Below are 55939 nucleotides of genomic sequence, written 5' to 3'. Positions count from 1 at the left end.
TGCAGGGTGCGCTTGTCGCCGGCCTTGAAGCCGAACAGCGCCGCTTCGAAACCCGGCAGCAAGTTGCCATCGCCTACCTTGAAGGTGGCCGGGGCCTTGTCAAACGTGCTGTCGACGGTGTCGCCATTCTCAAGGCGCAGCGCAAAATGCAAGGTGACTTGCGTGTTTTGGCCGATGCGTTGTTCAGCCACTTCATGATCAGTCATTGGCGGACGCTCCGGTCTTCTTGCTTTTGAACATATCCAGCGCAAGCATGATTGCACCGACGGTGATGGCGCTGTCTGCAAAGTTGAACGCCGGGAAATAGTGACGGTTCTGCCAATGCACCAGGATGAAGTCGATCACATGACCCAGGGCAATGCGGTCGTACAGGTTGCCCAACGCGCCGCCCAGCACCAGCGCCAGAGCGATGGCGAGCCAGGTGTCATCGCGCCCCAGGCGCTTGAGCCATACCACCAGCACCGCGCTGACCACCACGGCGATCAGGGCAAACAGCCAGCGCTGCCAGCCGCCGCCGTCAGCCAGGAAGCTGAAGGCGGCGCCGGTGTTGTAGGCCAGGGTCCAGCTGAAGTAATCCGGGATCACCACGATTTGCTGGAACATTTCCAGGGAGCCTTCGAAATGAGCCTTGCTGACCTGATCGATGACCAGCACCAGCACGCTCAATACGAGCCAGCCCAGGCGTCCGAAACGGCTAGTGGCCTCAGGCATAGTGGCGAACCTCGCCGCTACCGGTGATGTTGTCGACGCAACGACCACAGATTTCCGGATGCTCAGGGTTCACGCCGACATCTTCACGGCAGTGCCAGCAACGGGCGCACTTGGGGAAGGCCGACTTGACCACTTTGAGCTTGAGGCCTGGCACCTCGGTGGCGACCGCGTCTGCCGGCGCCTGGGCATACGGTGCCAGGCTCGCGGTGGAGGTGATCAGCACGAAGCGCAGTTCGTTGCTCAGTTTGCTCAGGTCGGCGGTCAGGCCCTCCTCGGCAAACAGTGTGACTTCGGCTTGCAGGTTGCCACCCACGGCCTTGGCCGCACGCTGGACTTCCAGCTCCTTGTTCACCGCAACCTTGACGGCCATCACGCCTTCCCAGTACTCGCGGCCCAGTTCGAAGTCGGCCGGCAGTTCGGTCAGGCCTTCATACCAGGTGTTGAGCATCACGGACTCATTACGCTCGCCCGGCAGGTATTCCCACAACTCGTCTGCGGTGAACGCCAGGATCGGCGAGATCCAGCGCACCAGTGCTTCACTGATGTGGTACAGCGCGGTCTGCGCAGAGCGGCGCGCCGTGCTGTTGGCAGCGGTGGTGTACTGGCGGTCCTTGATGATGTCGAGGTAGAAACCACCCAGCTCCTGCACGCAGAAGTTGTGGATCTTGGAGTAGACGTTCCAGAAGCGGTATTCGCCGTAGTGCTCCTGCAACTCGCGCTGCAGCAACAGGGTACGGTCCACGGCCCAACGGTCCAGGGCGAGCATGTCTTCTGCCGGCAGCAGGTCGGTGGCCGGATTGAAGCCGGTCAGGTTCGACAGCATGAAGCGTGCGGTATTGCGGATGCGTCGGTAGGCATCGGCGCTGCGCGCCAGGATCTGCTCGGAAACAGCAATCTCGCCCGAGTAATCGGTCGACGCTACCCACAGACGCATGATGTCGGCGCCCAGGGTGTCGTTGATTTTTTTCGGTTCGATCACGTTTTTGAGCGACTTGGACATCTTGCGGCCCGTCTCGTCGACGGTGAAACCGTGGGTCAGCAGTTCGCGGTACGGCGCGTGGTTGTCGATGGCGCAGCCGGTCAGCAATGACGAGTGGAACCAGCCACGGTGCTGGTCCGAGCCTTCCAGGTACAGGTCGGCCCGCGGGCCGGTCTCGTGGCCCATCGGGTGGGAACCGCGCAGCACGTGCCAGTGGGTGGTGCCGGAGTCGAACCACACGTCGAGGGTGTCGCTGATCTTGTCGTACAGCGGCGCTTCGTCGCCCAACAGCTCGGCGGCGTCCATCTTGAACCAGGCTTCGATGCCTTCCTGCTCGACGCGCTGGGCCACGACCTCCATCAATTCGACGGTGCGCGGGTGCAGTTCGCCACTTTCCTTGTTGAGGAAGAACGGGATCGGCACGCCCCAGTTGCGCTGGCGGGAGATGCACCAGTCCGGACGGTTGGCGATCATCGAGTGCAGACGCGCCTGGCCCCAGGCCGGGACGAACTTGGTGTCTTCGATGGCGCTGATTGCGCGGTTGCGCAGGGTGTCGCCGCTGGCGGGCTGTTTATCCATACCGATAAACCACTGCGCGGTGGCGCGGTAGATCAGCGGAGTCTTGTGGCGCCAGCAGTGCATGTAGCTGTGTTTGATGGTTTCGGTGTGCAGCAGCGCACCGACTTCCGTCAGTTTTTCGATGATCGGTTCGTTGGCCTTGAAGATGAACTGGCCGCCGAAGAACTCCAGAGACGGTGCATAGACGCCGTTGCTCTGCACCGGGTTGAGGATCTCGTCGTTGACCATGCCATAGGCCTTGCAGGTCACGAAGTCGTCCACGCCATACGCCGGCGCGGAGTGCACCACGCCCGTACCCGAACCCAACTCGACATATTCGGCCAGATACACCGGCGACAGGCGGTCATAGAACGGATGACGGAAATTGATCAGCTCCAGTGCGGAGCCGGTGGTGGTGGCGATGACCGAACCTTGCAGTTCGTAGCGTGCCAGGCACGCCTCGACCATTTCTTCGGCCAGCACCAGCAGGCGATCACCCACATCCACCAGGGCATAGGTGAATTCAGGGTGCACGTTCAACGCCTGGTTGGCCGGGATGGTCCACGGGGTGGTGGTCCAGATCACGATGGCCGCCGGCTTGCTCAGGCTCGCCAGGCCGAACGCCTGGGCCAGTTTGGCTTCGTCAGCGATCGGGAAGGCCACATCGATGGTCGAAGACTTCTTGTCTTCGTATTCGACTTCTGCCTCAGCCAGCGCCGAACCGCAGTCGAAGCACCAGTTCACGGGCTTGAGGCCCTTGAACACGAAACCGCCCTTGACGATTTCGGCCAGGGCGCGGATTTCACCGGCCTCGTTCTTGAAATTCATGGTCTTGTAGGGGTTGTCCCACTCGGCCAGCACACCCAGGCGGATGAATTCGGACTTCTGCCCCTCGATCTGCTCGGTGGCGTAGGCACGGCACAGCTCGCGGGTTTTATCGGCGCCCAGGTTCTTGCCGTGGGTCACTTCGACCTTGTGTTCGATCGGCAGCCCGTGGCAGTCCCAACCCGGGACATACGGCGCATCGAAGCCCGACAGGGTTTTGGAGCGCAGGATCATGTCCTTGAGAATCTTGTTCAGCGCATGACCGATGTGAATCGTGCCGTTGGCATAAGGAGGGCCGTCGTGCAGCACGAATTTCGGACGATCCTTGCCAATTTCGCGCAACTTACCGTACAGGCCAATACTGTCCCAGCGCTGCAGGATCTGCGGTTCGCGCTGTGGCAGGCCGGCCTTCATTGGGAAGGCGGTGTCCGGAAGGTTTAGCGTGGCTTTATAGTCGGTCATTTAAGGCTCTTCGGTTAGCGATGGGCGCTAGGTGCGGCTAGTGCACGGGCGGCGGCGACATCCGCATTGATCGCCGTTTTCAACGCCTCAAGCGAGGCGAAGCGCTGCTCTTCACGCAGCTTCTGGTGGAAAACCACCGTAATACGCCGGTCGTATAAATCGCCGGCAAAATCCAGCAGGTGAACTTCCAGGTGGGCCTTGCCATCACCTGCAACCGTGGGCCTGACGCCTATGTTGGCGACTCCCGGCCACGATTGGCCGTCGATGTCCACGCTGACCAGATAAACCCCGGTCAGCGGCACACGGCGGCGCTTGAGTTGCACGTTGGCCGTCGGCGTGCCCAGTTGGCGCGCCAGCTTCTGACCGTGCAGTACCCGCCCGGCAATGCGGAACGGGCGACCGAGCAAGCGCTCGGCAAGGGCGAAGTCGGCAGCGGCCAGGGCATTACGCACCTGGGTGCTGCTCACGCGCAGGCCGTCCAGTTCGACGGTTTGCGCGGCTTCAACGGTGAATCCCTGGTTGACGCCGGCGTGTTGCAGGAAATCGAAATCGCCCACGCGATCGCAGCCGAAACGGAAATCGTCGCCGACCTCCAAGTGCTGCACGCCCAGGCCATCGACCAGGATACGGTCGACGAACTCGGCGGCGCTGAGGCTTTGCAGGCGCTGGTTGAACGCCAGGCACAGCACTCGATCGACGCCCTCTTCGGCCAGCAGTTGCAGCTTGTCGCGCAAACGCGCAAGCCGCGCAGGCGCGGTATCGGGGCTGAAGAACTCGCGCGGCTGTGGTTCAAAAATCACCACGCAGCTGGGCACGCCCAGCTCGACAGCACGCTCACGCAGCCGGGCCAGGATAGCCTGGTGACCACGGTGAACACCGTCAAAGTTGCCAATAGTGGCGACGCAGCCCCGATGCTCGGGGCGCAGGTTGTGGAGACCTCGAACCAGCTGCATAACGCGCTTCTTGCTCATAAAGTGGTCGATTATAACCACACCCGGCCCCGGACGACAGGCAACAGCGCAGGCCAAATGGATCGAATCGATAAAACAGCTGTTTTATCGCGACAAACTCTCTATCCCAGGGACTTGCGATTGAAATCGCGCAGACGGAAACCCTGCAGCAGCAACATCCCGAAGTACACCACCACCCCGGCCACCACCAGTATGCCAAGACGCATGAAGCGCTCCAGCATGAAGCCCTGGTCCCACGCTGGCATGAAGTGCATCAGCCCGAGCAGCACCGCTGACATCATCGCCACCGCCACCAGCAGCTTGAACGCAAACAGGCCCCAACCCGGCTGTGGCTGGAACATCTGCTGCTTGCGCAGTTGGTAAAACAGCAGGCCCGCGTTGATACAGGCGCCTGCGCTGATGGCCAGGGCCAGGCCGGCATGGGCCAGCGGCCCGATGAACACCAGGTTGAGCAGTTGAGTGACGACCAGCGTGAAGATTGCGATTTTCACCGGCGTGCGGATGTTCTGCTGGGCGTAAAAGCCCGGCGCCAGCACCTTGATCACGATGATGCCGAGCAGGCCGACCGAATAGGCGATGAGTGCGCGCTGGGTCATCAAGGCGTCATGCGCGTCGAATTGGCCGTACTGGAACAGTGAGACTGTCAGCGGCTCGGCCAGGATGCCGAGGGCCAGTGAGCATGGCAGCACCAGCACGAAACACAGGCGCAGGCCCCAATCGAGAATGCGCGAGTATTCCTGGCGGTCCTTGCTCGCGTAAGTGCGCGCCAGGGTTGGCAGCAGGATCGTGCCCAGCGCCACGCCGAGCACGCCGGAGGGCAGCTCCATCAGGCGGTCGGCGTAGTACATCCACGACACGGAACCAGAGACCAGCAGCGAGGCGAAGGCAGTATTGATGATCAGGGAGATCTGGCTGACCGATACGCCGAGGATCGCCGGTAACATATTGCGCATCACGCGCCAGACGCCTGTGTCTTTCAGGTTGAGACGCGGCAGTACGAGCATGCCGATTTTTTTCAGGTGCGGCAGTTGATAAAGCAGCTGCGCCAGGCCGCCTGCGAGGACGGCCCAGCCGAGAGCCATGACCGGCGGGTCGAAGTAAGGCGTGAGGAACAGCGCGAAAATAATCATGCTGACGTTGAGCAGGGTCGGCACGAACGCCGGCACCGAAAAACGGTTCCAGGTATTGAGGATTGCGCCCGCCAGGGACGACAGGGAGATCAGCAATATATAAGGAAAGGTCACGCGCAGCAGATCGGTGGTCAGCGCAAATTTTTCCGGGGTATTGGCAAAGCCGGGGGCCGTGGCCCAGATCACCCAGGGCGCGGCAAGCATGCCGAGGACAGTGACCAGCATCAGGACGAGGGTCAGCAGGCCCGAGACGTAAGCAATAAAGGTGCGGGTCGCTTCCTCGCCCTGCTGGGTCTTGTATTCGGCCAGGATCGGCACGAACGCCTGGGAAAATGCCCCCTCGGCGAAGATCCTGCGCAGCAGGTTGGGCAATTTAAAGGCGATGAAGAACGCATCCGTGGCCATGCTGGCGCCGAAAATGCGCGCCAGCAGGGTATCGCGCACGAACCCCAACACCCGGGAGATCATCGTGATAGAGCTGACGGCAGCCAACGATTTGAGCAGATTCATTGAAAGAGTTTGCGCCTATGGATAAAGAGCAGGCGAACTGTGCGCCCACTTATGCGATACTGCGCGCCTGCAACAGCACAGCGCCAAAGCTCGCGAGTTTACAGGTCAAGCGCCGGAAATAAATCACCCGCCTCTTCAGATCGACCACTCAGCAGTTCGCATCAGCCGCCCTTGACAACCCGTCAAGTCATCGGCATGATTCGCGGCCTATTTTGTTTGCTATTTCCTAAAAAGTCTTTCGAGGAGCTCGACGGTGGCCAACACACCTTCCGCCAAAAAACGTGCAAAACAGGCTGAGAAGCGTCGCAGCCACAACGCCAGCCTGCGTTCCATGGTTCGTACCTACATCAAGAATGTAGTTAAAGCCATCGACACCAAAGACGCTGAAAAAGCTCAAGCAGCCTACGTTCTGGCTGTGCCGGTTATCGACCGTATGGCCGATAAAGGCATCATCCACAAGAACAAGGCCGCTCGCCACAAGAGCCGCCTGAATGGCCACATCAAGGCTCTGAGCGTTCCTGCTGCAGCCTGAGTGGTAACAACTGCCAACGCGACGTCAGTTGCGTAACAGTTAAAAAATGCCCCGTACCGAAAGGTCCGGGGCATTTTTGTTTGCCCATAGATCACAGTTTTCCTTGTGGGAGCGGGCTTGCTCGCGAACGCGGTGTATCAGTTAATGCATGTATCGACTGACCCACTGCATTCGCGAGCAAGCCCGCTCCCACATTTGGATCGCGTACATTCTCAGGACAAAAAAAACGCCCCGAACCAGTCGGGGCGTTTTTGCTACCAGCTGATTAACGCATCAATCAGTGCTGATGACCGCCTTCACCGTGAACGTGGCCGTGGGCCACTTCTTCCTGGGAGGCGTCGCGGATGGCCACGATTTTCACCTGGAAGTTCAGACGCTGGCCAGCCAGCGGGTGGTTGCCGTCGACAGTAACGTCATCGCCATCCAGATCGCGGATAGTGACGATCTGCATCTGGCCGTCCGGCGCGGAAGCGTGGAACTGCATGCCCACTTCCAGCTCGTCGACACCTTCGAACATGCTGCGGCTCAAGGTGCTGACCAGTTCGGCGGAGTATTCACCGTAGGCATCTTCAGGTTCTACGGCAACGGTCAGCTCATCACCAACCTCTTTGCCTTCCAGAGCCTTTTCCAGGCCCGGGATGATGTTACCTGCGCCTTGCAGGTAGACCAGCGGCGCGCCGCCGGCGGAGCTGTCGATGACCTCACCAGCGTCGTTGGTCAGGGTATAGTCAATGGAGACAGCCTTGTTGGCGGCGATCGGCATGGGGCGAGACCTTTTGCAGAAGAATGAAGAACGGACAAGTCTAAACAAGGATTTGCCCGAAAGCGAACAGAACCCGGACGGACGGGACCGAATAACGATAACCTTGGCACCTGATTTACGGTAGACGCTCACGCATAGAGCGCCACCCAAGCCATGCACCTCCAGAGAATTCGCATGCAGACTTTTTTTATCGCGCCCACCGATTTTGGTGTGGGTCTGACCTCCATCAGCCTCGGGCTGGTGCGTACGCTTGAGCGGGCCGGGCTCAAAGTCGGCTTCTTCAAGCCGATCGCCCAGCCGCACCCCGGCGACACCGGCCCGGAACGTTCCACCGAGCTGGTCGCCCGTACCCATGGACTGAAACCGCCGCAGCCGCTGGGCCTGGCCCATGTGGAGCGCATGCTCGGTGACGGTCAGCTGGATGAGCTGCTCGAAGAAATCATCACGCTTTATCAACAGGCCGCCGTGGGCAAGGACGTGCTGATCGTCGAAGGCATGGTGCCGACCCGCAGCGCCAGTTACGCGGCGCGGGTCAACCTGCACCTGGCCAAGAGCCTGGATGCCGAAGTGATCCTGGTGTCGGCCCCGGAAAACGAAGTGCTCACCGAACTCTCCGGCCGCGTCGAATTGCAGGCCCAGCTGTTTGGCGGGCCGAAAGACCCGAAAGTGCTCGGCGTGATCCTCAACAAGGTGCGCACCGACGAGAGCATGGAGGCCTTCTCGGCGCGCCTTAAAGAACACTCGCCACTCTTGCGCAGCGGTGATTTCCGCCTGCTCGGCTGCATCCCCTACCAACCCGAGCTCAACGCCCCGCGCACCCGCGATGTGGCCGACCTGATGGGCGCGCAGGTGCTCAACGCGGGCGATTACGAAACCCGGCGCATGACCAAGATCATCATCTGCGCCCGCACCATGCGCAACACCGTGGAGCTGCTCAAGCCCGGCGTGCTGGTGGTAACCCCCGGTGATCGCGACGACATCATCCTCGCCGTCAGCCTGGCCGCGATCAATGGCGTGCCGCTGGCCGGCCTGCTGCTGACCAGCGACACTCTGCCCGACCCACGCATCATGGACTTGTGTCGGGGCGCCTTGCAGGCCGGGCTGCCGGTGCTGTCGGTAAGCACCGGCTCCTACGACACGGCCAACCAGCTCAACAGCCTGAACAAGGAAATCCCCATCGATGACCGCGAGCGCGCCGAGATCATCACCGATTTCGTCGCCAGTCACCTCGACGCGCGCTGGCTGCACCAGCGGTGCGGCACGCCACGGGAGATGCGCCTGTCGCCGGCGGTGTTCCGCTACCAGTTGATCCAGCGTGCCCAGGCCGCCAACAAACGCATCGTATTGCCCGAAGGCAGCGAGCCACTGACGGTGCAGGCCGCCGCCATTTGCCAGGCGCGAGGCATTGCCCGCTGCGTATTGCTGGCCAAACCCGCGGATGTGGAAGCGGTGGCCCGCGCCCACGGCATCGAACTGCCCGTAGGCCTGGAAATTCTCGACCCGGACCTGATTCGCCAACGGTATGTCGAGCCGATGGTGGCGCTGCGCAAGAGCAAGAGCCTCAACGCACCGATGGCCGAGCAGCAACTGGAAGACACGGTGGTGATCGCCACCATGATGCTCGCACTGGATGAAGTCGACGGTCTGGTTTCCGGCGTGATTCATTCCACCGCCAACACCATCCGCCCTGCCCTGCAACTGATCAAGACCGCGCCAGGCTGCACCTTGGTGTCGTCGGTGTTCTTCATGCTGTTCCCCGAGCAGGTGCTGGTGTACGGCGACTGCGTGATGAACCCGCACCCGAGCGCCGCCGAACTGGCGGAAATCGCCCTGCAAAGCGCCGATTCGGCGGCCGCGTTCGGCATCACGCCGCGCGTGGCGATGATCAGCTACTCCAGCGGCGACTCAGCCAGCGGCGAGGAAGTGGAGAAGGTCCGCGAAGCCACCCTGCTCGCCCACGAGCAGCAAAGCGCGCTGCTGATCGATGGCCCGCTGCAATACGACGCCGCCGCCAACGAAGCCGTGGCCCGGCAACTGGCACCCAACAGCCTGGTGGCCGGCAAGGCCACGGTGTTCGTGTTCCCCGATCTGAATACCGGTAACACCACTCACAAGGCCGTGCAACGCAGCGCCGATTGCGTGAGCCTGGGGCCGATGCTTCAGGGCCTGCGCAAACCGGTCAACGACCTGCCGCGCGGCGCGCAGGTGGACGATATCGTGTACACCATCGCACTCACTGCGATCCAAGCCGCCAACCGACCTATGGATATCTGAATGCTGGATTTTCTGCCTGCTGCCGTACGCGGGGTGATTGCTTCCCTGCTGCTGGCGTTGAATACGATCCTGTTGTGTTCGTTCCTGTTTATCGTCGCGCTGTTCAAGGCGTTGCCCTTCGCCAAGCGTTTCAGCGAATGGCTGATGAACCACACACATGAAGCCTGGGTGACCAACAACAAAGGCTGGATGAACCTGGTGCGCCGCACGCGCTGGCACCTGAGCGGCCTTGAAGGCCTGGACTACCAGCATTCGTACCTGGTGACCAGCAACCACCAAAGCTGGGTCGACATCATGGTGCTGCAATTTGTGTTGAATCGGCGGATCCGCCCACTGAAGTTCTTCCTCAAGCAGGAACTTATCTGGGTCCCGGTGATTGGTCTGGCCTGGTGGGCGCTGGGCTTTCCGTTCATGAAGCGCTACACCAAGGCGTACCTGGAGAAGCACCCGGAGAAGAAAGGCAAGGACCTGGAAACCACCCGCAGGACCTGTGCGAAGTTTCGCAGCAACCCGGTGGGGATCTTCAACTTTGCCGAAGGCACGCGGTTTACGCCGGGCAAGCATGCCCAGCAAAAATCGCCGTTTCGCTATTTGCTCAAGCCCAAGGCTGGCGGGATTGCGTTTGTGCTGGATGCGATGGGTGAGCAGCTCAAGTCACTGGTTAATGTGACCATTCACTACCCTGGCGGGCGTCCGGGGTATTGGGATTTGTTGTGCGGGAATGTGAAGGATGTGGTTGTGCACTTTGAAGAAGTGCAGATCCCGCCTGAGTTCATTGGCAAGAATTACGAACAGGATGGGGAATATCGGTTGGCGTTCCAGGGCTGGATCAATCGGTTGTGGGAAGACAAGGATGCACTGTTGGACAAGCTGCACACCGATTTCCCAGCTAAAAGATGACCAACATGTGGGAGGGGGCTTGCTCCCGATAGCAGTGGATCAGTGACAGATGTACTGCCTGACACACCGCCATCGGGAGCAAGCCCCCTCCCACATTTTTTAGATCGCGCCGCGCTGGCGCAACAGTTCCAGCACTTGCTTGACGCTGTCTTCCAGCGACACCGCCTGAGTGTCGATCACCAGGTCGGCATTCAAAGGAACGTCATACGGGAAGGACTCGCCGGGTATGTTATCCCCGCCTGCCGCGTACAAACCTTGCGGGTCACGCTCGGCGCATACCAGCGGCGAGGCCTGCACATACACGGTCAGCAAGCGATCACTGCCGATCAGCGCCTTGGCCTGTTCGCGGCCTTCGGCATCCGGCGCAACGAATGCCGCCAGCGTCAGCAGGCCGGCTTCGTTGAACTGGCGTGCCACGTGGGCGGCACGGCGCCAGTTTTCGGTGCGACCTGCGCGGTCCTGCGGCAAGCCCTTGTTCAGGTCGTGACGCAGGTTCTGGCCATCCAGCACGAACACCGCACGGCCCATGTCGAACAGCTTGCGCTCGACCGCATAGGCCAACGTGCTCTTGCCGGCACCGGAGAGGCCGCTGAACAACACGGTGGCCGGCCGCTGACCGAAGCGCTGGGCGCGTTCTTCAGTGGCCACGTGGGCGAGGCTGCCGTGTTGTGCTGCGCCGCCATGACCGACCGGCGGCGCGATGATCATGCCTGCCGCCACGGTGCCGTTGGTCAAGCGGTCGATGACGATAAACGCGCCGGTGGTGCGGTTGCTGTCGTAACCGTCCAGGGCGATGGCCGCGTCGAGGCTCACCTTGACCCGACCGATCTCATTCAACTGCAGGGAACTGGCCGGACCTTCGGCCAGGGTGTTCACGTCCACACGGTGCACGATGCTGGTGATGGAACCCGGCACATAGCTGGTGGCGCGCTTGATGTCGTATTTCTTGCCCGGCAGCATCGGTTCTTCGGCCATCCACACCAGCATGGCGTCAAAGGCGTCGGTCACTTGCGGCACGTTGCCGGCGTGTACCAGCAGGTCGCCACGGGAGATATCGATTTCGTCTTCCATGGTCAACGTCACGGCCTGGCCGGGGCCTGCCTGCTCCAGCTCACCCTCGAAGGTGACGATGGATTTGACGCGGCTGCTCTTGCCCGACGGCAGCACCACGACCTCGTCACCCTTGTGCACGATGCCGCTGGCCAGGGTGCCGGCGAAGCCACGAAAGTTCAGGTTCGGACGGTTGACGTACTGCACCGGGAAACGCAGGTCGGTGTAGTTGCGGTCGTTGGCAATCTCGACGGTTTCGAGAATCTCCATCAGCGACTGCCCGGTGTACCAGGGCGAACGCTCGCTCTTGTTCACCACGTTGTCACCCTTGAGCGCCGACATCGGCACAAACGCCAAGGTGCTGGGTTTGAAGGCGATACCGTCGGCGAACTTCAGGTAATCGGCCTTGATCTGCTCGAATACGCTTTGGTCGAAGCCATTGATGTCCATCTTGTTGACGGCCACCACGATGTGTTTGATGCCCAGCAACGAGGCGATGAAGCTGTGGCGACGGGTCTGGGTCTGCACGCCGTAGCGGGCGTCGATCAGGATGATCGCCAGGTCACAGGTGGAAGCACCGGTGGCCATGTTGCGGGTGTACTGCTCATGGCCGGGGGTGTCGGCGATGATGAATTTGCGTTTGGCGGTGGAGAAATAGCGGTAGGCCACATCGATGGTGATGCCCTGCTCACGCTCGGCCTGCAGGCCATCGACCAGCAAGGCCAGGTCGATGTCATCGCCAGTGGTGCCGGACTTTTTCGAGTCACGGGTGATGGCTTCCAGGTGATCTTCGTAGATCATCTTGGAGTCGTGCAGCAGGCGCCCGATCAGGGTGCTCTTGCCGTCGTCGACGTTGCCGCAGGTCAGGAAGCGCAACATCTCTTTGCGCTCGTGCTGGCCCAGGTAAGCGAGGATGTCCTCGCTGATCAAATCAGATTGATGCGACATGACAGCCCCTTAGAAATAACCTTGACGTTTTTTATCTTCCATGGAGCCGGCGCCATCATGGTCGATGACCCGGCCCTGGCGCTCGGAAGTTCGCGTCAGGAGCATTTCCTGAATGATGTCCGTCAGCGTCTCGGCTTCGGACTCTACCGCGCCCGTCAACGGGTAGCAGCCAAGGGTGCGGAAACGCACTTTCTTTTTGACGATGCGGGCTTTGTCTTCGTCGGACAGGTGTTCGAGGATGCGGTCGTCGTCGATCATGATCAACGTGCCGTTCTTCTCGATCACGTCACGCTCGGCGGCGAAGTACAGCGGCACGATCGGGATGCCTTCCAGGTAGATGTACTGCCAGATATCCAGCTCGGTCCAGTTGGAGAGCGGGAACACACGGATCGACTCCCCCTTGTTGACGTTGCCGTTGTAGACGTTCCACAGCTCGGGGCGCTGGTTTTTCGGGTCCCAGCGGTGCTTGCTGTCGCGGAACGAGTACACGCGCTCTTTGGCACGGGATTTCTCTTCGTCGCGACGGGCACCGCCGAAGGCGGCGTCAAAACCATGCTTGTCCAGGGCCTGCTTGAGGCCCTCGGTCTTCATGATGTCGGTGTGCTTGGCGCTGCCGTGGGTGAAGGGGTTGATGCCCTGCGCCACGCCGTCCGGGTTGATGTGGGTGATCAGGTCCAGGCCCAGTTCTTCGACCATCTGGTCGCGGAATGTGTACATTTCCTGAAATTTCCAGCGGGTGTCGACGTGCATCACCGGAAACGGCAGTTTGCCCGGAAAGAACGCCTTGCGTGCCAGATGCAGCATCACGGCGGAGTCTTTACCGATCGAGTAGAGCATCACCGGGTTGTCGAACTCGGCGGCGACCTCGCGGATGATGTGGATGCTTTCCGCCTCCAGCTGTTTCAGATGCGTCAGTTTGTCGACCATGGTTACTCACGGAAAAACGATCTTGTGGACGGCCAGCGGGCCGTGTTCGAGCGGGGCATGCTAGCACAGCAACTTCTTCTAATCAGGGAGCCTGCTAGATCGAAACGATATATGAATATGCCGCCGAGTTTGGCAGTGCGATACGGCCAAACCCTCTCCCACATTTGCCTCAACTGTGTGGCTTAGATCGGATTGGGGCAGTCGATGAACAGATGTTCCAGGGCGAAGCGCCGCGCCAGGTAATCGCCCAAAGCCTGCACACCATAGCGCTCGGTGGCGTGATGGCCGGCGGCGATAAAACTGATGTCGTTTTCCCGCGCGCTGTGGAAGGTCTGCTCAGAGGCTTCGCCGCTCAGGTACAGGTCGACACCGGCGGCAATCGCCTGGTCGATATAGCCCTGGCCCCCCCCGGTGCACCAGCCGATACGGCGGATCATCGGGCTGCCTTCGATCATCAGCGGCTCGCGGCCCATCACGTCCTGTACGCGACGGGCGAAGTCGCGGGGCGACAACGGCTCGGCCAGGGAACCGACCAGGCCAACAACCTTGGGGTTGTTCGGATCCAGCGGGCCTTCGACCGTGATGTCCAGCTGACGCGCCAGTTGCACGTTATTGCCGACATCGGCGTGCAGGTCCAGCGGCAGGTGGTAGGCCAGCAAGCTGATGTCGTGCTGGAGCAGGGTTTTCAGGCGACGCTGCTTCATGCCGGTGATGCACGGGTTTTCGCCCTTCCAGAAATACCCGTGATGCACCAGCACCAGGTCGGCGCGCGCTTCGACCGCCGCGTCCAGCAACGCCTGGCTGGCGGTCACGCCGCTGACGATGCGCATCACCTGCGGGCGCCCTTCCACCTGCAGGCCATTGGGGCAGTAATCGGCAATTTTTGCGCTGGCGAGGTAGCGGTCCGCTTCCTCGACGAGGGTAGTAAGGGGGACGGCCATAAAAGACTCCTAAATATCAGGTTCCGAGGCGCTCACAGCCTCGTATAATGCGCGACATTATGGGCGCTCCCCCGCCCCCTGCAACCTGTCAGGACTTACTTGATGCTCAAGGCACTGCGTTTTTTTGGATGGCCATTACTGGCTGGCGTGCTGATCGCGACGCTGATCATTCAGCGTTTTCCCCAGTGGGTGGGCCTGCCAAGCCTTGACGTCAACCTGCAGCAGGCGCCGCAAGCCACCACCGTGGTGCAAGGCCCGGTGACGTACGCCGACGCGGTCGTCATCGCCGCCCCGGCGGTGGTCAACCTGTACACCACCAAGGTCATCAACAAGCCGGCCCATCCGCTCTTTGAAGACCCGCAATTTCGTCGCTACTTCGGCGACAACGGCCCCAAGAAACGCCGCATGGAGTCTAGCCTCGGCTCCGGGGTAATCATGAGCCCCGAAGGCTACATCCTCACCAACAACCACGTGACCACCGGCGCCGACCAGATTGTGGTGGCCTTGCGTGACGGCCGCGAAACCCTGGCGCGGGTAGTGGGCAGCGACCCGGAAACCGACCTTGCGGTGTTGAAGATCGACTTGAAAAACCTCCCCGCCATCACCCTTGGCCGCTCCGACGGCCTGCGTGTGGGCGACGTGGCGCTGGCCATCGGTAACCCGTTCGGCGTGGGACAGACCGTGACCATGGGCATCATCAGCGCCACCGGGCGCAATCAGTTGGGCCTCAACAGCTACGAAGATTTCATCCAGACCGACGCCGCCATCAACCCCGGCAACTCCGGCGGCGCGCTGGTGGACGCCAATGGCAACCTGACCGGGATCAACACGGCGATTTTCTCCAAGTCCGGCGGCTCCCAGGGCATCGGCTTTGCGATCCCGGTGAAACTGGCGATGGAGGTGATGAAGTCGATCATCGAACACGGCCAGGTGATTCGCGGCTGGCTGGGTATCGAAGTGCAGCCGTTGACCAAGGAGCTGGCGGAATCGTTCGGCCTTACCGGGCGCCCGGGGATCGTGGTCGCCGGGATTTTTCGCGACGGCCCGGCACAGAAAGCCGGCCTGCAGTTGGGCGACGTGATCCTCAGCATCGACGGCGCCCCCGCCGGCGACGGGCGCAAGTCGATGAACCAGGTGGCGCGGATCAAGCCGACCGACAAGGTGGCGATCCAGGTGATGCGCAATGGCAAGGAGATCAAGCTGATGGCTGAAATCGGCCTGCGCCCGCCGCCTGCGCCGGTGAAAGAAGAGGAATAAGCCGCTCAGGTGCTCGCTCGCGAGCACCTGTAACTTTATGTTTCGCCGCGAAACCCGCTCGATTGGCATGTTATATTGTTTCAATATCGTCCTTGGAACGCTCTCTCATGTCGTCTCGAAAGTTTGCCCCCCTGGCTGGCCTGGCCCTGGGTTTGCTGCTCGATCCCGCCTACGCCGAAGAAAATACCGTAGAACTGGACACCATCAGCGTCACCGGTGACACCTATGAATCCGCTACCAGCCCGGTCACCGGCTACCGCGCCAGCCGCTCGGCCAGCGCGACAAAAACCGACACGGCCCTGCGCGACATCCCGCAATCGATCAGCGTTATCCCCGCCACCGTGCTCAAGGACCTGGGCAGCACCAGCGTAGAACGCGCGCTGGAATTTGCTGGCGGCGTGTCCAAGCAGAACAACTTCGGCGGCCTGACGCTCTACGAATACAGCGTGCGCGGCTTCACCACCTCAGAGTTCTACCAGGACGGTTTCAGCGCCAACCGCGGCTACCCGAGCACACCGGATGCGGCCAATATCGAACGCATCGAAGTGCTCAAGGGCCCCGCCGCCAGCCTCTATGGGCGCGGTGACCCCGGCGGCACAGTGAACATCGTCACCAAAAAGCCGCAGCCCGAAGCCTTCACCACCCTGCAAACCAGCGCCGGCAGCTGGGACCGCTATCGCACCGCGCTGGACGTCAACACGCCTCTCGACGCCGAAGGCAAGGTGCTGTCACGGGTCAACCTGGCAGTGGAGGACAACAACAGCTTCCGCGACCACGTCGAGAGCAAACGGGTGTTCGTCGCGCCCTCTTTCAGCTGGCAGCTGGACCCGGACACCAGCCTGCTGGTCGAAAGCGAATTCGTGCGCCACAGCTCCACGTTCGACCGTGGCATCGTCGCCGCCCCCGGCGTTTCGCGCTCCACCTTCCTCGGCGAACCCAATGATGGTGACATCGACAACCACAACAATCGCCTACAGGCCGCCCTCGAACACCACCTAAACGACGCCTGGAAACTGCGCCTGGCCAGTCACTACAAACAGGGCAGCCTGTGGGGCGACGCGTCGGAAAACCGCGCGTTGAATCCCGACGGCCACACCCTCAACCGTCGTTACCGCGAACGTTCCATGGGTTGGCACGACAGCATCACCCAGCTGGAATTGCGCGGCCTGTTCGACATTGGCAGCTGGCAGCATGAACTGCTGATCGGCACCGAATACGAGGACTACCGCAAGAAGGAACGCGTGACCGCCATCGGCGGCAGCAATTACGCCATCGACCTCTACAACCCGGTCTACGGTCAGCCCAAACCCAACGGCGTGCGCTCCGGCACCGACTTTTTCGAGCAGACCAAAAGCCACGCGCTGAACCTGCAGGACCAGATCATCTTCACCGACCGCCTGCGCGGCATGGTCGGTGCGCGCGTTGAGCATTTCGAGCAGAGCACCGACGATTTCACCCGCAACGTCACCAGCAAGCAGACTCACGATGCGCTCACCCAGCGGGCCGGCCTGCTGTATCAGCTCACGCCTGAAGTCGGGGTGTTCGCCAACGCGTCCACCTCATTCAAGCCAAACAGCGGACTGGATGCCGGCGGCAACACGTTCAAGCCGGAAGAAGGCGTGGGTTATGAAGTGGGGATCAAGACTGAGCTGTTCGAAGACCGCCTCAGCGCCACCGTCGCCGCGTTCCATATCGAGAAGGAAAACGTGCTCAGCCTGGACCCGGCCACCAACACCAACCGAGCCATCGGCAAGGCCCGCAGCCAGGGCATTGACCTGCAAGTGAGCGGGCAATTGACCGACGCCGTGCGGGTGATCGGCGCCTACGCCTACATCGATGCCGAAGTGACCAAGGGCGAAGCCAGCCTTCCTGCCGGCAGCCGCATTCTCGGCGTGGCCAAGCACAGCGGCAGTCTGCTGGGGGTGTATGAATTCCAGGAGGGCGCGTTGCGCGGTTCAGACTTGGGCGCGGCGTTTACCTACGTGGGCGATCGCTCCGGCGAGTCGGGCACCCGATTTGAATTGCCCGCCTACCACACCGTGGATTTGCTGGCTCACTACAAGGCCACCAAAAACGTGACCGTGGGTTTGAACCTCAACAACCTGTTCGATGAAAAGTATTACGAACGGTCCTACAGCACCTACTGGGTGAATCCGGGCGAGCCGCGCAACCTGACGGTCAGCCTGACCCTCAACCTGTAAACACAGACAAAAATGTGGGAGGCTCCGCAAAGTCTTCGACTTAGCGCTGTCGCGCAGCAAACTGGAGCCTCTGTGGCTGCCTGAAACTTCAGGTTTTAAAATCAAAGTTATTTTGTGTTTGATAAGAGGGGGCTTGCTCCCGATAGCAGTGGATCAGTCACCAGATGCAGTGACTGACACTCCGCAATCGGGAGCAAGCCCCCTCCCACATTTGGAGCTGTGCCAGTTTCGATTACAGTGACGCAGGCGCGCGCTCGCACAACGTGTTGAGCGCCGCCGCCCATTGCGGGTCGTCATTCAGACACGGCACCAGCACCAATTCCTCGCCCCCCGCTGCGCAAAACTGCTCACGCCCGCGATCGCCGATCTCTTCCAGCGTCTCGATGCAATCGGCCACAAACGCCGGGCACATCACCAGCAGCTTTTTCACACCCTGCTGGGCCAGCGCTTCAAGGCGCGCCTCGGTGTAGGGTTCGATCCACTTGGCGCGGCCCAAACGCGATTGAAACGCCACCGACCACTTGCCGTCCGGCAACCCCAGCCGCTCGGCAAAGTTACGCGCAACGCTGAAGCACTGCGCGCGATAACAGGTGGCGAGCACCGCCGGCGAAGCATTCCTGCAACAGTCAGCATCCTTGAAGCAATGCTGGCCGGTGGGGTCGAGCTTGGTCAGGTGGCGCTCGGGCAGCCCGTGAAAACTGAGCAACAAGTGATCGTAATCCTGCTCCACATACGCCCGCGCGCTCTGCGCCAAGGCGTCGAGGTATTCCGGCTGATCGTAGAACGGCTGCAGGATCGACAACTGCACCTTCAGCCTCTTCTCACGTATCACGCGCCAGGCCTCTTCAATCACCGTGGTGACCGTGCTGTCGGCAAACTGCGGGTACAACGGCGCTAGGGTCACCTTTTGGATACCCTGCGCGGCCAGACGCGTGAGGGTGGTTTCCAGTGAGGGCTCCCCGTAGCGCATCGCCAGTTCGACCGGGCCCTGGGTCCACTGCCGGGTCATCTGCTCTTGCAGGCGACGGCTGAGCACCACCAGGGGCGAGCCCTCTTCCCACCAGATGGACGCGTAGGCATGTGCCGACTGCTCGGGGCGCTTGATCAGGATCAGCGACACCAGCAGGCGCCGCACCGGCCACGGCACGTCGATCACATAAGGGTCCATCAAAAACTGGTTGAGGTAGCTGCGCACATCGGCCACCGAAGTGGACGCGGGAGAACCCAGGTTGACCAGTAACAACGCGTGATCCGTCATGCAACTTCCTATGGCTTAAAGGCGGCTGGACAAATCGTCCAGAGCCGCATGCAACTGCGTGAACTGAAAAGTGAAACCGGCCGCCAGCAGCCGTTCGGGCATGGCCTTCTGCCCGCCCAGCAGCAACCCGGACAACTCGCCCAACCCCACCTTCAACGCAAACGCCGGCATCGGCATGAAGGCCGGGCGATGCAGCACCTGGCCCAGGGTCTTGGCGAACTCGCGATTACGCACCGGGTGTGGCGCGCAGGCATTATAGGGACCGCTGGCGCCTTCCTTGTGCAGAAGAAAATCAATCAGGGCAATTTGGTCCTTGATGTGCACCCACGGCATCCATTGCCGACCATTGCCGATAGGCCCGCCCAGCGCCAGTTTGAACGGCAGCAGCAGGCGCGCCAGAAAGCCGCCTTCGGCCGCCAGTACCAGACCGGTGCGCACCAGCACCACGCGCACCCCGAGGGCTTCGGCGCGTTGAGCGGTTTCTTCCCAGGCGATGCACAGCTGGCTGGGGAAATCGTCCTGCACCGGGCCGCTGGCTTCGGTCAGCTCGCGCTCGCCGCCATCGCCGTACCAGCCCACCGCCGAACCGGAAATCAACAACGCCGGTTTCTGCGTGAGGCCTTCGATCCACGCCAGCAGGCTTTCGGTAAGGCTGATACGACTGCTCCACAGCAGCGCCTTGCGCTTGTGCGTCCACGGGCGGTCGGCGATCGGCGCGCCGGCGAGGTTGACCACCGCGTCCACCTCGCCAATCACATCCTGCAAACGGCCAACGCCCAATACCTGCGTGCCACACAGCCTGGCTACTGTTTCCGGCTGGCGGCTCAAGACGGTCAGGCGATGGCCCTGGGCAAGCCAGTGGCGACACAGTTGGCGGCCGATCAAACCTGTACCGCCGGTCAGCAAAATATGCATGGGTTCTTCCTCATGTAACGTTCGCCGCCCGTCACTGGTCTATTTTACTAATAGGAACAATGTTGAATTCGGACGTAACGTTGGTTAAGTCACCGACGTTAACCATAGGTCACGCCACACAATCAGGCACGCCAAAACTTATACCAAAAAACGAGATTGTACAGCTATTGGTGTCGGCGTAGGCTGTACCCAACGGTAAAACGAGGCCTCCCATGAGTGTTCCCATCGCAATCATCGGCACCGGCATCGCCGGTTTGTCCGCTGCCCAAGCGTTACGCGACGCGGGGCAGGTCGTACACCTTTTCGATAAAAGCCGCGGCAGCGGCGGCCGCATGTCCAGCAAGCGCAGCGATGCCGGCGCGCTGGACATGGGCGCGCAGTACTTCACCGCCCGCGACCGTCGCTTCGTCAACGAAGTGCAGCGCTGGCAGAGCAACGGCTGGGCGGAGCAGTGGAAGCCGCAGCTGTACAACTTCAAGTCCGGCCAACTCACGCCCTCCCCCGACGAGCAGATCCGCTGGGTCGGTACGCCGCGCATGAGTGCGATTACCCGCGCACTGCTCGACGACCTGCCGGTGACCTTCGGCTGCCGCATCACTGACGTGTTCCAGGGCGAACAACACTGGAACCTGCTGGACGCCGACGGCGGCAACCATGGCCCGTTCAGCCATGTGATCATCGCCACGCCCGCGCCCCAGGCCACTGCGTTGCTGGCGGCCGCGCCCAAGCTGGCAAGTGCCGCCGCCGGTGTGAAAATGGACCCCACCTGGGCCATCGCCCTGGCGTTCGACAAGCCTCTGGATACGCCGATGCAAGGCTGCTTCGTGCAGGACAGCCCGCTCGACTGGCTCGCGCGCAACCGCAGCAAGCCCGGGCGCGACACTACCCTCGACACCTGGGTACTGCACGCCACCAGCGCCTGGAGCAAGGCGCACCTGGACCTGTCCAGGGAAGCCGTGATCGAACACCTGCACGGCGCCTTTGCCGAGTTGCTGCACTGCACCATGCCGGCGCCGTCGTTCAGCCTGGCACACCGCTGGCTCTACGCCCGGCCGTCCAGCAGCCACGAGTTCGGTGTGCTGGCCGACGCCGACCTGGGCCTGTTCGTGTGTGGTGACTGGTGCCTGTCCGGCCGTGTCGAAGGCGCCTGGCTCAGCGGCCAGGAAGCGGCGCGGCGCCTGATCGAGCATCTGCAATGAATCGCATCAATCCGGCCAAGCTGCTGCTGTCGAAATGGACCGCGACCGCGCCGTTGAACAAGGAAAAGCATTTCCTCGTCACCGAGCTGTTTCGTGACGAGGAAAACACCGTTCTGGAAATCGAACTGCAGGCGGTGATGACTCGGCGCACCCAACGCCTGCCCTGGCAAACCCTGCAAAACGCCGATCATTGGACCATGGGCTGGAAATAGCTCTCGCGCAAAAAAGCTGTACAAAATAATTGACTTGTACAGCATCAAACCTATGATGAGATTAGTTGTACAGAGCCTGAGACCTGTACAGGATTTTTTTGCCGAGGTTTGTCCATGCCCAGCACCGCAAAACCCAGGATTGGCATCAGCGCCTGCTTGCTGGGCGAAAATGTGCGTTTCAATGGCGGACACAAACAATCCCAGCTGTGCAGCGAGACGCTGGCCGACTATTTTGAGTTCGTGCCGCTGTGCCCTGAAGTCGCCATCGGCCTGGGTATCCCGCGTGAAACCATCCGCCTGGTGGGCGATGCCGCCAATCCGCAGGCGGTGGGCACCGTGCACCGCGAGCTGAACGTCACCCAGCCACTCGATGAATACGGCCAACAGATGGCCCGTGAACACACAGACCTGTGCGGCTACATTTTCATGCAGAAATCGCCGTCCTGTGGCCTGGAACGGGTCAAGGTCTATCGCGACAACGGCGCCCCGGTCGACGGCGGCGGGCGCGGCATCTACGCCCAGGCATTCTGCGCGCGCCACCCCAACCTGCCGGTGGAAGAAGACGGCCGGCTGAACGACCCGGTGCTGCGGGAAAATTTCCTCACCCGCGTGTTCGTCTACGCCAGCTGGCAACAACTGCTGGCCGAAGGCCTGACCCGTCACCGTCTGCTGTCCTTCCATGCGCGCTACAAATATTTACTGATGGCCCACAGCCCGGTGCACTACAAAAGCCTGGGCAACCTGCTGGGCAGCATGAGCAAGGGCGATGACCTCCCGGCGTTGGCCGACTGTTATTTCAGCGACCTGATGACCGGCCTGAAAAAGTGCGCTACCCGTGGCACCCACACCAATGTGCTGCAGCACATCAGTGGCTACCTCAAGCAGGCCATCAGCAGCGACGACAAGCAGGAAATGCAGACCGTCATCGATCAATACCGCCACGGCATCGTGCCGTTGGTGGTGCCGCTGACCCTACTCAAGCACCATTTCCGCCAACACCCGGATCGCTACATCGCTCAGCAGGCATACCTGCAGCCGCACCCGGAAAACCTCAGCCTGCGAAATGCGATCTAACCCATGAAAGCTGCCCTGCTAGACGAATCCGATGACATCGCTCAAGCCCTTGAAGACGGCTGGCTGCCGATTCGCGAAGTGGCGCGCCAGACCGGCGTCAACGCGGTCACCCTGCGGGCCTGGGAGCGCCGCTACGGCTTGATCGTGCCGCAACGCACGCCCAAGGGGCACCGGCTGTTCAGCGATATTCACGTACAACGCATCCACGCCATCCTTACGTGGCTCAACCGAGGCGTTCCGGTCAGCCAGGTGAAAAACCTGATCGACTCGGCGCAGGCCGGGCCGGACGCCGTGGAAAACGAATGGCACGCGCTGCACCAGAACCTGCTGACGGCCATCAGCGAGCTGGCCGAGCGCCGGGTCGACGACGCCTTCAACCAGGCCATGGCGCTGTACCCGCCGCGCACGCTCTGTGCGCAATTACTGTTGCCGCTGCTGCAGGCGCTGGAGCAACGCTGGCAGGGCCAGTTCGGCGCGCAAATGGAGCGGGTATTTTTTCTGTCCTGGCTGCGCAGCAAGTTCGGCGCGCGTATTTACCACACCAACCGCCAACTGCAGGGTCCGCCGCTGCTGCTGGTCAACCACTCGGACCTGCCCCTGGAGCCGCACCTGTGGCTCAGCGCGTGGCTGGCCAGCAGCGCCGACTGCCCAGTGGAAGTCTTCGACTGGCCGCTGCCCGCCGGCGAACTGGCCCTGGCGGTGGAACACCTGCAACCGCGCGCCGTGCTGCTGTATTCGAGCAAGGCCCTGAACGTGCCGGCATTGGCCAAACTGTTGGGCGGCGTCAGTTGCCCGATTGTGATCGCCGGACCAACGGTGTGCATCCACCACGCCGAATTGGCCGTACTAACCCAGGACATCCCTGACCTGTTCGTCGCCGAAGACCCGCTGGCGGCCCATCAGATACTGATTGAGCGTGGAATTGTCTAAATGCATTTGATCTGGCTGCGCACCGACCTGCGCCTGCACGACAACACCGCCCTGGCCGCCGCGAGCCAGCGCGGCCCGATGGCCGCCGTGTACTTGATCACGCCCGAGCAATGGCTCGCCCACGACGATGCCGCGTGCAAGGTCGACTTTTGGCTGCGCAACCTGCAGCACCTGCGCCAGGCGCTGGGCACACTCAATATTCCTTTGCTGATCCGCACGGCGCCGACCTGGGACCAGGCTCCCGCCGTGCTGAGTAAGCTGTGCCAGGAATTGTCGGTGGCCTCGGTGCACGTCAACGAGGAATACGGCATTCACGAGAGCCGCCGCGACCAGGCCGTGGCCCAGGCGCTGGAAGCCTGCGGTGTGACGTTCCACAGCTACCTCGACCAACTGTTTTTCCAACCCGGCAGCGTGCTGACCAAGACCGGTACCTACTTCCAGGTCTTCAGCCAGTTTCGCAAGGTGTGCTACAGCCGCCTGCACAGCGCCCTGCCGCGCCTGGTGGCAACGCCAAAAGCCCAGCAAAAGCTGTCGCTCGACAGCGACCCGATTCCGTCCAGCGTGCCCGGTTTCGAAGCGCCCAGCGACAGCCTGCGCGCCCTTTGGCCGGCCGGCGAAGACGAAGCCCGATGCCGCCTCGACACCTTCGCCGACCAACAGATCGGCTATTACAAGGACGAGCGCGACTACCCGGCCAAACCGGGCACCAGTCAGCTCTCCGCCTACCTTGCCGCCGGCGTGGTTTCGCCGCGCCAGTGCCTGCACGCGGCGTTGCAGAGCAACAGTGGCGAGTTCGAGACGGGCAACGTTGGCGCCGTCACCTGGATCAACGAATTGCTGTGGCGCGAGTTCTACAAGCACATCCTGGTCGGCTATCCACGGGTATCGCGCCACCGCGCGTTCCGGCCCGAGACCGAAGCCGTCGCCTGGCGCCACGCCCCCAAGGACCTGGCGGCCTGGCAGGAAGCGCGCACCGGCCTGCCGATCATCGACGCGGCGATGCGCCAGTTGCTGGAGACCGGCTGGATGCACAACCGCCTGCGCATGGTGGTGGCGATGTTCCTGACCAAGAACCTGCTGATCGACTGGCGCGAGGGCGAGCGTTTTTTCATGCGCCACCTGATCGACGGCGACCTCGCCGCCAACAACGGCGGCTGGCAGTGGAGCTCCTCCACCGGTACTGATTCGGCGCCGTATTTCCGCATTTTCAGCCCATTGAGCCAGTCGGAAAAATTCGACGGCGAGGGTGTGTTCATCAAGCACTGGCTGCCGCAACTGGCGGCGCTGAATAAAAAGGAAGTGCACAACCCCGAGGCCGCAGGCGGACTGTTCGGCGTGGCGGATTACCCGCGCTCGATCGTCGACCTGAAAAAATCCCGTGAGCGCGCCCTCGCCGCCTTCCGCAGCCTGCCGTCCCGTCAAGCGGTGGCCGAGCATGAGTGACTTTCTGCGCCGCTTCGCCCAGGCTTTCGCCACGCTCGACAAGCACAACCTGCACCTGCTCGACAGCCTCTACAGCCAGGACATCGCCTTCGCCGACCCGCTGCATCAGGTCCATGGCCTGCCTGAACTGCGCCGCTACTTCAGCGAGCTGTACAGCCATATCAGCCAATTACGCTTCGACTATCAGGGCTTCGACGAGGTGGCCGAAGGCGAAGGCTACCTGCGCTGGAAAATGAGTTTTTGCCACCCGCGCCTCAACGGCGGCAAGGTGGTCCGAGTGGAAGGCTGCTCGCACCTGATGTGGCGCGATAACAAGGTGTACCGCCATCGCGATTATTTCGATGCCGGCGCCATGCTCTATGAACACCTGCCGGTATTCGGCCGAGTCATAAGCTGGCTGAAAAGGAGAATCGCATGAGCCTGAACTCGCCCCGCCGTTACTGGTTGACTGGCGCCAGCAGTGGGATTGGTGCCGCCCTGGCCCTGGAGCTGCTCGACAGCGGTGCCCACGTGGCCCTCAGCTCGCGCTCACAAGGCCCGCTGGATGCACTTGCCCAACGCTATCCCGGCCAGGTGCTGGTGGTGGCCGGCGACCTGACCAACAGCCAGACCGTGCGCGAGATAGGCGAACGGATCGGTGAAGCCTGGGGCGCGCTGGACACCGTGATCCTCAACGCGGGTACCTGCGAATACGTGGATGCGCGCCAGTTTGACTCGTCCATCGTCGAACACGTGGTGCGCACCAATCTGTTGGCCAGCAGCTACTGCATCGAAGCCGCTCTGCCGCTGTTGCGCGCCGGCCGCGCGCCACACCTTGTGGGCGTGGCCAGCGCCGTGACCTACCTGCCGATGCCACGGGCCGAAGCCTATGGCGCGTCGAAGGCGGGTTTGCGTTACCTGTTCGAATCCCTGCGCATCAGCCTGTCGCCGGAGAATATCGACGTCACCGTGATCAGCCCCGGATTCGTCGATACACCGCTGACCGAGCGCAACGATTTCCCGATGCCTTTGAGCTGGCCGGCTGACAAAGCGGCGCGGCACATCTTTGCCAAGCTGGACAAACGCCCGCTGGAGATCGCGTTCCCGGCGATGTTCATCGCCACCCTGTGGCCGCTGTCGAAACTGCCGAGCCGGGCGCAACTGATCATCGGCAAGCGCATGCTGCGCAGCCCGCCGCCGCAAAAGGACGACCTGTGAAGATCGCCATCATCGGCAGCGGCATTGCCGGCCTGACCAGTGCCTATCTGCTCAGCCGTCGCCACGATATCAGCGTGTTTGAAGCCAATACCTGCATCGGCGGGCATACCCATACGGCCAACGTGACGGTCGACGGCAAGCCTTATGCGGTGGATACCGGTTTTATCGTGTTCAACGACTGGACCTACCCCAATTTCATCCGCCTGCTGGGACAGATCGGCGTGACGTTCAAACCCACCGAGATGAGCTTCTCGGTAAGCGACCAGCGCAGTGGCTTTGAATACAACGGCAATAACCTCAACAGCCTGTTCGCCCAGCGCCGCAATATTCTCTCGCCGGGGTTCTGGGGCATGTTGCGCGATATTCTGCGTTTCAACCGCCAGGCGCCGCTGGACCTTGAACAGCAACGCATCCGTGCAGACATGACGCTGGGCGACTACCTGGCAGCCGGTGGCTACGGCCCGCGATTCATCCGCCATTACATCGTGCCGATGGGCGCGGCGATCTGGTCGATGTCTCTGGCGGACATGCTCGGTTTCCCCCTGCAGTTCTTTGTGCGCTTCTTCAAGAACCACGGCCTGCTGTCGGTGAACAATCGCCCGCAATGGTGCGTGATCGAAGGGGGCTCCAGCGCGTATATCGAACCGCTGACCCGCAGTTTCCGCGAAAAAATCCGTCTTGATTGCCCTGTGCACAAGGTTGAGCGCAGCACTGACGGCGTGGTGATCCACAGCGCCGCCGGCAGCGAGACGTTCGACCGCGTGGTGTTCGCCTGCCACAGCGACCAGGCCCTGGCGCTGCTGGCTGACCCGAGCGAGGCCGAGCAAGCCATCCTCGGTGCCCTGCCCTACGCCGACAATGACGTGGTGCTGCACACCGACACCCGCCTGCTGCCGGCGCGCAAACTGGCCTGGGCCAGCTGGAATTACCGCCTCACTGACAGCCTCGACACCCAGGCCGCCGTCACCTACGACATGAACATCCTGCAAGGCATCGACAGCGCCACCACGTTTTGCGTCAGTCTCAACCAGACGCCAATGATCGATCCGCTCAAAATTCTGGCGCGCTTCACCTATGCCCATCCGCAATACAGCCTGGCGGCGGTGGCCGCCCAGGCACGCTGGGAAGAGTTGAACGGCGCGCGCGACACCTTTTACTGCGGCGCCTACTGGGCTAACGGGTTTCATGAAGACGGCGTAGTCAGCGCGCTACGCGTGGCCCAGGCTTTCGGGGAAACCCTGTGAACAGCGCCCTGTACAGCGGCTGGATCGCCCATCGCCGGTTTGCGCCCAGGGCCCACGCCTTTCGCTACCGCATCGGTCTGCTGTACCTGGATTTAAGCGAACAGGAGCAGGTGCTCGCGCTCTCTCCCCTGGCGGGCACCCAGCGCCTGGCGCCGTTCGGCTTTCGCCAGCAGGACTACCTGCGCACCTTGACCCGCCACGGCATGAGCCTCACCGATGCCGTGCGCCTTGAGGTCAGCAAGGCCCTGGGGCGCACGCCCGAGGGCGCCATCTGCCTGCTGACCCAGGCCCGCAGCTGGGGTCTGGCCTTCAACCCGGTAAGTTTCTTTTACTGCTATGAGGCCGGCGGCGAGTTGGCCGCGATTTTGTGTGAAGTCACCAACACACCCTGGCGCGAGCGATATCACTATGTGCTGCCGGCAATGGCCCTCGGCGCAGGCGAACATCAGCACTTCGCCGTGGCCAAGGCGTTCCATGTGTCGCCGTTTTTGCCGCCTGACCTGGAATACCGCATGAGCTTCAGCCCGCCCGCCGACCGGTTGGGCGTGCACATGGCCGACTGGCAAGGCGAACTCAAAGTCTTCGACGCCACGCTGAGCCTGCAAAAAGAGCCGCTCACCCGCGCCAGCCTGCACCGTTACCTGCGGCGCTTCCCCTGGATGACCGCCAAGACCTGCCTGGCCATTTACTGGCAGGCCGTGCGCCTGTTGCTCAAACGCACACCGATTTTCCCCCACCGAGCCGCCGATGGCGCCTCTCGCACTGCAGTTGGGTATACCAAGGATCGCCGCCATGAAATCCCCTAATGTATCGGTCAAGGCCAACCGCCTGAACGTCAACGGCATGACCAGTGCGCTGCTGCGCAAGGGTGTGCTGCGTCAGCTCAGCCAATTGCGCCACGGCCAGTTGGTGCTGATCGAGGACGGCGAACGGCACGTGTTCGGCGCACGGGAAGCGCACCTGTTAGGGGAGATCCACATCCTCGACGCGGCCGTATGGGGGCTGGTGGCGGCCAACGGTTCGATCGGTGCGGGCGAGGCGTTTATCCACGGTTACTGGACCAGCCCGGACCTTACCGCTGTCGTGCGTGTGATGGTCAGCAACCTGGACGTGCTCGACGCGATGGAAGGCGGCCTGGCGCGCATGGCACGGCCGTTCACCCAGGGCCTGCACTGGCTCAATCGCAACACGCGCAAGGGGTCACAGAAAAACATCGCAGCCCATTACGACCTCGGCAACGACCTGTTCGAAGAATTTCTCGACCCGACCATGATGTACTCGGCGGCGCAATTTCTTAAGGCCGACGACACCCTGGAACAGGCGCAACTGAACAAGCTGGAGCGTATCTGCCAGAAACTGTCGCTCAAGCCCGGCGACCACCTGCTGGAAATCGGCACCGGCTGGGGCAGCATGGCGCTGTATGCGGCGCAGCATTACGGCTGCAAGGTCACCACCACCACCCTGTCCAAAGAGCAGTTCGCCTACACCGAACGGCGCATCGCCGCCCTGGGCTTGCAGGAGCAGGTGACCCTGCTGCTGAGCGACTACCGCGACCTGACCGGCCAGTACGACAAGCTGGTGTCCATCGAGATGATCGAGGCGGTGGGCCACCGCTTCCTGCCGACCTACTTCAAGCAATGCGCGCACCTGCTCAAGCCCGACGGGCTGATGCTGCTGCAGGCCATTACCATTCGCGAGCAACGCTTCGAGCAGGCCAGGAACAGCGTCGATTTCATCCAGCGCTATATCTTCCCCGGTGGTGCGCTGCCCAGCGTGCAGAACATGTTGCACATCGTCAGCCGCGACACCGACATGAACCTGCTGCACATGGAGGATTTCGGCCTGCACTACGCGCGAACCCTGCGCCTGTGGCACGAGAACTTTCGCCGCGCCCATGGCCGTCTTGCAGAATTGGGCTACGACGAATACTTCCTGCGTCAGTGGGAGTTTTATCTATGCTACTGCGAAGGTGGCTTCATGGAGCGCACCATTGGCACCGCCCAGCTGTTGCTGGCCAAGCCGGCGGCGATCAATCCGCCCTTGCTCGGGCGCTTCGATGCTTAAATCGCTGGCCAACGCGGCGCTGTTCCAGTGCGGCTGGTTCGCCTGCGTGCTGGGCGGCGACAGCCTGTGGTTGCTGGTGGGGCTGGCGGTGCTGGCCATCCACCTGCTGTGGATCAGTTCGTCGGCCGAGGATGGCGTGCTGATCATCAGCGTCACGCTGGTGGGCACGCTGCTGGACACCTCTTTGCGCGCCCTTGGGGTCTTCCATTTCAACGAGCCAGGCCCGCTGATCCCATTCTGGTTGATGTTGCTGTGGGCTCTGCTGGCGACCACCTTGCACCATTGCCTGGCCTGGAGCGCACGGCCCTGGTGGCGCGCGGCCTTGCTGGGCGCGGTGGGCGGGCCAGCATCTTACTACGCCGGAAGTCAGTTGGCCGGCGTGCAGTTCGGTTACGCCACGGGCCCGACGATGGCCGGATTGGCGGTGCTGTGGGCGTTTGTGTTCACGCTGCTGACCGCAGCAGCCACCAGCGACAAGTTTCAAGCGGCAAGTAAAAGATGAAGCCGGTCGGCTTCTACTTGCAGCTCGTCGCTTAAAGCTGGAAGCTGCGCCCCATGACCACCATCCCCCACATTCAGCTCAACGAACCCGCCGTCACCTGCTCGACGTGCGCGGCCTGCTGCTGCCAGCTGGAAGTGCTGCTGATCACCGACACCGGCGTGCCGGAGCGCTATATCGATACCGATGACTGGGGCGGCGAAGTGATGCTGCGTCTGGATGACGGCTGGTGTGCGGCGCTGGACCGGGACACGATGATGTGCACGATCTACGAGCGACGCCCGCTGATTTGCCGGGAATTCGAGATGGGTGCACCGGAGTGCCTTGAAGAGCGCCAGGGAATTGCGACGGCGTATCGCTGAGCCTGCTGACCTGCTTTGCAGGAGCGAGCTTGCTCGCTCCTGCAAGAGGTGGTGATTACAGCGGCAAGGTGTAGTGCACCGCGTAGCTTTCCACCCCATCGTTGTTGCTGCTCATGCCGGCATTGGAATAGTGCGTGGCACGAATGCCCACTTCATGCCCGCCGGCAAAGCGCAGACCAAAGCCGATGCGGTCTTCGAACTGGAAGGCCTGACCAATGTTGTTGTCTTCCAGCTGGGTGCGCGAGAACACCGCCAGGCCGATGCCCGCTTCGATGTAAGGCTTGACCGTCTGCCCGGCAAACTCATACACAAACACCGGCGAGAACGACAGGCTGCTGGCGCCGGCAGTCTTGTCGCCGTCCCAGTAGGTGTAGGCGCCGCTCCAGTAGCCGGTCAGGCGGCCCACGTCGCTCTGCCACCAGCTCTTGTCCCAATCGGAGGTCAAGCCAAGCCGATAGGTCATGGTTGAATCGCTCGTCCCCCCCACCCCGAACTCCAGGCCAGCAGCATTGGCCGAAACAGAGTGTCCTACCACAGCGGCCACAATCGCGGCCAAACAGAACAAGCGCTTCATAAGAAACATCCTTTCCAAACGAAGTTATAAAGTGTTGTACAGGCTATCTCGCTATAGAAGCTGGCACATAGACGGAAGTTCCAGCTGATAACGACCTATTTCACGAATTTTTCACGCGCCAAATATTCGCACAACGCTCGGATATTTCCATAGTGTCGGTAGGATATTTCTCAGGTGACACAGATCGCCACTGGTCCAGAACTGGGCTGGACGCGGATTACCGGTGGCCAAAAGGTCACGTTCGCCCAGTAACCGCTTGAGCTGGCGGGCCACGGCGGCACCGGTATCGATGAGGATGATGCTGGGCGGCAACATCTGCGCCAGCAGCGGCTTGAGGAAGGGATAATGCGTGCAGCCGAGGATAATGGTGTCGCAGCCGGCACTGAGCAGCGGCTCGACGTAACCCTGCAACAGCTGGCGCAGCGCCGGGCTCGCCAGGTCGCCGGTTTCAATCAGCTCCACCAGGCCCGGGCACGGCTGGGTGACCACTCGCACGTCGGTGGCGAAACGGTCGAGCAAAGCGGCGAATTTGGCGCTTTGCAGGGTGCCGGTGGTGGCGAGCACCCCGACTACGCCACTGCGGGTGGCGGCGGCGGCGGGCTTGACGGCGGGCTCCATGCCCACCAGCGGCCAATCCGGGAAGTCCTGACGCAGGTCGGCCACCGCGGCCACCGTCGCGGTGTTGCAGGCAATCACGAACGCCTTGGCACCTTGACTGCGGAAAAACTCAGCCACCCGCCGCGAGCGTTCGAGAATGAACGCGGGGGTTTTCTCGCCGTAAGGAATATGCCCACAGTCGGCCACGTACAGCAGCGACTCGTGGGGCAGCAACTGTTGAATTTCGTCCAGCACCGACAGACCGCCGACGCCGGAATCGAACACGCCGATCGGCGCGTCCTTAAGCATGCGGCGCCCCGCACACGCCGCAACCAGGGTCGCGCTTGACGCGCAACTCGCGAAAACGCGTGGTCAAGGCATCGATCAGCAGCAAACGGCCCACCAGCGGCTCACCAAATCCGGCCAGCAGTTTCAGCGCCTCCAGAGCTTGCAGGCTGCCGACCAGCCCCACCAGCGGGCCGATCACCCCGGCTTCGCTGCAGGTGAGTTCGGTATCGCTGCCATGCCCGTATAAACAGTGATAACAGGGGCTGTCGGCGCGGCGCGGGTCGAATACCGACAATTGCCCTTCCAGACGAATCGCTGCGCCGCTCACCAGTGGCCTGGCGGCGGCCACGCAGGCCGCATTGACCGCTTCGCGGGTGGCAAAGTTGTCGCTGCAATCGAGCACCACGTCCACCGCCGCCACGGCAGCGGCCAGGGAGTCGGCATCCAGCGCGCTGCGGTGGGTGACCAGCCTGACGTCAGGGTTGATGGCGGTCAGACGACGCACGGCCGAGTCGACCTTGGTCTGCCCGACGCTGTCGGTGTCGTGAATGATCTGGCGTTGCAGGTTGGTCAGGTCGACCGTATCGAAGTCGGCCAGGTGCAGTTCGCCCACACCGGCTGCGGCGAGATAAAGCGCAACGGGTGCGCCCAACCCCCCCAGGCCGACGATCAATGCGCGCGCGTTTTTCAGGCGCAACTGGCCTTCGATGTCGACATACTGCAACAGAATCTGCCGGCTGTAGCGCAACAGCTCCTGATCGGTCAGCACGGCCGTTGTCCCAGGCTGATGCGCTCGTGACCACCCAGGTCGATGCGGCTGTGCACGCCTTCGAACCCCTGGCTCAGCAGCAGATCGCGCACGGCCTGCGCCTGGTCGTAACCGTGTTCGAGCAAGAGCCAGCCACCGGCATTCAGGTAAGCCCCGGCCTGCTGAGTGATCAGGCGCAGATCGTCCAGGCCATCGCGGCCCGCCACCAGCGCGCTGGCCGGCTCGAAACGCACATCGCCCGCCACCAGGTGCGGGTCGTTGTCGGCAATGTAGGGCGGGTTGCTGATGATCAGATCAAATGTATGACCGTCCAGGGCGCTGAACCAATGGCTGCTCAGCACCGTGGCATTGCCGAGGTGCAGGCGCTGGCGATTGCGCTCGGCCAGGGCCACGGCCTCCAGCACGCGATCAACGGCGGTCACCTGCCAGGCCGGACGCTCGCTGGCCAGGGCCAGGGCGATGGCACCGCTGCCGGTGCCCAGATCGAGCACCGTGGCGGGCGTGGCCGGCAGCAATTCCAGCGCGGCCTCCACCAGCAGTTCGGTGTCCGGGCGCGGAATCAGCGTGTGCGGCGCCACTTCCAGGTCCAGTTTCCAGAACCCCTGCTGGCCGAGGATATAGGCCACCGGTTCACCGGCTCGGCGCCGTTGCAGGTAACCGCCAAACGTGAGCGCCGCTTCGCTGCTGACGATTTTTTCCGGCCAGGTGTGCAGGTAGCTGCGCGACTTGCCCAGCGCAGCCGCCAGCAGCAGCTCCACATCCAGACGTGCAGTGGGCGAGTCCGGCAGGTCGGCGGCGCGCAGCAGGCTGGCGATGATGGTCATTTATTCACCAATGGCGGCGAGTTGATCGGCCTGGTATTCGGCCAGCAACGGCTCGATCACCGCATCCACACCGCCAGCGAGAATCTCGTCGAGGGAATAAAGGGTCAGGTTGACCCGATGATCGGTGACACGGCCTTGGGCAAAGTTGTAGGTGCGGATACGCTCGGAGCGGTCGCCCGACCCCACCAGCAGCTTGCGCTCGCTGGCAATGGCGTTGGCGGCGGCGCTGGTCTGCTGATCGTTGAGCTTGGCTGACAGCCAGGACATGGCCCGCGCACGGTTCTTGTGCTGGGAACGTTCTTCCTGGCATTCCACCACGATGCCGGACGGCAAGTGGGTGATGCGAATCGCCGAGTCGGTCTTGTTCACGTGCTGACCACCGGCGCCCGAGGAGCGGTAGGTGTCGACGCGCAGATCCGCCGGGTTGATCTCGATGGTTTCCTGCTCGTCCGGCTCGGGCAACACCGCCACGGTGCAGGCCGAGGTGTGGATACGGCCTTGGGACTCGGTCGCCGGCACTCGCTGTACGCGGTGCGCGCCGGACTCGAACTTGAGCTTGCCGTAGACGTTGTCGCCCTCGACCCGCGCGATGACTTCTTTATAGCCCCCGTGCTCGCCTTCGTTTTCCGACAGGATCTCGACACGCCAGCCGCGCCGCTCGGCGTAGCGCGAGTACATGCGGAACAGGTCGCCGGAGAAAATGGCCGCTTCGTCGCCACCGGTGCCGGCACGGATTTCGAGAAATACGTTGCGCCCGTCGTTGGGGTCCCTGGGCAGCAGCATGCGTTGCAGGTCGCCTTCCAGCTCAGCCAGCTTTTCCTTGGCCTCGCGGACTTCTTCCACGGCCATTTCGCGCATGTCCGGGTCGTTGTCCTTGAGCAGCGCCTGGGCGCCTTCGAGGTCGGCCTGCACTTTCAGCAAATTTTTGTAAGTGGCGACCACAGGCTCAACTTCGGCGTATTCCTTGGAATAGGCGCGGAATTTGGTCTGATCGGAAATGACTTCGCCATCGCCAAGCAAGGCGGTCAGTTCTTCGAAACGGTCCTGGAGCACGTCCAGTTTATTGAGCAGTGAGGCTTTCATTGCGGTTTTTTATCCGAAGAGCTGTCTGACGCGCCCTCACCGAGGGCAAAGAGTTCCTGAGCCATGGCCAACGCATCGAGGCGGCCTTCGGCAGTCAATTTTTTAAGCTGTACGCTGGGCGCATGGAGCAGCTTGTTGGTCAGGCCACGGGCCAATTGCATCAGCACTTCGTCGGCGCTGCTGCCGTTGGCGAGCAGACGCTGGGCCTTGATCAATTCCTCATCGCGCAGGCGTTCGCCCTGTTGACGATAGGCCTTGAGCACATCCACTGCCGCCAGTTCACGCAGGCGCACCATGAAATCTTCGGCGCCGACGCTGACCATCTCCTCGGCGGCCTGGGCAGCGCCCTGACGACTCTTGAGGTTTTCGGCGACCACTTCGTGCAGATCGTCGACGCTATAGAGGTAAACGTCGTCCAACTCGCCGACTTCGGGTTCGATATCCCGGGGAACGGCAATATCCACCATAAAGATCGGCTTGTGCTTGCGCAGCTTCAGCGCACTTTCCACCGCGCCCTTGCCCAGGATCGGCAATTGGCTGGCGGTGGAGCTGATCACGATATCACTGCGCACCAGTTCGGCTGGAATCTCGGACAGCAACACGGCGTGGGCGCCGAACTGCTCGGCCAGGCTGCTGGCGCGCTCAAGGGTACGGTTGGCGACAACGATGCGCTGCACACCGAGTTCGTGCAGATGGCGGGCGACCAGCGTGATGGTCTCGCCGGCGCCGATCAGCAGGGCCTGGCTGCGCTGCAAGTCGCTGAAAATCTGTTTGGCCAGGCTGACGGCCGCAAAGGCGACGGACACCGGGTTTTCGCCGATGGCCGTATCGGTGCGTACCTGCTTGGCGGAATTGAACGTGGCCTGGAACAGACGCCCCAGCAGTGGGCCGACCGTGCCGGCCTCGCGCGCGACGGCATAGGCGGACTTCATCTGGCCGAGAATCTGCGGTTCGCCCAGCACCAGCGAATCGAGCCCGGAGGCGACGCGCATCATGTGACGAACAGCCGCATCCTCTTCATGCACGTATGCGCTGGCGCGCAGGTCGTCGAGGCTTAAATGGTGATAATCGGCAAGCCAGCGCAGCACCCCATCCGCCGACAGATGCTCCTGCTCTATGTAAAGCTCGCTGCGATTGCAGGTCGAAAGGATTGCAGCTTCGCGGCTGTCGGTGAGCCGGCAGAGCTGCTGCAAGGCCTCAACCAACTGCTCCGGCGTAAACGCCACGCGCTCGCGCACGTCTACAGAGGCAGTCTTGTGGTTAATACCGAGTGCGAGGAAGGCCATTCAATATCGCTGATGAGGTCGGGAAGCCGGCAATTGTCCTACTTCGAAAGATCCAGAACAACCACCGTCGTCTATTGTCCTAGTAGCTTGTGCCTATAAAGGCGCCCACTGAGACTCGGTTATGTTTGGCCGAAGGCTTGTGTCATGATGATCCGACCGCAGGTTAGTCGTCCTCTTCCTATATGAATAGATCCTCCGCGTTGCTCCTAGCTTTTGTCTTCCTCAGCGGCTGCCAGGCCATGGCACCCGTGTCGCCGGGCGATACGCCACCGGCTGAAGACACCGCCCCCGCCCCCGAAAAGCCCAAGGTCTACTCCTCGTTCAGTGAAGAAACGGTGTTCAGCCTGCTCAGCGCTGAACTGGCCGGGCAGCGCAATCGCTTCGATATTGCGCTGGATAACTACGTGACCCAGGCCATCAACACCCAGGACCCGGGGATTTCCGAACGGGCGTTTCGCATCGCCGAGTACCTCGGGGCCGACCAGGCGGCGCTGGACACTTCGCTGATCTGGGCGAAAAACGCGCCGGATGACCTCGAAGCGCAACGAGCCGCTGCTGTCCAGTTGGCGCGCGCCGGGCGCTACGACGACTCCATGGTCTATATGGAAAAAGTCCTCCAGGGCCAGGGCGACACGCACTTCGACTTCCTCGCACTGTCGGCCGCCGACACCGATCAGGACACGCGCAATGGTCTGATGAAAAGTTTCGACCGCCTGCTGCAAAAGCATCCGAAGAACAGCCAGCTGATTTTCGGCAAGGCCTTGCTGCTGCAACAGGATGATGAAGCCGAAGCCGCCCTGAAGCTGCTGGAACAGAACCCGCCGGAAGACGGTGAAATCGCGCCGATCCTGCTGCGTGCGCGCTTGCTGCAGAACCTCAATCGCGGCAAGGAAGCGATTCCACTGCTGGAAAAAAGCATCAAGCGCTACCCGGAAGACAAGCGCCTGCGCCTGACTTACGCGCGCATGCTGGTGGAACAGGATCGTATGGCGGACGCCAAAGTGCAGTTCGCCAATCTGGTCCAGCAGTACCCGGACGATGACGAATTGCGTTATTCCTTGGCACTGGTGTGCCTGGAAGCCAAGGCCTGGGATGAAGCCAAGGGCTATCTGGAAGAGCTGATCCAACGTGAGAGTCATGTGGATTCGGCGCACCTGAACCTGGGTCGCATCGCTGAAGAGCGCAACGATCCGCAGGCCGCCCTGCTCGAATATGCCCAGGTCGGCCCAGGCAACGATTACCTGCCGGCCCAGTTGCGCCAGGCCGACATCCTGATGAGCAACGGTCGTACCGACGAAGCGGAAAAACGCTTGGCGGCGGCGCGCGATGCCGAGCCGGACTACGCCATTCAGCTGTACCTGATCCAGGCCGAAACGCTGTCGGCCAACAAGCAGGGCGAACGCGCCTGGAAATTGCTGCAGCAAGCGTTGCTGCAATACCCCGACGACCTCAACTTGCTATACACCCGCGCCATGCAAGCGGAAAAGCGCAATGACCTGCCGCAGATGGAAAAAGACCTGCGCCTGATCATCAAGCGCGACCCGGACAACGCCATGGCCCTCAATGCCCTGGGCTACACCCTGTCCGACCGCACCACGCGCTATGCCGAGGCCAAGACCCTGATCGAGCAGGCCCACAAGCTCAACCCGGAAGACCCGGCCGTGCTCGACAGCCTGGGCTGGGTGAATTATCGCCTGGGCAACCTGGACGAGGCCGAACGCTTGCTGCGCCAGGCGCTGGAGCGTTTTCCCGATCAGGAAGTCGCTGCCCACTTGGGTGAAGTGCTGTGGGCCAGTGGCAAGCAGCGCGAAGCCCGGCAAGTCTGGGAAAAATTCCTCAAGGAACAACCCGAAAGCCCTATTTTGCGCGGCACCATCAAGCGCCTGACCGGATCCGAGACCCTTTAAGCTTATGTTCTTGCGCCACATTGTTGTATTCAGTCTTATTGCCCTGCTCGCCGGTTGCGCGGGTACAGGCAGCCGCGAATCCGTTGAGGGCCAGGGCGACCCGGCGCAATGGCGACAGCACAAGGATAAGCTCGCCAGCATCGACGGTTGGCAGATCGAGGGCAAAGTCGGCGTTCGCGCGCCGAAAGACTCCGGCAGCGGCACCCTGTTCTGGCTGCAACGTCAGGATTACTACGACATCCGTCTGTCCGGCCCACTGGGCCGTGGCGCGGCACGCCTGACCGGCCGCCCTGGGCAGGTGAGCCTTGAGGTCGCCAATCAGGGCCGCTACGAGGCGACCTCTCCGGAAGAATTGCTGGAACAGCAGATCGGCTGGAAGTTGCCCGTGTCGCATTTGGTCTGGTGGGTGCGTGGGTTGCCGGCGCCCGACAGCAAGAGTCGCCTGAGCCTCAACGGTGACAGCCGACTGGCCACGCTGGAGCAGGATGGCTGGAAGGTCGAGTACTTGAGTTACGTTGAGCAAGGCGGCTACTGGCTGCCCGAACGCATCAAGCTGCATGGCACCGACCTTGACGTCACGCTGGTGATCAAGGACTGGCAACCGCGCAAGCTGGGGCAGTGACGTGAGCGAACGCCTGACCCTGCCCTCCCCGGCCAAGCTCAACCTGATGTTGCACATTCTGGGTCGCCGTGAAGACGGCTACCACGAGCTGCAGACGCTGTTTCAATTTCTCGACTATGGCGACGAACTCACCTTTGCCGTGCGCGGCGACGGCGTGATCCGGCTGCACACGGAATTTGAAGGCGTGCCTCACGACAGCAATCTGATCGTGAAGGCAGCCCGCACACTTCAGGAACAATCCGGTTGCGCGCTGGGCATCGACATCTGGATTGACAAGATCCTGCCCATGGGCGGCGGTATCGGTGGCGGCAGTTCGAATGCGGCGACCACCCTGCTGGGGCTCAACCACCTGTGGCAACTGGACTGGGATCAGGATCGCCTGGCCGCGCTGGGCCTGACGCTGGGCGCCGATGTGCCGGTTTTCGTGCGTGGGCACGCGGCTTTTGCCGAGGGTGTGGGCGAGAAACTCAGCCCCGAATACCCCGACGAGCCGTGGTATGTCGTGCTTGTTCCGCAAGTATCTGTAAGTACAGCAGAAATTTTTTCAGATCCGCTGTTGACACGTAACTCTCCTCCCATTAAAGTGCGCCCCGTTCCCAAGGGAAACAGTCGAAATGACTGCTTGCCGGTTGTAGCAAGGCGTTATCCAGAAGTACGTAACGCTTTGAATTTGTTAGGTAAATTTACCGAAGCAAAATTAACTGGCACTGGAAGTTGTGTGTTTGGGGGCTTCCCAAGCAAAGCTGAAGCTGATAAAGTCTCGACCCTTCTTACAGAGACCCTTACAGGGTTTGTAGCAAAGGGAAGCAACGTTTCGATGTTGCATCGCAAGCTGCAAAGTCTGCTCTAAAAGGAACCGAGTACTGGGTACTCGTTGCAACAGATACAGGGGCGTCGCCAAGCGGTAAGGCAGCAGGTTTTGATCCTGCCATGCGTTGGTTCGAATCCAGCCGCCCCTGCCATTTTCCTATACTCATCCAGGTTACCCTCAGCCTCTAGGTACTGCGCGTGTCCAAGATGATGGTCTTTACGGGGAACGCCAACCCCGATCTGGCTCGACGTGTCGTACGTCAGCTGCATATCCCTCTCGGTGACATCTCTGTCGGTAAATTCTCCGACGGCGAAATTACAGCCGAGATCAATGAAAACGTTCGCGGTAAAGACGTCTTCATTATTCAGCCGACCTGCGCGCCGACCAACGATAACCTGATGGAACTCGTCGTGATGGCTGATGCCTTCCGCCGCTCCTCAGCGACTCGAATCACAGCTGTAATCCCTTATTTTGGTTATGCCCGTCAGGATCGCCGTCCGCGTTCCGCACGTGTGGCCATCAGCGCGAAAGTCGTTGCTGACATGCTGACCGTGGTAGGCATCGACCGTGTACTCACGGTTGACCTGCACGCCGACCAGATTCAGGGATTCTTCGATATTCCGGTAGATAACATCTACGGCTCCCCCGTTCTGGTGGATGACATCGAAGACCAGCGCTTTGAAAACCTGATGATCGTGTCCCCGGACATTGGCGGCGTCGTGCGTGCACGGGCTGTTGCCAAATCCCTGGGCGTTGATCTCGGGATCATCGACAAACGCCGCGAGAAAGCCAATCACTCTGAAGTGATGCATATCATCGGTGATGTCGAAGGGCGTACCTGTATTCTGGTTGATGACATGGTCGACACCGCCGGCACCCTGTGCCATGCGGCAAAAGCCTTGAAAGAGCACGGTGCGGCCAAAGTCTTCGCCTACTGCACGCACCCTGTGCTGTCGGGCCGGGCGATCGAGAACATCGAAAATTCCGTGCTGGATGAGCTGGTGGTGACCAACACCATCCCGCTGTCCGCCGCCGCTCAAGCCTGTGCGCGTATCCGTCAATTGGATATCGCACCGGTCGTTGCCGAGGCGGTTCGCCGTATCAGCAATGAAGAATCGATCAGCGCGATGTTCCGTTAAGGCTCCGGCCTTGGCGACATCAACCTGACGAAAAGCGCCCCGCCCCAGCACTCTGTTGGGGCGGGGCTTTTTTGCCCATATCGCCTTTAGCGCTGGTCGCAAACGCTGGGGCGAATGTGGTTAATTTGGAGATACAACATGAACGATTTTACTTTGAATGCTGAACTGCGTTCCGACCTGGGGAAAGGTGCGAGCCGCCGCCTGCGTCGTCTCGCAAGCCTGGTTCCAGCTGTAGTCTACGGTGGCGACAAAGCCCCTGAGTCCATCAGCATGCTGGCCAAAGAAGTTGCCAAACTGCTCGAAAACGATGCTGCCTACAGCCACGTTATCGAACTGAACGTTGGCGGCAAGAAGCAGAACGTTATCATCAAGGCTCTGCAGCGCCACCCGTCCAAGGGTCACGTCCTGCACGCTGACTTCATCCGCGTTGTAGCCGGCCAGAAACTGACCGCTATCGTGCCTGTACACTTCATCGGTGAAGAAGCTCCGGTCAAGAAAGGCGGCGTTGTATCGCACACCACTACCGAACTGGAAGTGACCTGCCTGCCGAAAGACCTGCCTGAGTTCATCGAAGTCGACCTGTCGGCTGCTGAAATCGGCACCATCATTCACTTGTCCGACCTCAAGGCCCCTAAAGGCGTTGAGTTCGTTGCACTGGCTCACAACGACGACAAGGCTGTTGCCAACGTCCACGCGCCACGTGTTGTAGAAGAAGATGATGCTGCTGAAGGCGAAACCGCTGCAGAGTGATGCACTCTGCAACGTCGGAGCTTGAGGAAACATCGCGGACCGGAACGTAGCGAGAAAGCGGGCGATAACGCGAAGTTTATCTCTGGATAAGTGAGCTCCTGTCGTCCTCTTTCGCCGCACACCTGGCGCGGCGATGTTATCCACAACTCCAAAGGAAGGGCCCCTGTCGTGACTGCCATCAAACTGATCGTTGGCCTGGGAAATCCAGGCGCCGAATACGAACAGACCCGGCATAACGCGGGGGCCCTTTTTGTTGAGCGTATTGCCCACGCCCAAGGTGTCAACCTTGCGGCTGATCGCAAATATTTTGGCCTGACCGGTCGCTTTTCGCACCAGGGTCAGGATGTTCGTCTGCTGATTCCCACCACCTACATGAACCGCAGCGGCCAGGCCGTGGCGGCGCTTGCGGGGTTCTTTCGGATCAAACCCGAAGAGATCCTGGTGGCCCATGACGAACTGGACCTGCCACCCGGCGTCGCCAAGCTCAAGCTGGGCGGCGGGCATGGCGGGCACAATGGTCTGCGCGACATCATTGCGCAGCTGGGGAATCAGAATAATTTCTACCGCCTGCGGCTCGGCATTGGCCACCCGGGCGTTGCCAGTATGGTTTCAAATTTCGTCCTGGGTCGTGCGCCACGCGCCGAACAGGAAAAACTCGATGCCAGCATCGACTTTGCCCTCGGCGTGCTGCCGGATATCTTCGCCGGTGAATGGAACCGCGCGATGAAAAACCTGCACAGCCAGAAGGCCTGACTCTTACCGAGGGGAAACACCATGGGATTCAATTGCGGCATCGTCGGCCTGCCCAACGTCGGCAAATCCACCTTGTTCAACGCTTTGACCAAGTCCGGTATTGCGGCGGAGAACTTCCCCTTCTGCACCATCGAACCCAATAGCGGTATCGTGCCGATGCCGGACCCGCGCCTGGACGTCCTGGCGGCGATCGTCAACCCCAAGCGCGTCTTGCCGACCACCATGGAATTCGTCGACATCGCAGGCCTGGTGGCCGGCGCGTCGAAAGGTGAAGGCCTGGGCAACAAGTTTCTGGCCAACATCCGTGAAACCGATGCCATTGCCCACGTGGTCCGCTGCTTTGAAGACGAGAACGTGATTCACGTCTCCAACAGCGTGGACCCGAAGCGCGACATCGAGATCATCGACCTGGAACTGATCTTTGCCGACCTCGACAGCTGCGAGAAGCAACTGCAGAAAGTCGCGCGCAATGCCAAAGGTGGTGACAAGGACGCAGTGGTGCAGAAAGGCCTGCTGGAGCAGTTGATCGCACACTTCACCGAAGGCAAGCCGGCACGCAGCCTGATGAAAAACATGGGCGTCGACGAGAAAGCGGTGATCAAAGGCTTCCACCTGTTGACCACCAAGCCGGTGATGTACATTGCCAACGTTGCCGAAGACGGCTTTGAGAACAACCCGCTGCTCGACGTGGTCAAGGCTATCGCCGACGAAGAAGGCGCCATTGTCGTTCCAGTGTGCAACAAGATCGAGGCGGAAATCGCCGAGCTCGATGACGGCGAAGAAAAAGACATGTTCCTCGAGGCCCTGGGCCTGGAAGAGCCTGGCCTTAACCGTGTGATCCGTGCCGGCTACGAAATGCTCAACCTGCAGACCTACTTCACCGCTGGCGTTGAAGAAGTGCGCGCGTGGACCGTCAAGGTTGGCGCCACCGCGCCACAGGCTGCTGGCGTGATCCACACCGACTTCGAAAAAGGCTTTATCCGCGCCGAAGTGATCGCCTACAACGACTTCATCCAGTACAAGGGAGAAGCGGGCACCAAGGAAGCCGGTAAATGGCGCCTGGAAGGCAAGGAATACATCGTCAAGGATGGCGACGTAATGCACTTCCGTTTCAACGTGTAAACATTACCTGCGGTGCTGACCGCAACTAAAAAAGCCGATGCACTGCATCGGCTTTTTTGTGCGCGGCTGTTCAGGTAAAAAATTTAACGCGTGAGCCTGCGGTAAGAATAAAACATATCCCTATCTAGTTTCTCCTACATCATTCGCGCGAGTTCCTACTTCAAGACCCGCGCGCGGAAACTATAATTTGCACGCCACAGACATGCAGTTGATGACTGCTTTCTCAATAGCCTATTAATAGTGGAGTACCCTTTTGATGCCGGACTCCTTTCCTGGAGAAATTGAAAAAGATTTCTCATTCCTGGAAGGCTCAGACATTGAAAGCACGCTTCATCGTACTGCGCCACTCAATATAGATATCCTGTTACTCGGGGAAACCGGCACAGGCAAGGATACGCTGGCCCAACGCGTACATTACTTGTCGGGACGACGAGGTAACTTCGTTGCCGTGAACTGTGCGGCCATTCCCGAAAGTCTCGCAGAAAGCCAACTGTTCGGAGTCAACAGCGGCGCGTTCACCGGGGCGATGCAGTCGCGAGCCGGCTTTGTTGAGGCGGCCCATCTGGGCACTCTTTACCTCGATGAGATCGACAGTATGCCTTTGAGCCTGCAGGCCAAACTGCTGCGTGTGCTGGAGTCGCGCGGCGTGGAACGCCTGGGCTCGACGCGCTTCATTCCTGTGGACATGCGGGTCATCGCGTCCGCCCAGCATTCGCTGCATGCGATGGTCGAACAGGGCACTTTCAGGCGCGATCTGTTCTTTCGCTTGAATGTCGTGACTATCCAGCTTCCGGCCCTGCGGGACCAGCGAGAAAGGATCGTTCCACTGTTCTTGCAGATGGTCCAGCAAGAAGCCGAGCTTTTCGAATGCCCTGCGCCGACGCCCACCGCCGAGCTGTTGCAACAACTGTTGTGCCAATCCTGGTTGGGCAATATCCGGGAACTACGCTCGACGGCCAAGCGATTCGTACTGGGCCTGCCACCGCTTTCCCCGCCACTGAGCAAGCCGCAAGGCAATGAAATGAGCCTGAAAGCGCGTCTGCAGGAAATCGAAAAAGCACTGATCGAAGAATCAATGCAGCGCAACGACCGCTGCGTGGATCGCGTGGCTATTGAGATGGGCATTGCCAAGCGCACGCTCTACCACCGAATGAAGCAGCTTGCCATCTAAAGCAGCGTAAGTAATTTCCCTTATGACGGTACTTTTGGTTTTCCACTCGTCATCCATTACGCCGAAATAATTTTAGACACATCATCAGCACGCCCCATTGGAACGCTTCACTTTTCCCCCACCACGAAGGAAATGAGCACTTCAAAATCGCTCGAAAAACTACTGATAGTGAATGAACACTATCCAATTTAATTACTGCTCAAGAGGTGAACTATGTCAGTAGGTGGCCTGGGTACAGCCCCGCAAGATATCGCAGCAAACGCCATCAATGAACAAAAGAAGTGGGAAGCGGTAAAGAAAGCGAAAGAAGGCGCAGAGAATGAAAAATTCTCTGCCGCGATAGCCAATATCAAATCCATTCGTTTTTAAGCGGTGCTGTCCTCTCAGCGCAAGCGTTGAGAGGACTTCCCTTCAAATTTTGCTAACCGCACTCGATGCCCAGAAGAGAGAAACGAATGATCATCCCCCCCTCAGAGTTCGCAACAAACGGAAAAATCACCACTCGCTCGGACATACCTGCTCTGAACGATCGGGCGTCTGACGTTAATTTTTTTCTCTCCGAAATACACCAGACCGCCACACCAGATAACGGAACCCTGCGCGCCGTCGCTTCTTCCGAATCGACCTGGCCCGCAACCGAGTCGACGACGATAGCGCGACAACTGTCCAAAGGGTTTCGTGATGCAAGCCAGAACAGGCAGACAACAGAGGCGAGCAAGTTTCCCCAACTGCTTGCCGAGTCGCACGTAAACGTGATGTCCCAGATCAAGGTCGTTGGCGCCATCGCGAAAGCCTGCGACAAAATCTCAAGCATGGGGTAGAGGCATGTATCGCCGTCTAAGCACCCTATTATTGATTTTATTGGCACTGACGCTGTCGGGCTGCGGTGAAAGTGTCGAACTGCATCGCAATATCTCCGAACAGGAGGCCAATGAAATCATTGCGGAACTGGCGGATAAACAAATCCGTGCTCAAAAGATTCAGGGAAAAGACGGCGTCGCCGTTCGCGTCAAAGCCAGTGACATCAATCGCGCCGTTCGGACACTGGACGCTGTGGGACTTCCCAAGGTGACGCGCTCTACCCTGGGAGAGATCTTTCGCAAGGAGGGGGTCATCTCTACCCCTCTGGAAGAGCGCGCACGCTATATATATGCGTTGTCCCAGGAGCTGGAGGCGACCTTGTCCAACATAGACGGTGTGGTCGTCGCACGGGTGCATGTGGTGTTGCCGGAACGCATAGCCCCAGGTGAGCCCGTACAACCTGCATCCGCCTCCGTATTCATCAAGCACGACCCGCGGCTGGACCCTGACAACATCAATGCGCGGGTGCGCAGGATGGTCGCCAGCAGCCTCCCCGGCATGGCCTCGGCGATCGACAACACGGTAAAGCTGACCGTCGTTTTCGTACCGGCCACGCCCTATCAGGAGAAACAACAACTCACCTACCTCGGCCCTTTCCTGATACCCGAGCAAGACCTCGGATTCTGGCGCCTCAGCCTGCTCATGCCGCTGGTGTTGCTCTTTACAGGAGGTATTGGTTGGCTGCTATGGCGAAGAAAAAGGCTCGCTCCTGCGATAAAAGACGCCTATGAGTGATGATCTCAATTGGGTCAGGTGGTGGGCCTTCCCCTGGAAGCACGCCCACATCGACTGGCTCACCCAGACCGGCTTTGTCGACACGGCAGCGCTTTCACGCAGCCACCATGGTCGGGTGAGCAGGATGTTCGACATTCAACCCGAGCTTCCCCCGCCCATGAGTCCGGCCCTGCTGCAACTGGTGCAAATCGACGCGCAACCACGAGACCTCATACTCCTACTCGTCAATGAGGTTTACAACGCGCCTCACCACCGCCGGCTCAATCAAGAACAGCTCCTTTGGTGCCAGCGCCTGGCCAAGGCACTGCCACCTGACCCAACACCGGCAAGCATCGACGACCCGTTGCACTACCTGCGAGCGTGGGTCTCACCGCCGATATGGCAGCGGCTGCGCTTGAGCTTTGCCTGCCAGAGGGTACTTGAACTGGAGCAGCACCCAAGGCTTGAGGACACTCAAGGCCGGCTGGGTATTTTATGGCAAGCCGCCATTTGGCGTGCGACCTCGACCCCCACCGATGACGCGCTACACGCGCCCCCGGAGAACGCCCAGCATGTTTTGCGCCCACAAGATTGAGCTGCACACCCGCCCTGACGACCTGCCGACAGCGCTGATCTCCAGGGAAATGCTCGTCGAACATACCCAGGCCCGTCAGCTGCTTGAGCACGCCGAAACTCAGGCACAGGCGCTCATAAATCAAGCCGAAGCCCATTGCAAACAGCTGCTGGACGACGCCAGCAATGAGTTCTGGCAGCGCGCCAATGCCCAACTTCATCGTTGGGAGTCAGAACGCCTGGCGATGGCCGAGAATCTTGAGCGTGTTGCCACCTCAGTCATCAACACCGCGATTAGAAGTTTTCTCAACGAGGCCCCACCTGCCCAACGCCTCAGTGCCCTGCTCGATAAGTTATTGGCAGCCGGATTGCCTCCGGTCGAGGCCAACCTGCTGTGCAATCCGCAGGATCGCGAATCTGTCGAACAGTGGCTCATCCAGCACTGTGATGTGCCTTGGACGCTCCGGGTTGAGGCCGGGCTCGCCGCCCAGTCGCTGATTGTTGAAACAGACGACGGCGGCTTTCATATCAACTGGACGGATGCCGTGGACGGCCTGGTACCGATCCCGCCTCAAGGCCAAATCAGATGACCACTCTTTTGTTAACAAATGGATCAGCCGAAGGAACTGGCCGCCCATCAGTGGCCACACAGGAGTAGCCCCCCACCGGAGTTAAAGCAATGACTAACGACGCCCGCATACTCGACAGCCTCTACCGGCAGCGAAGCCGTTCCGATAAGGCGCTTGGACAAATCGATGAGGATATTTCCGCTGGAGGTGACGACGAAGAACTCTCAAGAGTCTTCGACCAGCTTATGCAGGAGAAAATCGTCATTGCCAACAGCTATGCCGTGACCTCGGTCTATGTCAATTACAAACACGAAACCCTGAAAAACGCCATCAATGTCGCTTAGTGAGTGGCAGCAACGTCCCGCAAGCCTGCGGGGCAATCCAGCCTGGCACACCTGCACGGCGCGCCGGTTTTTTCGCAGACGCCGGTCACCTCTGGTTGCTGCAGTCATCCGCTACGTGGTTGCAGTCAGCTACAGCGGTTGCCCCCCTTTAATCGCGACTCAACCAACGCGAGATCAGGCGCAGGGCAACAGCGCGCCTGACAAAGGCCGGGGCGGATTAACGCCTACTTCATCAAGTGCCCTTGCGCACTGAAACAGAGATCCTGTCATGCATAGCAAGACCCACAAGCACACCCGCTTGCGTTTGAACTCGCCCGCACTTCAAGCAAAACGCCCTCAGTGGCGCCTCCTGCTCGCCCTGCCCTTTTTGTTGGCACCGCTTCACAGCGTCGTCGCCGCCATTCCCTCCGACTGGAAAAACACAGCCTACGCGTACGAGGCCGAGCATAAGCCTCTGCGGGATGTGCTGGAAGATTTCGCTCAGACATTTGGCACACAGTTGCAGATCGATGGCCTCCTGGACGGCGTCGTAAATGGCAAGATACGCGCCAATACGCCGCAGTCATTACTCGACAGACTGGGGGTGGAACACCGCTTCCAGTGGTACCTGTACAACAACACGCTTTATATCAGCACCCTGGACCTGCAAGAGTCCGCACGCCTGGAAGTCTCCGCCGAAACCGTCGCAGACCTCAAGCGAGCCCTGACCGATATCGGCCTGCTCGACAGCCGTTTCGGCTGGGGCGAACTACCCGATGATGGTGTGGTACTGGTCTCGGGTCCCAAGCGTTACATCGACCAGATCAAGCAATTCAGCAGCCAGCGCAAATCAGCCGACGAAAAACAGAGCGTGCTCAGCTACCCGCTGAAATTCGCCAACGCAGGAGATCGCCAGATCGATTATCGCGGCGAGAAAATAGCCATCCCAGGCGTCGCCAGCATGTTGCGCGGGTTGTTGGAGCCTCGGTCGCCTTCCACACTGTCAACGATGAGTCCACGTCCCTCTGCATCCCAGCCTTCGCCCATCACGCCGAATTATCCAAGACTGAACAACCCGATACTGGGGCAGATGCTCGGCCAGACAGCAAACGCTGGACAATTGGAAACCGGCGCAACGCTTACCCCGCGAGCCCCCGTGTCGGCCGGCAGAATCCGCGTGGAAGCCGATGTGCGTAACAACGCTGTGCTGATCTATGACCTGCCGGAGCGGCAAGCGATGTACCGCGAGCTGATTACCCAGCTCGACGTCGCGCGAAAAATGGTGGAAATCGACGCCATCATCCTTGATATAGAGCGCAGTCAATTGCGCGAATTCGGGGTCAACTGGGGCAACAGTCGTTTCAGCAGCGACATGCGGCTGGCACCGGGAAGCTCATCGCAGCTGTCGATCGAAAACCGTGACCGTTTCTTTGCCAAGATACGTGCCCTGGAGCAACGCGGCCTGGCGACCATGGTCTCCAACCCGTCGGTTCTCACCCTGGAAAACCAGCCTTCGGTGATTGACTTCAATCGCACCCAATACCTGACGGCAGGTACCGAAGTCGCAACGGTGCTGCCCATCACTGTGGGCACCAGCCTGCAAGTGGTGCCCAGGGTGATTACCACCCGCGGCACTCATCAGGTGCACCTGCTGGTGGATATCGAGGACGGCAACTTCGACGAATCCGATCCCAATCGTCTGGGCCCGGATGTACGCCGGGGCAATGTCAGCACCCAGGCGGTGATGGCGGAAAAGCGCTCGCTGGTGGTCGGCGGTTTCCATGTCACCGAAAGCATCGACAAACGCAACAAAATCCCCTTGCTGGGGGATATACCGCTGCTGGGCAAGGCGTTGTTCTCCTCCAGCGAGCGCAAGAACAATCGTCGCGAACGCCTGTTCATCCTCACCCCGCGCGTGATCGGTGACCAGGCCGATCCTTCACGTTACCTGCCGCAGGACGATCAGGCGGAACTGCAGGCAGCCCTCAAGCCGCTGGCCAGGCGTTATGCCGAACACGCGCCCGTCATCAAGCGCAGTGACATCACCGGCACGCTGGCGAACCTGGTGACCGGCCGAGTGCCGCTGGCCTTCAAGGCGGCCCCCATGCCACTGGGGCTGGCCACCTTGTGCAGCACCCGCGATTTACTGGCAATGAATACCGAACGCAGCCAGTGGTACGCCGGCCCGCAGTTCAATGTGGCCGTGGTCGTGCTGCGCAACCAGCTCAAACGCAATGTGCGTATCGACGAAAAGGAGTGCAGCACCTCGCAAACCCTGGCCGTGACGGTGTGGCCACGGGCCTGGCTCAAGCCGGGTGAAGAAGCCGAGGTATTCATTGCCATGCGACCGGTGGTGAAAGATGAACACCTCAGCGTGCCGCGCCCCTCCTTGCTCACTCCAGCTAAAAAGGCCACGCCATGAAACACCGCTTGTTGTGCGTCACACTGATCAGCGCAGCCCTGCTCATCAACGGCTGCAGCCCCACGTGTAGAGGCGACTCCTGCTCGCGTCCGCAATCGACCAAAGACAAGCTGGTGATCTGGTGGCCACCGCAGATGCGCGTCGAGCCCGGCCCTTCCGGCGAACGTGCGGACTACCAGACGATTTCGCTGGAGCGCTAAGTCCAATGATCAACGCCCGGTGTTACCGGGCGTCTGATCTGCTGGTGGATAAGGGCGTGGCCTGAGCTGATCAGCGCAACTCCAGTGCCGGCAACTCCAGGGTTTCGCGCTTGGCGTCATCATCCAGCTCGCGCAAGGTGCGGTAGATCAACGCCACAGCCTGCAAGGTTTCGCGGGGGATACCGGCGCCCAGTTTATGCGTATAGAGCGTGCGTGCCAGCCAGACACACTGGATCACCGGCACCTCGGCCGCCTTCGCCTGCCGGATCAACTCGCGAGCCTCGTCGTCCATTCCCTTGTTGACCAGCACCGGCAGCGGCGTCTTGCCGGGTCGGTAATACAGGGCAACGGCAAAGTGCGTCGGGTTGACCACAAGCATGTCGGATTCCTCCAGCTTGGGCAGCTTGACCTTCGGTTCCTCCTGGGCCAATTCCTGTGCCAACGCGCGGCGCTTGCCCTTCACATGCGGGTCGCCTTCCATGTCCTTGTATTCCTTGACGACCTCGACCTGGGTCATGCGCATGCGTTTGGCGAAAAAGTGCTTTTGCAGAACCAGGTCAATGAGCGCCAGCACCAGCAGCAGGGCCAGGCAGGCGTGCAGTAAGTAGCGGAACAGCGCGATCAACGCGAGGATGTAGGTTTGCAGGTCACTGCTGGCCAGGTTGATCAGCGTGCCCAATGAAGGTCTGATCACCAGATACACAACCATGCCCAGCAGCAGCGCCTTGGCGATGCTCATCAACAGATTCATGACCGATTGAGCGGAGAACATCTGCTTGAGCTGCTTGAGCGGGTTGAGGCGGTTGAAGTCGAGCTTCAACGTCTCCGGCGCGAACAACAATCCGAACTGCATCCAGCTGCTGATCAGCTTCATGAAAATGGCCGTCGCAACCATTAGCAGGGCGAACGAGAAAAACACCGTCAAACCCTCGAACAGCACTTCCTCCAGCGCACGCGTGAAAGGCTGGGCCATGCTCGACAGGGGCAACCTCATCAGTTGCTGAAACCGTTGCAAACTGGTTTCGGCGGTGAACAACGCGATCTCGCTGATGGCGGTCAGCGCCAGTAACTTACCAATGTCCTGACTTTGGGAAACCTGACCTTTCTTGCGCTGATCACGCAGTTTCTTGGCTGACGCCGGGTGTTTCTTTTCACCTGAGTCACTCATGATGGCGAGCCCTGGAACATCAGCCCGAGTGAGTGTTTGAGATCGCCCAGCAGGTTCAGGCGTCCGACCATCAAGTCCTGCAGCAACGCAAAGTACAGCAACAAAATACCAATGCCCGCGAGGCACTTCACCGGTGGCGCCAACGTGCTCACTTGCAGTTGCTGGCTGTAGACCCCCAGCAGCGCGATGCCGAATTCCATAAACAACAGCACGGCAATGAAGGGCGCGGCGTAGAGCATCATGTGGGTGAAGGTATCGCCGAGTATCCCCAGGAAAATACCGAAGCCGTTGATTGCCGGCAGCGGTATCCAGGCCGTGGCCGGCCAGATCCGATAGCTGTCCCATATCACTTGCATGAGGACACTCAGCCCCAGCACAGCGATCAGCAGGTAGATCACCAACTGCTTGAACAAATGCCCGACGGGCGTCGCATCCGGCCCCAGCGAAGGGTTGAGCTGACCGCCGGCCAGGGCGCCGCGCTGGTTGTCCAGCAGTGCGCCAACCGACTCGAACATCCAGAAGGGCATCGCCAACAACACACCCAGCAAGATGCCAAGGGCCGCCTCTTTGCCTATGAGGCCGATGATCATGAGTGCGGAGTAGTCCTGGCCCGTAATTACCGCATGGATAGCCGGCGCCGGAATGAAGGCCATGACCGCCACGATGGCGTGCCGGGGCACGCCGCGTATGTGTTGGAAACAGAACGCCGGCACCAGGAGAGCACAGGGATAGATACGTGCCATGCCAATCAGCAGGCTTGTCAATAAATCGAGATAAAGCAGCACGGACCTGCCCTCAGTTCAATGCCGAGCGAGCGATCATGTCGAACATCAGGTTGATCAGTTGAATCAACTCCACGCCAATCCAGCGCCCGGTCAGTATCAGTGTGATACCCACCGCGACCAGCTTGATGCCAAAGGGCAAGGTCTGATCCTGAATCTGCATCAGCGCTTGAACCAGCGATGTCAGTACGCCGACGACCACCGCCACGATCAGCGGCGGTGCCGTCAGCACAACAACCAGCAGCATGCCCTGCTTGAACAGCACAATCGGTTCCATAGGACACTCAGAGGTAAGAAAGGAAAAGGCTGTCGAGCAACCGCGACCAGCCGGAGACCATGACGAACAGCAGCAGCTTGAGTGGCAGGGAAATGGTCATGGGCGAGACCATTTGCATCCCCAGCGCCAGCAGCAGGTTGGACACGATCAGATCGATGACGATAAACGGGATATAGATCAGGAACCCGATCTCGAACCCCGCCTGCAACTGCGACACCACAAACGCCGGAATCAACAGGACCCAGTCCTCGCGCTGGGTGCTTTGCGCCATTTCCGGCGGCCACATGCGCGCGCTGTTTTCCTGCAGATGGGTGAGTACATCCGGGTCGGTGTTACGCGTCATGAAGGTACGCAGCGGTTGTATGGCCACAAGACCCGTTGCCTGAAGCGTCTGTACATTGCTCATGTCCAGAGGCGAAGTCTTGAGGTTCTCGGCGATCTGATAGCCCACGGGGGCCATGACAAAAAGCGTGGCGGCCAACGCAATGCCATTGATCGCCATGCTCGGAGGCACCTGCTGCACGCCAATGGCGTTACGCGTAATCATCAGCACAATGACAATCTTGAGGAAAGCCGTACAGACGACCAACAGCATCGGCAGCAACGACATCGCACCGAAGAACAGCGCGAGTACAACCGGATCAACGCCCTGGAACATCATCGGGAGAACACCACGCGCGTCAGTTGCAAACCGAGTCGCCCCTCCACTTCCACCAACTGCCCTTGCCCAATGGGACGGTCGCCGTAATACAGGCCGGCGACGCCGGGTGCGTACCCGGTGATGCCCAGTACGGTACCGGGAGCCAGGTTGCGCAACTCGCCCAGGGTCAGGGTCAGGACACCACAGCGCACGGTCAACGCCATGCTCAACTCGTCAAAGGGCTCCCGGCCGAAGGCGTCCTCCACCGGGTGGTCAAACTCAGGCCCCGGGTATTCTTGTATGACAAACTCTTCGTCCACGCACGCGTCCTCGATCGCAGTAAGGTTCAGGCATAAGCGCCCGGATTCATCTTCAATACGCCCTTGCAGCCGACGACTTCCAATTGGCAAGTGGCCAAGGCCCTGCACATCGAAAAAGGCCTGTTCGAGCATCAACACATCACCTGCACGCAGAACGCGCACTTGCGCGACAGGCAGGCTCAAGCCGCCCAGCTTCACGCTGATTGACAATGGAAAAGAGACGGGCAGCGCAGCGGCCATCTGCTCCCAGGGTCCGGCCGCATACGCAGCGAGCAAGCTTTCAGGGGCCAGCCACAGGTGACCTGCAACCCTGGAGAGCCCCAGCGTCACGGTAAAGCGACAACCAAAGTCCAGCTTCCTGGGTGCGGGCAGCAAGCGCAGGTAGCCAAACAACGACGACAACTGCGGGGCGAGGTGAAGCTGGAACAATTCCCAGAACCAGGATTTGGGGTCGTTGCCGACCTGCGCCAGGGTTACCGGGCATTCGCCCATCAAGCTGAACATCGCCTCTGGATCAGAAAACGCCAGCACCCCCAGGGCGCTCTCGAAACACAAAGGGTTCATCCCCGCAGGCGTGAGGCCGGGCTCAAGCAAAAAAGCACCACGCTGATCACCCACTTGAAACGGCAGGCGCAAGCCGCGTCCCAACTGATGCAACGCGGCCGCCCTTCCCGCCTCGACCACTGGCAGTGTCAACGCCGACATGATCATGCCGGGCTCACGCGCGCGAGTTGGAGGTCGACAGGCTGCCCCAGCGACTCCACCAGCCGGCTTTGAAGGCTTTTCTGCACCGTGCCGAGCCACTGCGCCGTGTGTGCCTCTTCGGCGTGCAATTCGATGCCCCAGCTACCCGGCGGCCTCTGTACACGGGCGTTGATCCGCCCTAGCCGCGGAAGGTAAAGCACGGCCAGCAAGGGCCATTGCGCAGAGGCCTGTAGTCGCGGCGCCAACTGCCCAGCCAAGGCTTCGAGCATCAATTTATTCGTCGCCGTGATTGAGCCTGGCAGGCTGGACACATAACCGCCTTCGCCCTGCTCATGGGTAAACAGGCGGGCGAACAGGCTTGCGTAATCCAGAGGCAACACCCCTTCGCCAGCCGATTCGTCGTCTCGTCCGTACTCGCGCGCACGCGGTCGCTCGGGCTTGCTTGCAGGTATGTCTTTCATGTTTCTTCCTGCGCCAGTAAACGGGACAATTCCAGAATCTTTTCAACCTCACGCAAACACTGGGTGACCTGCCTCTGCGCTATGTCGACCTCGGTCACTTGCTGCTCCTGCTGTCCGTGCAATCCGCGCAACTGTGCTTCTTCGCGCTGCGTCGTGGCGGACAAGGAGCGCTCCTGGTTATTCCACGACTTGAGCGCCTGCAACGAGATCACCTGCCCTTGATGCTGGCTCAGCAGCTGCGCACCTGCCTGGGCTTCCTGCAGGCGGGTTTGCTCAAGGACTTGCTGTGCCTGTTCAACTTGCAGTTGCAGGGATCGTTGATGCCTTTTGGCCTTGCCCAACGCACGCTCGGCCCGGTCCGCCCGGTGCTTGCGCAGACGCCGCAAGGTTTCCAATTCAGAAAGGGACATGGGCAGTAAGCTCCGTCAATTGATCCAGGGTCGAGTCCATCAGCGCGGGCTCGCGCAAGTCCTGACGCAGAAAACCATCGACCCGCGAACGGGTGTCCACCGCCATGTCGGTCAGGGCGTCACTGCCAGGCTGGTACTCGCCCAACTTCAGCATCAGCTCGATCTGCTGATACGCCGACAACAAGCGCCGCAGTGCCGTACCGGCCTGAATATGTTCGGGCGTGGCGACGTTGCTCAAAATTCGCGACAGGCTGGCCAGCACATCAACGGCCGGGTAGTGACCACGCTCGGCCAGCTTGCGGGACAGCACAATGTGGCCATCGAGCAGCGAGCGGACTTCGTCCGCCACGGGATCGCTCATGGAGTCCTGCTCGATAAGCACGGTGTAGATCGCCGTGATAACGCCGTCCTGAGTCAGCCCGGCGCGCTCCACCAGTCGCGGCAGCAAGCTGTAAACCGAGGGTGGCAGGCCGCCTCGCCCCAACGGCTCACCGGCCGCCAGACCGATTTCGCGCTGGGCCCGCGCAAACCGGGTCAGGGAGTCGATCAGCAGCAGCACCCGCTTGCCCTTGCGCCGATAGCCCTCAGCCAGCGCGGTTGCGGTGAAGGCTGCGCGGGCGCGCTCCATGCTTGAACGATCGGACGTCGCGCACACCAGCACGGCCTTGGCGCGCAACTGGTCATCCAGCTCGTGGTCGAGAAACTCGCGCAGTTCGCGTCCCCGCTCGCCGATCAAGCCAAACACAATCACATCGCACTCGACGTTACGGGCAATCTCCGCCAGCAAGGTGGTCTTGCCACAGCCGGCACCGGCAAACAGCCCCACACGCTGCCCCTCGCCAAGCGTCAGCAGGCCATCGATCGAGCGCACCCCAGTCGCCAGTGCGCGATGGATCCTGGGCCGTTCGGTAGGCAGCGGCGCCTCGCACAACACCATGCTTGCATCGGGACTGTCGACCTCGACAAACGCACTGGGGCCAACGCCGCTGATCGGCCGTCCAAAACCATCCAGCACCTGACCCAGAAGCTCATCACCGACCAGCACTCGATGCGACACTCCCAGACGCTGCACGCTGGCGCCCACGCGTACCCCTTCGAGATTGCCCAGAGCACTGAGTACGGCGTCCTGCTGATCGAAACCGATGATCTCAGCCAGCATGTGGTCGTCGACAGACTTCTCAACCTGGCACAGGTCACCGATACGCGCGTTGGGCAAACGGCATTGCAACAGCATGCCATTCACGCGCTGCACTCGACCGCGCATCGTCACCGGCATGAAGTTGGCCAGCGACCGAGTCTGGCGCTGCTCCCAGGCCTCCAGGCGCGCCTGCAGGTCCGTACTCACCAGCGCACCTCATAGCGCTGCGTGCCGTCGAAAACCACCTTGGTGTTGTCGATCAGCACCAGGCGCAAACCGTCTACCTCGTCACCCACGAACAGCCGGCTGCCTTCTTCCAACACGACGTGGCCGTTCGGCCCGCC

The 55939-nt window shown here is 60.9% G+C and carries 59 protein-coding genes, 1 tRNA gene and 1 pseudogene (2 of these 61 only partly in view); 35 read left to right on the top strand and 26 right to left on the bottom strand.

Annotation, left to right across the window (positions count from 1 at the left end):
* The 5 genes from fkpB to murJ form a co-directional block, all read right to left on the bottom strand.
* On the bottom strand, positions 1 to 191 hold the start of the coding sequence (gene fkpB, locus TU75_RS04205) for an FKBP-type peptidyl-prolyl cis-trans isomerase (protein ID WP_004372392.1). The gene continues 247 nt to the left of window position 1, outside the view; only the first 191 of its 438 coding nucleotides appear in the window; it begins with the start codon at positions 189 to 191; the stop codon falls past the left edge of the window.
* 7 nt (positions 192 to 198) lie between these two features.
* Positions 199 to 711: a signal peptidase II gene (gene lspA / locus TU75_RS04200; RefSeq protein WP_004372393.1), complete on the bottom strand. Its 513-nt coding sequence runs from the start codon at positions 709 to 711 to the stop codon at positions 199 to 201.
* Entirely contained in the window at positions 704 to 3535 is a 2832-nt protein-coding gene (ileS, locus tag TU75_RS04195) for an isoleucine--tRNA ligase (protein ID WP_060548292.1), read from the bottom strand. The genes lspA and ileS overlap by 8 nt, the downstream gene beginning before the upstream one ends.
* A 14-nt stretch (positions 3536 to 3549) precedes the next feature.
* Complete coding sequence (gene ribF, locus TU75_RS04190) at positions 3550 to 4488, bottom strand: bifunctional riboflavin kinase/FAD synthetase (RefSeq protein WP_004372396.1); 939 nt, start codon at positions 4486 to 4488, stop codon at positions 3550 to 3552.
* 119 nt (positions 4489 to 4607) lie between these two features.
* Positions 4608 to 6146 carry a murein biosynthesis integral membrane protein MurJ gene (gene murJ, locus TU75_RS04185; protein ID WP_060548291.1) on the bottom strand — a complete coding sequence of 513 codons (1539 nt, stop codon included), beginning with the start codon at positions 6144 to 6146 and terminating at the stop codon, positions 4608 to 4610.
* Between the two features lie 253 nt (positions 6147 to 6399).
* On the opposite strand from murJ, the gene rpsT reads away from it, so the two are divergent.
* Positions 6400 to 6678, top strand: coding sequence for a 30S ribosomal protein S20 (gene rpsT / locus TU75_RS04180; RefSeq protein WP_003188401.1), 279 nt, complete (start codon positions 6400 to 6402; stop codon positions 6676 to 6678).
* 277 nt (positions 6679 to 6955) lie between these two features.
* Here rpsT and TU75_RS04175 read toward each other — a convergent pair whose 3' ends face one another.
* Entirely contained in the window at positions 6956 to 7441 is a 486-nt protein-coding gene (locus TU75_RS04175) for an FKBP-type peptidyl-prolyl cis-trans isomerase (protein ID WP_004372402.1), read from the bottom strand.
* On the opposite strand from TU75_RS04175, the pseudogene TU75_RS27985 reads away from it, so the two are divergent.
* The 3 genes and pseudogenes from TU75_RS27985 to TU75_RS04165 all read left to right on the top strand — a co-directional run.
* Positions 7410 to 7538: pseudogene (locus TU75_RS27985) on the top strand (DUF3565 domain-containing protein); the annotation flags it as partial. The gene TU75_RS04175 and the pseudogene TU75_RS27985 overlap by 32 nt on opposite strands.
* A gap of 77 nt (positions 7539 to 7615) precedes the next feature.
* A complete protein-coding gene (gene pta, locus TU75_RS04170; protein WP_060548290.1) occupies positions 7616 to 9715 on the top strand; it encodes a phosphate acetyltransferase in 2100 nt (699 codons plus the stop codon).
* Positions 9716 to 10615, top strand: coding sequence for a 1-acylglycerol-3-phosphate O-acyltransferase, YihG family (locus tag TU75_RS04165; RefSeq protein WP_004372406.1), 900 nt, complete (start codon positions 9716 to 9718; stop codon positions 10613 to 10615).
* Positions 10616 to 10714: 99 nt separating this feature from the next.
* Here the strand turns inward: TU75_RS04165 and cysN are convergent, their stop codons facing one another.
* The 3 genes from cysN to TU75_RS04150 form a co-directional block, all read right to left on the bottom strand.
* Entirely contained in the window at positions 10715 to 12613 is a 1899-nt protein-coding gene (cysN, locus tag TU75_RS04160; RefSeq protein WP_060548289.1) for a sulfate adenylyltransferase subunit CysN, read from the bottom strand.
* A 9-nt stretch (positions 12614 to 12622) separates the two neighbouring features.
* Complete coding sequence (cysD, locus tag TU75_RS04155; RefSeq protein ID WP_015371133.1) at positions 12623 to 13540, bottom strand: sulfate adenylyltransferase subunit CysD; 918 nt, start codon at positions 13538 to 13540, stop codon at positions 12623 to 12625.
* A 182-nt stretch (positions 13541 to 13722) separates the two neighbouring features.
* A complete protein-coding gene (locus TU75_RS04150; RefSeq protein ID WP_060548288.1) occupies positions 13723 to 14481 on the bottom strand; it encodes a Nif3-like dinuclear metal center hexameric protein in 759 nt (252 codons plus the stop codon).
* 102 nt (positions 14482 to 14583) lie between these two features.
* On the opposite strand from TU75_RS04150, the gene algW reads away from it, so the two are divergent.
* On the top strand, positions 14584 to 15738 hold the full coding sequence (algW, locus tag TU75_RS04145; protein ID WP_004372415.1) for a Do family serine endopeptidase AlgW: 1155 nt from the start codon (positions 14584 to 14586) through the stop codon (positions 15736 to 15738).
* Positions 15739 to 15845: 107 nt separating this feature from the next.
* Complete coding sequence (locus TU75_RS04140; RefSeq protein WP_060548287.1) at positions 15846 to 17939, top strand: TonB-dependent siderophore receptor; 2094 nt, start codon at positions 15846 to 15848, stop codon at positions 17937 to 17939.
* A gap of 232 nt (positions 17940 to 18171) precedes the next feature.
* Here TU75_RS04140 and hemH read toward each other — a convergent pair whose 3' ends face one another.
* Positions 18172 to 19197 (bottom strand): ferrochelatase, encoded by a 1026-nt coding sequence (gene hemH / locus TU75_RS04135; protein ID WP_004372419.1) that lies wholly within the window; start codon positions 19195 to 19197, stop codon positions 18172 to 18174.
* Between the two features lie 15 nt (positions 19198 to 19212).
* On the bottom strand, positions 19213 to 20112 hold the full coding sequence (locus tag TU75_RS04130) for a TIGR01777 family oxidoreductase (RefSeq protein WP_060548286.1): 900 nt from the start codon (positions 20110 to 20112) through the stop codon (positions 19213 to 19215).
* Between the two features lie 212 nt (positions 20113 to 20324).
* On the opposite strand from TU75_RS04130, the gene TU75_RS04125 reads away from it, so the two are divergent.
* From TU75_RS04125 to TU75_RS04070, 12 genes are all read left to right on the top strand, one after another.
* Positions 20325 to 21311, top strand: a complete 987-nt coding sequence (locus TU75_RS04125) for an NAD(P)/FAD-dependent oxidoreductase (protein ID WP_060548285.1) — start codon at positions 20325 to 20327, stop codon at positions 21309 to 21311.
* The gene (locus TU75_RS04120; protein WP_060548284.1) at positions 21308 to 21523 is read left to right on the top strand and encodes a TIGR02450 family Trp-rich protein; all 216 of its coding nucleotides are present in this window, start codon (positions 21308 to 21310) and stop codon (positions 21521 to 21523) included. Before TU75_RS04125 ends, TU75_RS04120 begins: the two co-directional genes overlap by 4 nt.
* Before the next feature lie 114 nt (positions 21524 to 21637).
* A complete protein-coding gene (locus TU75_RS04115; protein WP_060548283.1) occupies positions 21638 to 22597 on the top strand; it encodes a YbgA family protein in 960 nt (319 codons plus the stop codon).
* Positions 22598 to 22600: 3 nt separating this feature from the next.
* On the top strand, positions 22601 to 23527 hold the full coding sequence (locus tag TU75_RS04110; RefSeq protein WP_004372428.1) for a MerR family transcriptional regulator: 927 nt from the start codon (positions 22601 to 22603) through the stop codon (positions 23525 to 23527).
* Positions 23528 to 24970 (top strand): deoxyribodipyrimidine photo-lyase, encoded by a 1443-nt coding sequence (gene phrB / locus TU75_RS04105; RefSeq protein ID WP_060548282.1) that lies wholly within the window; start codon positions 23528 to 23530, stop codon positions 24968 to 24970. It begins immediately after the preceding gene.
* Complete coding sequence (locus TU75_RS04100) at positions 24963 to 25388, top strand: nuclear transport factor 2 family protein (protein ID WP_004372432.1); 426 nt, start codon at positions 24963 to 24965, stop codon at positions 25386 to 25388. Before phrB ends, TU75_RS04100 begins: the two co-directional genes overlap by 8 nt.
* On the top strand, positions 25385 to 26167 hold the full coding sequence (locus TU75_RS04095; RefSeq protein WP_004372434.1) for an SDR family NAD(P)-dependent oxidoreductase: 783 nt from the start codon (positions 25385 to 25387) through the stop codon (positions 26165 to 26167). The genes TU75_RS04100 and TU75_RS04095 overlap by 4 nt, the downstream gene beginning before the upstream one ends.
* Positions 26164 to 27411: an NAD(P)/FAD-dependent oxidoreductase gene (locus TU75_RS04090; protein ID WP_060548281.1), complete on the top strand. Its 1248-nt coding sequence runs from the start codon at positions 26164 to 26166 to the stop codon at positions 27409 to 27411. Before TU75_RS04095 ends, TU75_RS04090 begins: the two co-directional genes overlap by 4 nt.
* Positions 27408 to 28217, top strand: coding sequence for a DUF1365 domain-containing protein (locus TU75_RS04085; protein WP_060548280.1), 810 nt, complete (start codon positions 27408 to 27410; stop codon positions 28215 to 28217). The genes TU75_RS04090 and TU75_RS04085 overlap by 4 nt, the downstream gene beginning before the upstream one ends.
* Entirely contained in the window at positions 28204 to 29475 is a 1272-nt protein-coding gene (locus tag TU75_RS04080; RefSeq protein ID WP_060548279.1) for an SAM-dependent methyltransferase, read from the top strand. Before TU75_RS04085 ends, TU75_RS04080 begins: the two co-directional genes overlap by 14 nt.
* Entirely contained in the window at positions 29468 to 29977 is a 510-nt protein-coding gene (locus TU75_RS04075; RefSeq protein WP_004372441.1) for a DUF2878 domain-containing protein, read from the top strand. The genes TU75_RS04080 and TU75_RS04075 overlap by 8 nt, the downstream gene beginning before the upstream one ends.
* 53 nt (positions 29978 to 30030) lie before the next feature.
* Positions 30031 to 30336: a YkgJ family cysteine cluster protein gene (locus tag TU75_RS04070; protein ID WP_004372444.1), complete on the top strand. Its 306-nt coding sequence runs from the start codon at positions 30031 to 30033 to the stop codon at positions 30334 to 30336.
* A 55-nt stretch (positions 30337 to 30391) separates the two neighbouring features.
* Here TU75_RS04070 and TU75_RS04065 read toward each other — a convergent pair whose 3' ends face one another.
* The 6 genes from TU75_RS04065 to hemA all read right to left on the bottom strand — a co-directional run bounded on the left by TU75_RS04065 (position 30392) and on the right by hemA (position 35757).
* A complete protein-coding gene (locus TU75_RS04065) occupies positions 30392 to 30910 on the bottom strand; it encodes an acyloxyacyl hydrolase (RefSeq protein WP_004372445.1) in 519 nt (172 codons plus the stop codon).
* A 111-nt stretch (positions 30911 to 31021) separates the two neighbouring features.
* On the bottom strand, positions 31022 to 31816 hold the full coding sequence (murI, locus tag TU75_RS04060) for a glutamate racemase (protein WP_004372447.1): 795 nt from the start codon (positions 31814 to 31816) through the stop codon (positions 31022 to 31024).
* Positions 31809 to 32564, bottom strand: coding sequence for a molybdopterin-synthase adenylyltransferase MoeB (locus TU75_RS04055; protein WP_060548278.1), 756 nt, complete (start codon positions 32562 to 32564; stop codon positions 31809 to 31811). Before TU75_RS04055 ends, murI begins: the two co-directional genes overlap by 8 nt.
* Positions 32558 to 33388, bottom strand: a complete 831-nt coding sequence (gene prmC / locus TU75_RS04050; RefSeq protein WP_015371124.1) for a peptide chain release factor N(5)-glutamine methyltransferase — start codon at positions 33386 to 33388, stop codon at positions 32558 to 32560. Before prmC ends, TU75_RS04055 begins: the two co-directional genes overlap by 7 nt.
* On the bottom strand, positions 33389 to 34471 hold the full coding sequence (gene prfA, locus TU75_RS04045; protein WP_004372454.1) for a peptide chain release factor 1: 1083 nt from the start codon (positions 34469 to 34471) through the stop codon (positions 33389 to 33391).
* Complete coding sequence (gene hemA / locus TU75_RS04040; RefSeq protein WP_004372456.1) at positions 34468 to 35757, bottom strand: glutamyl-tRNA reductase; 1290 nt, start codon at positions 35755 to 35757, stop codon at positions 34468 to 34470. Before hemA ends, prfA begins: the two co-directional genes overlap by 4 nt.
* Before the next feature lie 182 nt (positions 35758 to 35939).
* Here hemA and TU75_RS04035 point away from each other — a divergent pair, with 182 nt between their 5' ends.
* From TU75_RS04035 to hrpT, 17 genes are all read left to right on the top strand, one after another.
* On the top strand, positions 35940 to 37664 hold the full coding sequence (locus TU75_RS04035; RefSeq protein WP_015371122.1) for a tetratricopeptide repeat protein: 1725 nt from the start codon (positions 35940 to 35942) through the stop codon (positions 37662 to 37664).
* Positions 37665 to 37668: 4 nt separating this feature from the next.
* Positions 37669 to 38286, top strand: coding sequence for a lipoprotein insertase outer membrane protein LolB (gene lolB, locus TU75_RS04030; RefSeq protein ID WP_060548277.1), 618 nt, complete (start codon positions 37669 to 37671; stop codon positions 38284 to 38286).
* A 1-nt stretch (position 38287) separates the two neighbouring features.
* Positions 38288 to 39136: a 4-(cytidine 5'-diphospho)-2-C-methyl-D-erythritol kinase gene (gene ispE, locus TU75_RS04025; RefSeq protein ID WP_060548276.1), complete on the top strand. Its 849-nt coding sequence runs from the start codon at positions 38288 to 38290 to the stop codon at positions 39134 to 39136.
* Positions 39137 to 39173: 37 nt separating this feature from the next.
* Positions 39174 to 39248: transfer RNA gene (locus TU75_RS04020), tRNA-Gln, on the top strand.
* 46 nt (positions 39249 to 39294) lie between these two features.
* Positions 39295 to 40236, top strand: coding sequence for a ribose-phosphate pyrophosphokinase (locus TU75_RS04015; protein WP_003171603.1), 942 nt, complete (start codon positions 39295 to 39297; stop codon positions 40234 to 40236).
* Between the two features lie 138 nt (positions 40237 to 40374).
* Positions 40375 to 40986 carry a 50S ribosomal protein L25/general stress protein Ctc gene (locus tag TU75_RS04010; RefSeq protein ID WP_004372493.1) on the top strand — a complete coding sequence of 204 codons (612 nt, stop codon included), beginning with the start codon at positions 40375 to 40377 and terminating at the stop codon, positions 40984 to 40986.
* A gap of 168 nt (positions 40987 to 41154) precedes the next feature.
* Entirely contained in the window at positions 41155 to 41739 is a 585-nt protein-coding gene (pth, locus tag TU75_RS04005) for an aminoacyl-tRNA hydrolase (protein WP_003171596.1), read from the top strand.
* A 21-nt stretch (positions 41740 to 41760) separates the two neighbouring features.
* Positions 41761 to 42861, top strand: a complete 1101-nt coding sequence (gene ychF, locus TU75_RS04000; RefSeq protein ID WP_060548275.1) for a redox-regulated ATPase YchF — start codon at positions 41761 to 41763, stop codon at positions 42859 to 42861.
* Between the two features lie 256 nt (positions 42862 to 43117).
* On the top strand, positions 43118 to 44032 hold the full coding sequence (locus tag TU75_RS03995) for a sigma 54-interacting transcriptional regulator (RefSeq protein ID WP_060548274.1): 915 nt from the start codon (positions 43118 to 43120) through the stop codon (positions 44030 to 44032).
* 213 nt (positions 44033 to 44245) lie between these two features.
* On the top strand, positions 44246 to 44401 hold the full coding sequence (locus TU75_RS27275; RefSeq protein WP_156422773.1) for a hypothetical protein: 156 nt from the start codon (positions 44246 to 44248) through the stop codon (positions 44399 to 44401).
* Between the two features lie 86 nt (positions 44402 to 44487).
* Entirely contained in the window at positions 44488 to 44853 is a 366-nt protein-coding gene (locus TU75_RS03990; protein ID WP_060548273.1) for a hypothetical protein, read from the top strand.
* Between the two features lie 4 nt (positions 44854 to 44857).
* Entirely contained in the window at positions 44858 to 45628 is a 771-nt protein-coding gene (gene sctJ / locus TU75_RS03985) for a type III secretion system inner membrane ring lipoprotein SctJ (protein ID WP_060548272.1), read from the top strand.
* The gene (locus tag TU75_RS03980; RefSeq protein ID WP_003232953.1) at positions 45621 to 46202 is read left to right on the top strand and encodes a hypothetical protein; all 582 of its coding nucleotides are present in this window, start codon (positions 45621 to 45623) and stop codon (positions 46200 to 46202) included. The genes sctJ and TU75_RS03980 overlap by 8 nt, the downstream gene beginning before the upstream one ends.
* Positions 46180 to 46770, top strand: a complete 591-nt coding sequence (sctL, locus tag TU75_RS03975; RefSeq protein WP_060548271.1) for a type III secretion system stator protein SctL — start codon at positions 46180 to 46182, stop codon at positions 46768 to 46770. Before TU75_RS03980 ends, sctL begins: the two co-directional genes overlap by 23 nt.
* 89 nt (positions 46771 to 46859) lie before the next feature.
* Positions 46860 to 47093 (top strand): hypothetical protein, encoded by a 234-nt coding sequence (locus tag TU75_RS03970; protein WP_003232948.1) that lies wholly within the window; start codon positions 46860 to 46862, stop codon positions 47091 to 47093.
* A gap of 268 nt (positions 47094 to 47361) precedes the next feature.
* A complete protein-coding gene (gene sctC / locus TU75_RS03965) occupies positions 47362 to 49494 on the top strand; it encodes a type III secretion system outer membrane ring subunit SctC (protein WP_003232947.1) in 2133 nt (710 codons plus the stop codon).
* Positions 49491 to 49694, top strand: coding sequence for an HrpT family type III secretion system protein (gene hrpT, locus TU75_RS03960; protein ID WP_060548270.1), 204 nt, complete (start codon positions 49491 to 49493; stop codon positions 49692 to 49694). The genes sctC and hrpT overlap by 4 nt, the downstream gene beginning before the upstream one ends.
* A 70-nt stretch (positions 49695 to 49764) precedes the next feature.
* On the opposite strand, the gene sctU is transcribed toward hrpT, so the two are convergent.
* The 9 genes in view from sctU to TU75_RS03915 are tightly spaced (at most 10 nt apart) and all read right to left on the bottom strand, a layout consistent with a single transcriptional unit that may run on beyond the window.
* Positions 49765 to 50862 (bottom strand): type III secretion system export apparatus subunit SctU, encoded by a 1098-nt coding sequence (gene sctU, locus TU75_RS03955; protein ID WP_060548269.1) that lies wholly within the window; start codon positions 50860 to 50862, stop codon positions 49765 to 49767.
* Positions 50859 to 51647, bottom strand: coding sequence for a type III secretion system export apparatus subunit SctT (sctT, locus tag TU75_RS03950; protein WP_060548268.1), 789 nt, complete (start codon positions 51645 to 51647; stop codon positions 50859 to 50861). The genes sctU and sctT overlap by 4 nt, the downstream gene beginning before the upstream one ends.
* A 10-nt stretch (positions 51648 to 51657) precedes the next feature.
* Positions 51658 to 51921: a type III secretion system export apparatus subunit SctS gene (gene sctS / locus TU75_RS03945; protein WP_015371072.1), complete on the bottom strand. Its 264-nt coding sequence runs from the start codon at positions 51919 to 51921 to the stop codon at positions 51658 to 51660.
* A gap of 7 nt (positions 51922 to 51928) precedes the next feature.
* Positions 51929 to 52582, bottom strand: a complete 654-nt coding sequence (gene sctR / locus TU75_RS03940) for a type III secretion system export apparatus subunit SctR (RefSeq protein WP_003232937.1) — start codon at positions 52580 to 52582, stop codon at positions 51929 to 51931.
* Positions 52579 to 53592, bottom strand: coding sequence for a FliM/FliN family flagellar motor switch protein (locus tag TU75_RS03935; RefSeq protein ID WP_060548267.1), 1014 nt, complete (start codon positions 53590 to 53592; stop codon positions 52579 to 52581). Before TU75_RS03935 ends, sctR begins: the two co-directional genes overlap by 4 nt.
* Positions 53589 to 54047, bottom strand: a complete 459-nt coding sequence (locus TU75_RS03930) for a type III secretion system HrpP C-terminal domain-containing protein (RefSeq protein WP_060548266.1) — start codon at positions 54045 to 54047, stop codon at positions 53589 to 53591. The genes TU75_RS03935 and TU75_RS03930 overlap by 4 nt, the downstream gene beginning before the upstream one ends.
* Entirely contained in the window at positions 54044 to 54457 is a 414-nt protein-coding gene (gene sctO / locus TU75_RS03925; RefSeq protein WP_003232930.1) for a type III secretion system stalk subunit SctO, read from the bottom strand. Before sctO ends, TU75_RS03930 begins: the two co-directional genes overlap by 4 nt.
* On the bottom strand, positions 54444 to 55802 hold the full coding sequence (locus TU75_RS03920; RefSeq protein ID WP_003232929.1) for a FliI/YscN family ATPase: 1359 nt from the start codon (positions 55800 to 55802) through the stop codon (positions 54444 to 54446). The genes sctO and TU75_RS03920 overlap by 14 nt, the downstream gene beginning before the upstream one ends.
* A protein-coding gene (locus TU75_RS03915; RefSeq protein ID WP_060548391.1) for an FHA domain-containing protein crosses the window boundary here: on the bottom strand, positions 55799 to 55939 show its final stretch. 765 nt of this gene lie beyond the right edge of the window; 141 of the gene's 906 nt are visible here — the last part of the coding sequence; the start codon falls outside the window, past its right edge — the gene reads right to left on this strand; its stop codon occupies positions 55799 to 55801. The genes TU75_RS03920 and TU75_RS03915 overlap by 4 nt, the downstream gene beginning before the upstream one ends.

Origin of the sequence: Pseudomonas poae (assembly GCF_001439785.1) — a bacterium.
In the GTDB taxonomy this organism is placed as follows: domain Bacteria; phylum Pseudomonadota; class Gammaproteobacteria; order Pseudomonadales; family Pseudomonadaceae; genus Aquipseudomonas; species Aquipseudomonas poae.
This window is presented reverse-complemented; position numbering and strand designations above follow the sequence as displayed.

Bases quoted from the DNA above. Each gene is read 5' to 3' on its own strand.
- TU75_RS03930 (WP_060548266.1), bottom strand. From the start codon at position 54,047: ATGAAAGACATACCTGCAAGCAAGCCCGAGCGACCGCGTGCGCGCGAG.
- lspA (WP_004372393.1), bottom strand. From the start codon at position 711: ATGCCTGAGGCCACTAGCCGTTTCGGACGCCTGGGCTGGCTCGTATTG.
- hemH (WP_004372419.1), bottom strand. From the start codon at position 19,197: ATGACGGATCACGCGTTGTTACTGGTCAACCTGGGTTCTCCCGCGTCC.
- TU75_RS04010 (WP_004372493.1), top strand. From the start codon at position 40,375: ATGAACGATTTTACTTTGAATGCTGAACTGCGTTCCGACCTGGGGAAA.
- murI (WP_004372447.1), bottom strand. From the start codon at position 31,816: ATGCTTAAGGACGCGCCGATCGGCGTGTTCGATTCCGGCGTCGGCGGT.
- TU75_RS27275 (WP_156422773.1), top strand. From the start codon at position 44,246: ATGTCAGTAGGTGGCCTGGGTACAGCCCCGCAAGATATCGCAGCAAAC.
- ychF (WP_060548275.1), top strand. From the start codon at position 41,761: ATGGGATTCAATTGCGGCATCGTCGGCCTGCCCAACGTCGGCAAATCC.
- TU75_RS04165 (WP_004372406.1), top strand. From the start codon at position 9,716: ATGCTGGATTTTCTGCCTGCTGCCGTACGCGGGGTGATTGCTTCCCTG.
- TU75_RS03980 (WP_003232953.1), top strand. From the start codon at position 45,621: ATGAGTGATGATCTCAATTGGGTCAGGTGGTGGGCCTTCCCCTGGAAG.
- sctC (WP_003232947.1), top strand. From the start codon at position 47,362: ATGCATAGCAAGACCCACAAGCACACCCGCTTGCGTTTGAACTCGCCC.
- hrpT (WP_060548270.1), top strand. From the start codon at position 49,491: ATGAAACACCGCTTGTTGTGCGTCACACTGATCAGCGCAGCCCTGCTC.
- TU75_RS04130 (WP_060548286.1), bottom strand. From the start codon at position 20,112: ATGCATATTTTGCTGACCGGCGGTACAGGTTTGATCGGCCGCCAACTG.
- TU75_RS04110 (WP_004372428.1), top strand. From the start codon at position 22,601: ATGAAAGCTGCCCTGCTAGACGAATCCGATGACATCGCTCAAGCCCTT.
- sctO (WP_003232930.1), bottom strand. From the start codon at position 54,457: ATGTCCCTTTCTGAATTGGAAACCTTGCGGCGTCTGCGCAAGCACCGG.
- sctS (WP_015371072.1), bottom strand. From the start codon at position 51,921: ATGGAACCGATTGTGCTGTTCAAGCAGGGCATGCTGCTGGTTGTTGTG.
- sctL (WP_060548271.1), top strand. From the start codon at position 46,180: ATGTTTTGCGCCCACAAGATTGAGCTGCACACCCGCCCTGACGACCTG.
- TU75_RS04120 (WP_060548284.1), top strand. From the start codon at position 21,308: ATGAATCGCATCAATCCGGCCAAGCTGCTGCTGTCGAAATGGACCGCG.
- algW (WP_004372415.1), top strand. From the start codon at position 14,584: ATGCTCAAGGCACTGCGTTTTTTTGGATGGCCATTACTGGCTGGCGTG.
- pta (WP_060548290.1), top strand. From the start codon at position 7,616: ATGCAGACTTTTTTTATCGCGCCCACCGATTTTGGTGTGGGTCTGACC.
- cysN (WP_060548289.1), bottom strand. From the start codon at position 12,613: ATGTCGCATCAATCTGATTTGATCAGCGAGGACATCCTCGCTTACCTG.
- sctR (WP_003232937.1), bottom strand. From the start codon at position 52,582: ATGATGTTCCAGGGCGTTGATCCGGTTGTACTCGCGCTGTTCTTCGGT.
- ileS (WP_060548292.1), bottom strand. From the start codon at position 3,535: ATGACCGACTATAAAGCCACGCTAAACCTTCCGGACACCGCCTTCCCA.
- hemA (WP_004372456.1), bottom strand. From the start codon at position 35,757: ATGGCCTTCCTCGCACTCGGTATTAACCACAAGACTGCCTCTGTAGAC.
- TU75_RS04095 (WP_004372434.1), top strand. From the start codon at position 25,385: ATGAGCCTGAACTCGCCCCGCCGTTACTGGTTGACTGGCGCCAGCAGT.
- sctU (WP_060548269.1), bottom strand. From the start codon at position 50,862: ATGAGTGACTCAGGTGAAAAGAAACACCCGGCGTCAGCCAAGAAACTG.
- TU75_RS04140 (WP_060548287.1), top strand. From the start codon at position 15,846: ATGTCGTCTCGAAAGTTTGCCCCCCTGGCTGGCCTGGCCCTGGGTTTG.
- TU75_RS04115 (WP_060548283.1), top strand. From the start codon at position 21,638: ATGCCCAGCACCGCAAAACCCAGGATTGGCATCAGCGCCTGCTTGCTG.
- lolB (WP_060548277.1), top strand. From the start codon at position 37,669: ATGTTCTTGCGCCACATTGTTGTATTCAGTCTTATTGCCCTGCTCGCC.
- TU75_RS04175 (WP_004372402.1), bottom strand. From the start codon at position 7,441: ATGCCGATCGCCGCCAACAAGGCTGTCTCCATTGACTATACCCTGACC.
- ribF (WP_004372396.1), bottom strand. From the start codon at position 4,488: ATGCAGCTGGTTCGAGGTCTCCACAACCTGCGCCCCGAGCATCGGGGC.
- TU75_RS04125 (WP_060548285.1), top strand. From the start codon at position 20,325: ATGAGTGTTCCCATCGCAATCATCGGCACCGGCATCGCCGGTTTGTCC.
- TU75_RS03935 (WP_060548267.1), bottom strand. From the start codon at position 53,592: ATGATCATGTCGGCGTTGACACTGCCAGTGGTCGAGGCGGGAAGGGCG.
- TU75_RS04150 (WP_060548288.1), bottom strand. From the start codon at position 14,481: ATGGCCGTCCCCCTTACTACCCTCGTCGAGGAAGCGGACCGCTACCTC.
- TU75_RS04065 (WP_004372445.1), bottom strand. From the start codon at position 30,910: ATGAAGCGCTTGTTCTGTTTGGCCGCGATTGTGGCCGCTGTGGTAGGA.
- TU75_RS04070 (WP_004372444.1), top strand. From the start codon at position 30,031: ATGACCACCATCCCCCACATTCAGCTCAACGAACCCGCCGTCACCTGC.
- TU75_RS04100 (WP_004372432.1), top strand. From the start codon at position 24,963: ATGAGTGACTTTCTGCGCCGCTTCGCCCAGGCTTTCGCCACGCTCGAC.
- TU75_RS03990 (WP_060548273.1), top strand. From the start codon at position 44,488: ATGATCATCCCCCCCTCAGAGTTCGCAACAAACGGAAAAATCACCACT.
- prmC (WP_015371124.1), bottom strand. From the start codon at position 33,388: ATGACCATCATCGCCAGCCTGCTGCGCGCCGCCGACCTGCCGGACTCG.
- TU75_RS04080 (WP_060548279.1), top strand. From the start codon at position 28,204: ATGAAATCCCCTAATGTATCGGTCAAGGCCAACCGCCTGAACGTCAAC.
- murJ (WP_060548291.1), bottom strand. From the start codon at position 6,146: ATGAATCTGCTCAAATCGTTGGCTGCCGTCAGCTCTATCACGATGATC.
- TU75_RS04075 (WP_004372441.1), top strand. From the start codon at position 29,468: ATGCTTAAATCGCTGGCCAACGCGGCGCTGTTCCAGTGCGGCTGGTTC.
- phrB (WP_060548282.1), top strand. From the start codon at position 23,528: ATGCATTTGATCTGGCTGCGCACCGACCTGCGCCTGCACGACAACACC.
- cysD (WP_015371133.1), bottom strand. From the start codon at position 13,540: ATGGTCGACAAACTGACGCATCTGAAACAGCTGGAGGCGGAAAGCATC.
- prfA (WP_004372454.1), bottom strand. From the start codon at position 34,471: ATGAAAGCCTCACTGCTCAATAAACTGGACGTGCTCCAGGACCGTTTC.
- TU75_RS04035 (WP_015371122.1), top strand. From the start codon at position 35,940: ATGAATAGATCCTCCGCGTTGCTCCTAGCTTTTGTCTTCCTCAGCGGC.
- TU75_RS03995 (WP_060548274.1), top strand. From the start codon at position 43,118: ATGCCGGACTCCTTTCCTGGAGAAATTGAAAAAGATTTCTCATTCCTG.
- TU75_RS03970 (WP_003232948.1), top strand. From the start codon at position 46,860: ATGACTAACGACGCCCGCATACTCGACAGCCTCTACCGGCAGCGAAGC.
- sctJ (WP_060548272.1), top strand. From the start codon at position 44,858: ATGTATCGCCGTCTAAGCACCCTATTATTGATTTTATTGGCACTGACG.